53 protein-coding genes and 1 pseudogene (1 of these 54 cut by a window edge) are annotated in these 57,547 nt (G+C 48.0%); 31 read left to right on the top strand and 23 right to left on the bottom strand.

All coding sequences use genetic code 11. From position 1 onward, the window contains the following. Nucleotides 1–231: 231 nt before the first annotated feature. From ACJAYR_RS07725 to ACJAYR_RS07745, 5 genes are all read right to left on the bottom strand, one after another. Complete coding sequence (locus ACJAYR_RS07725; RefSeq protein WP_415236068.1) at nt 232–834, bottom strand: hypothetical protein; 603 nt, start codon at nt 832–834, stop codon at nt 232–234. 62 nt (nt 835–896) lie between these two features. Continuing rightward, nucleotides 897–2,222 carry a DUF4055 domain-containing protein gene (locus tag ACJAYR_RS07730; RefSeq protein ID WP_415236069.1) on the bottom strand — a complete coding sequence of 442 codons (1,326 nt, stop codon included), beginning with the start codon at nt 2,220–2,222 and terminating at the stop codon, nt 897–899. Beyond that, a complete protein-coding gene (gene terL / locus ACJAYR_RS07735; RefSeq protein WP_415236070.1) occupies nt 2,222–3,565 on the bottom strand; it encodes a phage terminase large subunit in 1,344 nt (447 codons plus the stop codon). Before terL ends, ACJAYR_RS07730 begins: the two co-directional genes overlap by 1 nt. Further along, nucleotides 3,552–3,971 carry a hypothetical protein gene (locus ACJAYR_RS07740; RefSeq protein ID WP_415236071.1) on the bottom strand — a complete coding sequence of 140 codons (420 nt, stop codon included), beginning with the start codon at nt 3,969–3,971 and terminating at the stop codon, nt 3,552–3,554. The genes terL and ACJAYR_RS07740 overlap by 14 nt, the downstream gene beginning before the upstream one ends. A gap of 208 nt (nt 3,972–4,179) precedes the next feature. Next, complete coding sequence (locus ACJAYR_RS07745; RefSeq protein WP_415236072.1) at nt 4,180–4,725, bottom strand: hypothetical protein; 546 nt, start codon at nt 4,723–4,725, stop codon at nt 4,180–4,182. A 356-nt stretch (nt 4,726–5,081) separates the two neighbouring features. On the opposite strand from ACJAYR_RS07745, the gene ACJAYR_RS07750 reads away from it, so the two are divergent. The 5 genes from ACJAYR_RS07750 to ACJAYR_RS07770 all read left to right on the top strand — a co-directional run bounded on the left by ACJAYR_RS07750 (nt 5,082) and on the right by ACJAYR_RS07770 (nt 9,057). Then, entirely contained in the window at nt 5,082–5,663 is a 582-nt protein-coding gene (locus ACJAYR_RS07750; RefSeq protein WP_415236073.1) for a hypothetical protein, read from the top strand. Between the two features lie 209 nt (nt 5,664–5,872). After that, on the top strand, nt 5,873–6,886 hold the full coding sequence (locus tag ACJAYR_RS07755; protein WP_415236074.1) for a cysteine synthase A: 1,014 nt from the start codon (nt 5,873–5,875) through the stop codon (nt 6,884–6,886). A gap of 17 nt (nt 6,887–6,903) precedes the next feature. Next, nucleotides 6,904–7,617 (top strand): alanyl-tRNA editing protein, encoded by a 714-nt coding sequence (locus ACJAYR_RS07760; RefSeq protein WP_415236075.1) that lies wholly within the window; start codon nt 6,904–6,906, stop codon nt 7,615–7,617. Nucleotides 7,618–7,645: 28 nt separating this feature from the next. After that, nucleotides 7,646–8,503, top strand: coding sequence for a 3-mercaptopyruvate sulfurtransferase (gene sseA / locus ACJAYR_RS07765; protein WP_415236076.1), 858 nt, complete (start codon nt 7,646–7,648; stop codon nt 8,501–8,503). Further along, entirely contained in the window at nt 8,503–9,057 is a 555-nt protein-coding gene (locus ACJAYR_RS07770) for a GNAT family N-acetyltransferase (protein WP_415236077.1), read from the top strand. Before sseA ends, ACJAYR_RS07770 begins: the two co-directional genes overlap by 1 nt. A 57-nt stretch (nt 9,058–9,114) precedes the next feature. Here the strand turns inward: ACJAYR_RS07770 and ACJAYR_RS07775 are convergent, their stop codons facing one another. Continuing rightward, nucleotides 9,115–9,303 carry a hypothetical protein gene (locus ACJAYR_RS07775; protein ID WP_415236078.1) on the bottom strand — a complete coding sequence of 63 codons (189 nt, stop codon included), beginning with the start codon at nt 9,301–9,303 and terminating at the stop codon, nt 9,115–9,117. Between the two features lie 212 nt (nt 9,304–9,515). Between ACJAYR_RS07775 and ACJAYR_RS07780 the strand changes: the two genes are divergently transcribed. Next, nucleotides 9,516–10,334 carry a hypothetical protein gene (locus tag ACJAYR_RS07780; protein WP_415236079.1) on the top strand — a complete coding sequence of 273 codons (819 nt, stop codon included), beginning with the start codon at nt 9,516–9,518 and terminating at the stop codon, nt 10,332–10,334. Between the two features lie 79 nt (nt 10,335–10,413). Here the strand turns inward: ACJAYR_RS07780 and ACJAYR_RS07785 are convergent, their stop codons facing one another. From ACJAYR_RS07785 to ACJAYR_RS07805, 5 genes and pseudogenes are all read right to left on the bottom strand, one after another. Further along, nucleotides 10,414–11,184 (bottom strand): amino acid ABC transporter ATP-binding protein, encoded by a 771-nt coding sequence (locus ACJAYR_RS07785; protein WP_415236080.1) that lies wholly within the window; start codon nt 11,182–11,184, stop codon nt 10,414–10,416. A gap of 12 nt (nt 11,185–11,196) precedes the next feature. Then, a pseudogene (locus ACJAYR_RS07790) lies at nt 11,197–11,904 on the bottom strand (amino acid ABC transporter permease); the annotation flags it as partial. Between the two features lie 396 nt (nt 11,905–12,300). Beyond that, nucleotides 12,301–13,497, bottom strand: coding sequence for an amino acid ABC transporter permease (locus ACJAYR_RS07795; RefSeq protein ID WP_415236081.1), 1,197 nt, complete (start codon nt 13,495–13,497; stop codon nt 12,301–12,303). Nucleotides 13,498–13,624: 127 nt separating this feature from the next. Beyond that, entirely contained in the window at nt 13,625–14,638 is a 1,014-nt protein-coding gene (locus tag ACJAYR_RS07800) for an amino acid ABC transporter substrate-binding protein (RefSeq protein ID WP_415236082.1), read from the bottom strand. A gap of 44 nt (nt 14,639–14,682) precedes the next feature. Beyond that, nucleotides 14,683–14,805 (bottom strand): hypothetical protein, encoded by a 123-nt coding sequence (locus ACJAYR_RS07805; RefSeq protein WP_415236083.1) that lies wholly within the window; start codon nt 14,803–14,805, stop codon nt 14,683–14,685. A 113-nt stretch (nt 14,806–14,918) separates the two neighbouring features. Between ACJAYR_RS07805 and metC the strand changes: the two genes are divergently transcribed. From metC to ACJAYR_RS07820, 3 genes are all read left to right on the top strand, one after another. Beyond that, the gene (gene metC / locus ACJAYR_RS07810; protein ID WP_415236084.1) at nt 14,919–16,094 is read left to right on the top strand and encodes a cystathionine beta-lyase; all 1,176 of its coding nucleotides are present in this window, start codon (nt 14,919–14,921) and stop codon (nt 16,092–16,094) included. Nucleotides 16,095–16,155: 61 nt separating this feature from the next. Then, complete coding sequence (gene hisI / locus ACJAYR_RS07815; protein WP_415236085.1) at nt 16,156–16,542, top strand: phosphoribosyl-AMP cyclohydrolase; 387 nt, start codon at nt 16,156–16,158, stop codon at nt 16,540–16,542. A gap of 44 nt (nt 16,543–16,586) precedes the next feature. Continuing rightward, nucleotides 16,587–17,813 (top strand): TIGR03862 family flavoprotein, encoded by a 1,227-nt coding sequence (locus tag ACJAYR_RS07820; protein WP_415236086.1) that lies wholly within the window; start codon nt 16,587–16,589, stop codon nt 17,811–17,813. A 12-nt stretch (nt 17,814–17,825) separates the two neighbouring features. Here ACJAYR_RS07820 and ACJAYR_RS07825 read toward each other — a convergent pair whose 3' ends face one another. Further along, entirely contained in the window at nt 17,826–18,527 is a 702-nt protein-coding gene (locus tag ACJAYR_RS07825; protein WP_169544986.1) for a Crp/Fnr family transcriptional regulator, read from the bottom strand. A 234-nt stretch (nt 18,528–18,761) separates the two neighbouring features. Here ACJAYR_RS07825 and ACJAYR_RS07830 point away from each other — a divergent pair, with 234 nt between their 5' ends. Next, entirely contained in the window at nt 18,762–20,114 is a 1,353-nt protein-coding gene (locus ACJAYR_RS07830) for an 8-oxoguanine deaminase (protein WP_415236087.1), read from the top strand. Here ACJAYR_RS07830 and ACJAYR_RS07835 read toward each other — a convergent pair. Then, on the bottom strand, nt 20,109–21,017 hold the full coding sequence (locus tag ACJAYR_RS07835; protein ID WP_415236088.1) for a LysR family transcriptional regulator: 909 nt from the start codon (nt 21,015–21,017) through the stop codon (nt 20,109–20,111). The genes ACJAYR_RS07830 and ACJAYR_RS07835 overlap by 6 nt on opposite strands. Before the next feature lie 97 nt (nt 21,018–21,114). On the opposite strand from ACJAYR_RS07835, the gene ACJAYR_RS07840 reads away from it, so the two are divergent. Continuing rightward, a complete protein-coding gene (locus ACJAYR_RS07840) occupies nt 21,115–21,894 on the top strand; it encodes a 2OG-Fe(II) oxygenase (protein WP_415236089.1) in 780 nt (259 codons plus the stop codon). Here ACJAYR_RS07840 and ACJAYR_RS07845 read toward each other — a convergent pair. Beyond that, nucleotides 21,886–22,407, bottom strand: a complete 522-nt coding sequence (locus tag ACJAYR_RS07845) for a DUF4269 domain-containing protein (RefSeq protein WP_415236090.1) — start codon at nt 22,405–22,407, stop codon at nt 21,886–21,888. The two genes, ACJAYR_RS07840 and ACJAYR_RS07845, sit on opposite strands and share 9 nt — an antisense overlap. 87 nt (nt 22,408–22,494) lie before the next feature. Between ACJAYR_RS07845 and paaX the strand changes: the two genes are divergently transcribed. From paaX to ACJAYR_RS07860, 3 genes are read left to right on the top strand one after another with little or no spacing between them, the layout of a single operon-like run. Then, nucleotides 22,495–23,421 carry a phenylacetic acid degradation operon negative regulatory protein PaaX gene (gene paaX / locus ACJAYR_RS07850; protein WP_415236091.1) on the top strand — a complete coding sequence of 309 codons (927 nt, stop codon included), beginning with the start codon at nt 22,495–22,497 and terminating at the stop codon, nt 23,419–23,421. Between the two features lie 14 nt (nt 23,422–23,435). Beyond that, entirely contained in the window at nt 23,436–24,755 is a 1,320-nt protein-coding gene (locus tag ACJAYR_RS07855) for a pyridine nucleotide-disulfide oxidoreductase (protein ID WP_415236092.1), read from the top strand. Next, nucleotides 24,755–25,558: a phosphodiesterase gene (locus tag ACJAYR_RS07860; RefSeq protein ID WP_415236093.1), complete on the top strand. Its 804-nt coding sequence runs from the start codon at nt 24,755–24,757 to the stop codon at nt 25,556–25,558. Before ACJAYR_RS07855 ends, ACJAYR_RS07860 begins: the two co-directional genes overlap by 1 nt. On the opposite strand, the gene tenA is transcribed toward ACJAYR_RS07860, so the two are convergent. The 4 genes from tenA to cysE form a co-directional block, all read right to left on the bottom strand. Then, nucleotides 25,555–26,223, bottom strand: coding sequence for a thiaminase II (gene tenA / locus ACJAYR_RS07865; RefSeq protein WP_415236094.1), 669 nt, complete (start codon nt 26,221–26,223; stop codon nt 25,555–25,557). The two genes, ACJAYR_RS07860 and tenA, sit on opposite strands and share 4 nt — an antisense overlap. Continuing rightward, on the bottom strand, nt 26,223–26,552 hold the full coding sequence (locus ACJAYR_RS07870) for a ferredoxin family 2Fe-2S iron-sulfur cluster binding protein (protein WP_415236095.1): 330 nt from the start codon (nt 26,550–26,552) through the stop codon (nt 26,223–26,225). Before ACJAYR_RS07870 ends, tenA begins: the two co-directional genes overlap by 1 nt. 24 nt (nt 26,553–26,576) lie before the next feature. Further along, the gene (locus tag ACJAYR_RS07875) at nt 26,577–27,686 is read right to left on the bottom strand and encodes a cysteine desulfurase family protein (protein WP_415236096.1); all 1,110 of its coding nucleotides are present in this window, start codon (nt 27,684–27,686) and stop codon (nt 26,577–26,579) included. A 72-nt stretch (nt 27,687–27,758) separates the two neighbouring features. Next, the gene (gene cysE / locus ACJAYR_RS07880; protein ID WP_169544975.1) at nt 27,759–28,529 is read right to left on the bottom strand and encodes a serine O-acetyltransferase; all 771 of its coding nucleotides are present in this window, start codon (nt 28,527–28,529) and stop codon (nt 27,759–27,761) included. Nucleotides 28,530–28,743: 214 nt separating this feature from the next. Between cysE and ACJAYR_RS07885 the strand changes: the two genes are divergently transcribed. The 4 genes from ACJAYR_RS07885 (at nt 28,744) to modC (ending at nt 32,068) form a co-directional block, all read left to right on the top strand. After that, nucleotides 28,744–29,397, top strand: coding sequence for an alpha/beta hydrolase (locus ACJAYR_RS07885; RefSeq protein ID WP_169544974.1), 654 nt, complete (start codon nt 28,744–28,746; stop codon nt 29,395–29,397). 89 nt (nt 29,398–29,486) lie between these two features. Then, on the top strand, nt 29,487–30,296 hold the full coding sequence (gene modA, locus ACJAYR_RS07890) for a molybdate ABC transporter substrate-binding protein (RefSeq protein ID WP_415236097.1): 810 nt from the start codon (nt 29,487–29,489) through the stop codon (nt 30,294–30,296). Nucleotides 30,297–30,320: 24 nt separating this feature from the next. After that, nucleotides 30,321–30,983 (top strand): molybdate ABC transporter permease subunit, encoded by a 663-nt coding sequence (gene modB / locus ACJAYR_RS07895; protein WP_415236098.1) that lies wholly within the window; start codon nt 30,321–30,323, stop codon nt 30,981–30,983. After that, entirely contained in the window at nt 30,980–32,068 is a 1,089-nt protein-coding gene (gene modC / locus ACJAYR_RS07900; RefSeq protein ID WP_415236099.1) for a molybdenum ABC transporter ATP-binding protein, read from the top strand. The genes modB and modC overlap by 4 nt, the downstream gene beginning before the upstream one ends. A gap of 24 nt (nt 32,069–32,092) precedes the next feature. Here the strand turns inward: modC and ACJAYR_RS07905 are convergent, their stop codons facing one another. Beyond that, on the bottom strand, nt 32,093–33,193 hold the full coding sequence (locus ACJAYR_RS07905; RefSeq protein ID WP_415236100.1) for an anhydro-N-acetylmuramic acid kinase: 1,101 nt from the start codon (nt 33,191–33,193) through the stop codon (nt 32,093–32,095). A gap of 93 nt (nt 33,194–33,286) precedes the next feature. On the opposite strand from ACJAYR_RS07905, the gene tyrS reads away from it, so the two are divergent. Next, nucleotides 33,287–34,540 carry a tyrosine--tRNA ligase gene (gene tyrS, locus ACJAYR_RS07910; RefSeq protein WP_415236101.1) on the top strand — a complete coding sequence of 418 codons (1,254 nt, stop codon included), beginning with the start codon at nt 33,287–33,289 and terminating at the stop codon, nt 34,538–34,540. Between the two features lie 20 nt (nt 34,541–34,560). Here the strand turns inward: tyrS and ACJAYR_RS07915 are convergent, their stop codons facing one another. Beyond that, nucleotides 34,561–37,764: an AsmA-like C-terminal domain-containing protein gene (locus ACJAYR_RS07915; protein WP_415236102.1), complete on the bottom strand. Its 3,204-nt coding sequence runs from the start codon at nt 37,762–37,764 to the stop codon at nt 34,561–34,563. Nucleotides 37,765–37,856: 92 nt separating this feature from the next. Here ACJAYR_RS07915 and ACJAYR_RS07920 point away from each other — a divergent pair, with 92 nt between their 5' ends. From ACJAYR_RS07920 to ACJAYR_RS07945, 6 genes are all read left to right on the top strand, one after another. After that, a complete protein-coding gene (locus ACJAYR_RS07920; RefSeq protein ID WP_415236103.1) occupies nt 37,857–40,826 on the top strand; it encodes a bifunctional [glutamine synthetase] adenylyltransferase/[glutamine synthetase]-adenylyl-L-tyrosine phosphorylase in 2,970 nt (989 codons plus the stop codon). Between the two features lie 314 nt (nt 40,827–41,140). After that, nucleotides 41,141–43,183, top strand: a complete 2,043-nt coding sequence (locus ACJAYR_RS07925; protein WP_415236104.1) for a methyl-accepting chemotaxis protein — start codon at nt 41,141–41,143, stop codon at nt 43,181–43,183. Nucleotides 43,184–43,339: 156 nt separating this feature from the next. Then, nucleotides 43,340–43,801 carry a thioredoxin-dependent thiol peroxidase gene (bcp, locus tag ACJAYR_RS07930; RefSeq protein WP_415236105.1) on the top strand — a complete coding sequence of 154 codons (462 nt, stop codon included), beginning with the start codon at nt 43,340–43,342 and terminating at the stop codon, nt 43,799–43,801. 11 nt (nt 43,802–43,812) lie between these two features. Next, nucleotides 43,813–44,625: a ferritin-like domain-containing protein gene (locus ACJAYR_RS07935; RefSeq protein ID WP_415236106.1), complete on the top strand. Its 813-nt coding sequence runs from the start codon at nt 43,813–43,815 to the stop codon at nt 44,623–44,625. A gap of 116 nt (nt 44,626–44,741) precedes the next feature. Next, a complete protein-coding gene (locus ACJAYR_RS07940) occupies nt 44,742–46,196 on the top strand; it encodes a peptidoglycan DD-metalloendopeptidase family protein (protein WP_415236107.1) in 1,455 nt (484 codons plus the stop codon). 23 nt (nt 46,197–46,219) lie between these two features. Further along, nucleotides 46,220–46,642 carry a bactofilin family protein gene (locus ACJAYR_RS07945; protein WP_169544963.1) on the top strand — a complete coding sequence of 141 codons (423 nt, stop codon included), beginning with the start codon at nt 46,220–46,222 and terminating at the stop codon, nt 46,640–46,642. Nucleotides 46,643–46,710: 68 nt separating this feature from the next. On the opposite strand, the gene ndk is transcribed toward ACJAYR_RS07945, so the two are convergent. Further along, complete coding sequence (ndk, locus tag ACJAYR_RS07950; protein WP_169544962.1) at nt 46,711–47,133, bottom strand: nucleoside-diphosphate kinase; 423 nt, start codon at nt 47,131–47,133, stop codon at nt 46,711–46,713. A 149-nt stretch (nt 47,134–47,282) separates the two neighbouring features. On the opposite strand from ndk, the gene ACJAYR_RS07955 reads away from it, so the two are divergent. Then, nucleotides 47,283–49,199, top strand: a complete 1,917-nt coding sequence (locus tag ACJAYR_RS07955; protein WP_415236108.1) for an ABC-F family ATP-binding cassette domain-containing protein — start codon at nt 47,283–47,285, stop codon at nt 49,197–49,199. Nucleotides 49,200–49,224: 25 nt separating this feature from the next. Here ACJAYR_RS07955 and ACJAYR_RS07960 read toward each other — a convergent pair whose 3' ends face one another. Both ACJAYR_RS07960 and ACJAYR_RS07965 read right to left on the bottom strand, forming a co-directional pair. Beyond that, the gene (locus ACJAYR_RS07960) at nt 49,225–49,674 is read right to left on the bottom strand and encodes a DNA polymerase III subunit chi (RefSeq protein ID WP_415236109.1); all 450 of its coding nucleotides are present in this window, start codon (nt 49,672–49,674) and stop codon (nt 49,225–49,227) included. 8 nt (nt 49,675–49,682) lie between these two features. After that, the gene (locus ACJAYR_RS07965; RefSeq protein WP_415236110.1) at nt 49,683–51,191 is read right to left on the bottom strand and encodes a leucyl aminopeptidase; all 1,509 of its coding nucleotides are present in this window, start codon (nt 51,189–51,191) and stop codon (nt 49,683–49,685) included. A 246-nt stretch (nt 51,192–51,437) separates the two neighbouring features. On the opposite strand from ACJAYR_RS07965, the gene lptF reads away from it, so the two are divergent. The 5 genes from lptF to pdxA form a co-directional block, all read left to right on the top strand. Next, a complete protein-coding gene (gene lptF / locus ACJAYR_RS07970; RefSeq protein ID WP_415236133.1) occupies nt 51,438–52,565 on the top strand; it encodes an LPS export ABC transporter permease LptF in 1,128 nt (375 codons plus the stop codon). Beyond that, complete coding sequence (gene lptG, locus ACJAYR_RS07975; protein WP_415236111.1) at nt 52,565–53,659, top strand: LPS export ABC transporter permease LptG; 1,095 nt, start codon at nt 52,565–52,567, stop codon at nt 53,657–53,659. Before lptF ends, lptG begins: the two co-directional genes overlap by 1 nt. Before the next feature lie 4 nt (nt 53,660–53,663). Then, the gene (locus ACJAYR_RS07980; RefSeq protein ID WP_415236112.1) at nt 53,664–55,826 is read left to right on the top strand and encodes an LPS-assembly protein LptD; all 2,163 of its coding nucleotides are present in this window, start codon (nt 53,664–53,666) and stop codon (nt 55,824–55,826) included. A 91-nt stretch (nt 55,827–55,917) separates the two neighbouring features. Further along, entirely contained in the window at nt 55,918–57,186 is a 1,269-nt protein-coding gene (locus ACJAYR_RS07985) for a peptidylprolyl isomerase (protein WP_415236113.1), read from the top strand. Between the two features lie 30 nt (nt 57,187–57,216). Continuing rightward, nucleotides 57,217–57,547, top strand: the beginning of a protein-coding gene (pdxA, locus tag ACJAYR_RS07990; RefSeq protein ID WP_415236114.1) for a 4-hydroxythreonine-4-phosphate dehydrogenase PdxA. Its footprint extends 641 nt past the window's final position; the window shows 331 of its 972 coding nt (coding positions 1–331); its start codon is at nt 57,217–57,219; the stop codon falls past the right edge of the window.

A 57,547-nucleotide genomic window follows, 5' to 3' on the forward strand; every position in this document is an offset into this window, starting at 1 on the left:
GTTACATTTTCAGCTGTTAAGTCTGCGGGGATAGGAACATCAATTGTATCGCCTTTTTCGGCGGCATAGGAACTATAATTGCCGTTCACCAGTCGGGGCATAATTGCCTGTTCCCGCAAAGACATCAAACCACGAGCGAGAATTTTAGGCATTACTGCCGAGACATCATTAGACATATATTTTCTCCAAGATAAAGGTTGGGTAAAACAAATCCTGATAAAAAGCCGGCTATCAGGTTACTGACACTCTTCCTGCGGCAATGGCTTCGATTTGGGAGTTCAGAGCGATCTGATCCTGTCGATTGATGGAAAATGATCCCATCGCAGAACCAGAGGACACCATTCCCCCTCCTGATACGCCTTTTTCCTCAAACGCTTTTTCATAAAGCGAAGAGGCTTTCATTTCTTCGATAAGATCTGGCAACTGAAACGGCGCCCCAGTATCGGTCAGACGCGGTGCCCCCTCATGATCAAGGACCTCAAGCGACAAGTCTTCCCCCTCTTCTTTCACCCGCAGTTGTTTTTGCAAATGAGGGAGCAGAAGTGCGCTGTTACCATTCGCTTGTTCCAGTGCTTCGCAAATGGATTTTTCCGCATAATATTGCTGAAACCGGGATTTGACCCCTGTCAGCTGCGCCTGCTTTTCCTCAAGCTGCAGCAGGGTTTCTTCCTGTGCACTCTGCAATTGAAGAAGATCCGCAGAAGCGGCTTGTCCTGTCAGTTTGTCGGAAAGTACCGATAGCAGCTGGTACTTTCCGTCCTTATGCTCATAAAGAGGCTGAAATTCTGCTGGAATTTCATCCTTACTCTCGATCAGCAATGGAAAATCGAACATAGGTTTCCTTTCATAAAAAAAGCCCCCTGAAAAGGAGGCTTGATCAACTCGGCGTATTATTCTTATTGAGACGGGTGACTGTTGAAATCCAAACTACTTTGCAAAATCCCACGAGCCGCGAGCTCCCGCTCTAACCCGGTTCTATCGATAATCTGACGATCAAATAGAAGAATTAGATCTTGAAGGTTTTGAGTGGAATAGGACCGTTCCAAGGATTGTCTGGACACCGTAATTGAACCGGTTTCAAATATCCCTTTCCAATCAGCAAACATGCCCAACATGGCATTCAGGGCATCTTCCAGTTCGTTGCTCATCGCAACCAGCGGCGACAAGGCCTCCAAAGCATCAAGCGTTCGACCGGTCGCGGTCTGCCTTACATGCCCGGTTTCAAACTGTAGACTGAATTGGTTGATTGCCTTTTCAAGATCCTGCAATTCCCTCGAGCCCGCCTCCAAAGCAGCTCCGCTACTTTCAACATAATAGTATTTCCCATCCGTGTCTGACGTCGTCAGCACCTTATTGGGACCGACCTCGATGGGGCCATCGACTTCAGGATCATAACCGGACGCTGCGAGGATCGGAAAAGAGGCGACGTTTAACGCGTTACGCTGATCAGATCGAATTTGATAATGCTCCAAATTCAGCCAGGCCAGATCTTCTAATGGGGGCGTTGCCTCCAGAAATCCTGTTCTGTTGGTGTACAGGGTTATCAGGGGAATTTTACCCAAAGAATTCTGACCTTCGTCCACACATTGCCATTGCCCTGCTTTGGCCTGCCTGAACACCCCCCAATGATCACGGGTTATTTCTCTTATTTGAACATCGGACGCCGACCCCTGACCACTATAGGCTGCGGTCCCTTCCTTTACCCTGATTTTGTCGAGACGGTAGCCAGTGGCTGTCACCGACCAGTCAGCCGAAATCAGGCTGGCTGCAGGAATATGAACGGCATAGGGACGCGCCTGACTGTCAGCTCCTTTTTTTGATCCCGTTGCGTCCCCGTTCACAGGAAAATCAACCAAGACATGGCTCATCCCGCAAACAAGCGCATCTTCGAACCAGCTTTGGGCAAAACTGTTCAACCCACGGCCTGTCAAATCGACATTTTTAAGATAGGTGGCAATCACTTCCGGCATATCCGCAGACGCCTTTAACGGGTTTGCAAATATTTGCCCAACCAGTTTATGAACGGTTTTCCGAAAATAGTTTCGAAGCACCGTTTTTCTTGCTCTCTCCTGATAGACCCGACTGTTTTCAGCTGGATGCTGCGGCAAAAAAAGATGACCTGCCTGTCGCATGGCCTTCGTGCCCCCCATCAAGCTGAGAGGAAGTTCCCATTTCTTATACATTTCTAGATATCGGGGAGACGGTGTCGATGGATTATTCATCAAAACATTTCCTGTTGCTGTTTTATTTTCCGGCAATTTAGCGCATTAAAAGCCTCGACAACGGCATCCACCTGATCATCATGCCGACCAGACGGAAAGCCTTCTAATTCGTTGATAAAACTCTCATTCCAATTTCCTTCAAGTAACCGCACATTTCCCCCTTCCACTTGCGCTGAAAACGGGGCCGCCCGGGTAACTTTAGAGCCTGTCACAGCGGTTGCCCGAACCCGAAAGCCACTTAACCGCCGAACCATACTGGCGGCTTGGGCCTTGCCGGCCTGACCGGGATCTTGCGGCAACGCAATCAGAACATGATTGCCATCCTGCCGGGCCCGCGACTCTATTCGCGCTTCGACCTCTGCCGGTGACCCTTTAAACCGCTCGACATGTTCAACGATATAGCCGCCATTTGTGTCGCGGCTGACTTTTGCACCAACCGTCCAGTCACCGCTTTCCCGTTCGGTTTCAGCCGTTGCCGCCAAGTCCCAACCGCGAACGGACGCTTCCGTCACTGGGATTGAGCGTGTCATCGAAAACCAGGAACGCTTGAAATAATATCCCGCAGCTGGCCGAATTTTCCAATTGCCGTGCAGCAGACGCTCTCTTTCAACCCGATCAAGGGCTGCCAGGTTTGATTTATATCCCGCATCCCTTGCCATCAGGATGACATTATCATCAACAGAGGCTGCAACAAATGTCACTGACTTGGGAACCTGATCAGGGTAACCAACCAACAAGTCTTCAGGACAATCCCCCCAAACCAGATCATTTCCGTCCCGCACGAACCAACGGATCTTTCCTGATTTTATTGGGTCGGCATATCCTGTTTCAGGATCTATCCACCAACGCACAAAACCGGCGACCCAACTGTCTGCATCCGGATTACAGGTTGCCCGAATATAAGGACGGATAGCGGCCATCGATCGATTACGGCTAAGCAGGTAAAAAAACTGGTTTTGGCTGAAATGAGTCAGTTCGTCGAAGCCGATATAGGTTATCTCTGTTCCTTGCCAATCAAATCGATTTTTTTCATGCTCCATATACCCGCAACTGATCGTTGCGCCACTTGGAAAGCGCCATAACAGATCTGTTTCTTTTGCAACCGCCCCCAGTTTCCCGTATATCTGCCGGGAGGCATCCCACAATCCCCCTTCCACCCTTATTTGCTTACCCGTTCGGCGAAACAAAACGGCTCTGAACAAGGGGTCTGTTACATGCCGGAGCGGCTCCAGAAGAAGCGCAAAGCTTTTGCCGCCTCCCGCTGCGCCCCCGTAAATGGCAATATCCGCTTTGCTGGATAGAAACCGTTCTTGTGGCCCTGGTTGTGGTTTAATCTCTGCCATTATCGGGTAAGTAAACCTTCGCTTTAAAAAATGACCGGACTGCGTTTGCAGCTTTTTGTGGTTTTAAGTTTCCGTATCTTTCAGGTGACAGATGTTCCATCAACCACTTCCTGGTTTCGATCCGAAGCTTCGCCTTTGCGATCGATTGCGGCGGCGTGTCGTCCTCCTTATCCAATTCAGCACCATCAGCAATATCGACAATTTCGCCCGCAAAAAAGTCCGCCAGAAACTGACGGACTTTTTCATATTCTCGTTTGTTGAAAACGCTGCTTAAAGAAGAAAGAACTGTTTTCTTGTCGGTCGAATGTTCCAACTTTTCCAAAACGGTTCGCGTCCAGTTATTCGTAAACAATCTTTCTTCGATTATTCTCTGGAGCCATTCAAGCGAATCTTTTCGCCTAGTCATACATCCTCCATTTTCAACTTAAAGGTTCATCTCCAATATCAAATTTTCTCACGCAGATTCTATTCGTCTCTCTTCTAGAAAAGACGATTTAACGTTAAGCACCTATATAAATTGGATTTTTCTCATAAAAAAAGGGCCCTCAGCTTGTGATCGCTGCGAGCCCAATTTTCGACGTTGAATAATATAGTATAGAAAAGACCCCAGCCTGTCAACAACTATTCTCTTTATAATTGATTTCTACTAGACCACCAAACAGATCCAGACCTGCAATCAGGTTCAGCTTTGCATACCCTTTACGCCGCGCTCTCAGCCTGTCGACATCACGGCAGCTATGGCCAAACGCCAGAATATCCAGAATGTCGCCCACTGAAATATCCTCGCATCGGGCTTCTTTGGCCCATGCTGTAAATCGATCAATCAGATCTGATCGTGTATCTGGTATATACAATTTCCCTTTTGGAAGAGTATCAAACACCTGCGTTCTATACCCAATACCGGACACAAGCATTTGAAAGCCATAATAAAGCTGTTGGGCCGACCTAAACTGGCAATCGGTCATTGCCTCCCACAGCCTTTTATCTTGCCGCCGCATTCTTTTCTGGCCGTGAGGCATTTGATTTCGACGCAAACATTCCGCAATTTCCTTGTCCGAGATATTATCATTTGCAGCATATTTAACGGGCGACGCCGAAATAACCCTTGAAGTTACACCTGATAGATACTCATTACAGGTTCCCACTTTACTTTTTGTCACGATTTTCATTCCCCCAAAATCTAGTCAAACCACATCAAACAATAAACATTGAACTAAAATCCTCTCCGATCCCTTATCACCCCTGGAACAGATGAATTGAGTAATACCCTTTGTTGTACAACTCTACTTTTTGTAGAAAAATTGGAGTCTCGTGCGATAATCTGCCAATCTACCAATACAAAAAATTGACTTAAACAACCAAAGATAAACCCGCAAAAGGAGAAATTTTCTCACATACATAGTTTTAATAGAAAGCACTATTCCACTAATAGGATATATAAGGCAAAACTGATCGTCAATATTTTTTACGTTTATTGTAAATTTAGACTAATAGCACCTGTTGATTGAGACACACCATGAAACGACTTTGGATTGCGCAAAGACTCAAATTTCTGAACAAGAAAAAAGGGGATTTAGCGATAAGGCTCGGCCTTCCGGGCCCTAGAATTACTGACATTATTCAGGGAAAACGAAAAATTCAGGCTCATGAGATACCGACATTATCGGCTTTTCTCGAACTCGACAGCAGTATCATTTTGGAGAATATCCAAAAGGAAACACCAACTCAGTTTCCTCAGGACACGCCCCGCACGGAGACAATCAAGGTTGTAGGGCACTTTGCGAAACTGGAAAATATCTACGACTTATGGCCGAGCTCCAAGCACTATACGATAACTCTTCCCCTGCATTCCACTTTTCCGGGTGTTGAAAAATTTGCACTGGAAGAAACCCAGCTAACCGCACCGCAAATCGTCCTTCATATTTGCGTGTTTGAATGCGATTGCCAGCCAGACACAAACGCTCGGTTCAAGAAAATATACCCGACAAATGAAAACATTAGGACGGCGCAAGCTGTTGCAGTAGCGAACCATCCACCAGCCGATCAATCCTGCCGCCACGCAGAAGCCCTTATCATCGCCAAGTACCAACAATCCTAAGGATCGCTCCCTTTCCCCTACTGAAATTTGATAGTTTCAGTCTCAATTTTATCGCCCGCGCCTAAGCCCCCCCTCTTCCCCTGCCCGAAACCGAGGCGATTATAACCAGAACAAATATTGGATTTATCTGATTGCCCTTGAAGTAATTCGGGATAAGTAATAAATAACAGTAATAAATAGTTATTTAAAACAAACCACAGAAAAGTATCATGACCCTTCGCAAAAACTTTGTAGACAGTATTGGCAATACGCCTCTTATCCGCCTTACAGCAGCGTCTGAAGCCACGGGCTGTGAAATCTATGGTAAAGCTGAATTCCTGAATCCAGGAGGGTCCGTAAAAGATCGTGCGGCTCTTGCTATTATTCTGGATGCCGAAAGATCCGGCAAATTGAAACCGGGCGGTGTCATTGTGGAAGGCACAGCGGGAAACACAGGCATTGGCTTGGCCCTTGTCGCCAATGCCCGTGGGTATCGAACCATTATTGTGATGCCAGAAACCCAGACCGATGAAAAGAAGGCCCTGCTTTCCTATTGTGGTGCTGATCTACGCCTTGTGCCCGCGAAGCCTTACAAGGACCCGGACAATTACGTAAAATATTCGGGTAGACTGGCAGAAGAAATCGCCAAAACAGAGCCCAATGGCGCAATCTGGGCCAATCAGTTTGATAACGTGGCGAACAAGCAAGGTCATTTTGAAACAACCGGTCCTGAAATATTTAACCAGCTGGACGGAAAAATTGATGGCTTTATTTGTGCGGTGGGTAGTGGTGGCACGCTGGCCGGCATAGCCGATGCCCTGCGGGAGCGTAAAAAAGACGTCAAAATCGGCATTGCTGATCCCATGGGTGCCGCGCTTTTCAACTATTATAAAAACGGGGAACTAAAAGCCGAGGGAAGCTCTATCTCTGAAGGCATCGGGCAAGGCAGAATTACGGCCAATCTTGAAGGCCTAACCGTCGACATGCCTTATCAGATTGACGATGTTGAAGCACTGAACGTCCTCTATGATCTCAATATTCATGAAGGCCTGCAACTAGGCATTTCATCCGGCATCAACGTCGCGGGGGCCATTCGGATGGCGAAGGAAATGGGCCCCGGCCATACAATTGTTACGATACTGTGTGATACAGCTCAAAAATACTTTAGTAAGCTGATGGACGTTGATATGCTACGAAAGAATAATCTGCCTGTCGCTCCCTGGCTGGAGGGCAGCGCCAAATAAAACAGGAGTAAGTATTAATGACAGTGCCGCTTTTTCGCGAAGACGCCTACCAAAAAACCTGCGACGCCACGGTCGTCCAAATAAATGAAAAAGGCGGCATTATACTTGATCAAACTGTTTTTTACCCTACTGGCGGTGGTCAACAGGGTGATTGCGGGGCACTGGTCTTGGCAGATGGATCCCGCATTGAAATTGCAACAACTGTAAAAGGGGACAGCCCGGATCAAATTGTCCACGTCCCCGCAGAAGGTCAGCCCCTACCTGAGCCAGGGGCCACCGTCACAGCGGAGATTAACTGGGATGTCCGCTACCGACTGATGCGGATGCATACATGTCTTCATATTTTATCTGCGGTTATGCCCTATCCGGTAACCGGGGGGCAGATTTCCGATGGGAAAGGCCGGCTTGATTTTGATCTTCCGGAAGCTTCACTGGATAAAGAAGACCTGACGGAAAAGCTGAATGCCCTCATCAACAAAAATGAGCCGGTTACCTTTGATTGGATTACCGATGAGGAACTGGATGCAAATCCCGAACTCGTCAAGACGTTGTCGGTTCAACCTCCACGCGGCAGTGGGAAAGTAAGATTGATCAAGATCGCCGATATGGATCTTCAGCCGTGCGGCGGAACCCACGTAAAGAACACACAGGAAATTGGGGCTGTAAAAGTCCGAAAAATCGAAAAAAAGGGACGGCAAAATCGCAGGGTCTCCCTGATTTTTGCCGAATAATCAACGCGCTTTAAAACAGAGAATTACTATGCCATACGCCAATCCAACTTCCCTCGTCTCTACAGAATGGCTGAGCCAACATATCAATGCACCGGACATCCGTATTGTCGATGCTTCTTGGTACCTGCCTGCAGAGAACAGAGATCCAAAAGCAGAATTCGAGGCCGCTCATATTCCAGGCGCCGTGTTTTTTGACATTGACGAAATTGCCGATACTGACAACCCCCTTCCGCATATGATCCCGTCTCCTGAGAAATTCTCCAGCCGCATGAGAAGGTTGGGTCTCGGGGACGGTAACAGAATAATTGTATATGATGGTTCAGGCATTCGCAGTGCTGCCCGTGCCTGGTGGATGATCCGGTTGTTTGGTCACGAGGATGTGGCGATCCTGGATGGCGGGATGAAAAAATGGTTGGCCGAAGGCCGTGAAACGAGTGATTTGCCAAGCCATCCGGCTGAACGTCATTTCACGTCGCGTTTTAACAGTTTGATGGTTCGCGAAAAAACGCAGGTTCGTAAAAATCTTGAAACTGCGAAAGAGCAGGTCCTCGATGCACGATCCCCAGGACGCTTTTCCGGTGCGGAAGAAGAACCGCGTGAAGGTTTGCGAGGCGGGCATATTCCCAATTCGAAGAACCTGCCGTTCAATCAACTTATTAGCGACGATGGGACCCTAAAAGAAAGCGATGCGTTAGAGGCCGAGTTTGATAAAGTCGGCATTGACCCAAAGGCACCGGTTGTTACAAGTTGCGGATCTGGCATCACGGCCTGCGTCCTGGCGTTTGGCCTGCATATGATCGGCCATCGACGGGTCTCGGTTTATGATGGCTCCTGGACAGAATGGGGGCTGGATAATGAAATGCCATTATCAGTCGGGGAAAAATAATGGCCCTGCAACGCAAACCAGAAGAAAATCAGGACGGTCTTTGGCCCTTGACCATCACGTATCTGAAGATGACCGAGAAACCGGTCCCTCAGGCAATCCCTAAACCTGCCATTCCGCATTCTATACTGAAAGCGGAAAAACCAACGGTCTCCTTCTATCGCTTTCTATATGATGCGGTCGGAAAAGACTGGGGTTGGATCGACCGGAAAAAGCTATCTGATGCAGAACTGAAGGAAGTTCTCGAAAGTAAAGATACGGAAGTCTTTGTTCTGTATGTAAGAGGAGTTCCAGCTGGTTATGCGGAACTGAACTATAAAGCCTTCCCTGATGCGGTAGACCTTGCCTATTTTGGTATTATGCCCGAATTTATCGGAATGAAACTCGGCCCTTACTTTTTGGATTGGGCGATCCAGCACGCTTGGCTTCGTAACCCCAGCAGCATTACAGTCAACACTTGCACAATGGACCACCCGAAGGCGCTGCCCCTATATCAGAGATTCGGATATTTTCCATATAAGCAACGGGATTTATTGATTGAACCGATCCCGGAATAGCATTCCTGTCTGGCAAGCTGACTTTTTTTGGCTTGTCAGACAGCGTAATACGTCATGCTAATCAGTTTCATAAGCCTTGAACAAGAACAAAAAGAAACAGCCAATAACGATCATCGACAGCGCAAAATATATTTGCAAAGACGCTGCCATAACACACAGCGACACCCCTGCACGTTCACAGGTAACTGCGTTTTGAAGTCCGACATAGCCCCAAAGAAATAGAAGGCCAAATGCAGCAGCAATCATTTGTGTGACCAGTATTATAATTTTATAAGGCAGACCGTTCCCCTCCCCAAAGATGGGTATCGCCCAGATTATACATATTCTTCTATTCTACCATAAGGTTTATTGAATGTAATCCGCAAGTCCTTTTTCCCAACTTACAATGAAACCGCCAAGCTTGACGCAATCGCAGGATAAGAATATTCTTATATAATAGAAAAAACTGGAGAGTAAAGATGATGCATCACGCCCCCTCTTCACTGCGCCTCATTGCCCTGATATCAGTTCTGTCAGGTGCCGCATTTATGGCAACACCGGCTTATGGCGCACCACAAATCCTTGCTGTTGCCTCAACGGATATACCCGTTCCCCTTTATTGTGAGAAAGGGGAATGCACAGCTGAACTTACGGCCATTTGCTTGCAGGAACATCGGGCCTCTCCGCAAATCGGAACGCACTACTATTTTCATGACAGCGCCCCGATACAGCTTTCGGCAACGACTCCTTCCGGTGAGAATATCGACATCTCAAGCCTGCCCTATTCCATAAAAACTGCAAGGGGCCACACTTCCATCCGGGTCAGTATTCTGCAAAAGGATGTTAAATCACTCGCGCCAACAGCGCTGCATGTCAGTGTCCCAGAGCAAGCGACAGCGATCCCTGTTCCGATAAAAAATGATCGGAAACCGCAGACTGATACTGATATCTTGATTGCAGTTCAATCATTGCGGCCGCTCGCGGGGCACCTTGTAGATAATGACACGGACCGCGCTGATGCAGCACGGCTTGTTAATTTGACCCTCAACAGACTGCCAATCCGGGGCCGCGCTCAAACCAGCCAAAGGCTTGCAGCGAAAGACGGCTTTCAAAAGATAATTCAAACCGCTGGATACTCAAAACAAGCGACCCATCTTGCTCAAAAAGCTTTGAAACAATGTGATTATGAAACAAAAGTTGGCTTCTGGTCGTTAAGGCAATGTCTGGGCTCGTCTCATGACCAGCTTATTGGAAAGCTAAATACAAAATTCTGGAAAAGTCTGAATTCCGGCAGTTAGATCCGTGCCGGCAGTTAGACCCGCGAAAGAACAAAAAAAGCCCCGGACGAACCGGGGCTTTCTCTTGGATTTTTATCCTCTACCCATTGTGTAATATCTGGGATAGGAACAGTTTTGTTCTCTCGCTTTGTGGATTATCAAAGAACTCCTGCGGTGGAGCTTGTTCGATAATTTCACCCGCATCCATAAAGATCACGCGATCAGCGACCGTTTTCGCAAACCCCATTTCATGGGTCACGCAAATCATGGTCATGCCTTCTTCGGCAAGACTAATCATGGTATCCAGAACTTCAGAGATCATTTCTGGGTCCAACGCCGATGTTGGTTCATCAAACAGCATGATACGAGGGTTCATACAAAGTGAACGGGCAATCGCAACACGTTGCTGCTGTCCACCTGAAAGTTGTCCCGGGTATTTCAAAGCCTGTTCAGGAATTTTAACCCGTTCCAAAAACTTCATGGCGATCGCTTCAGCTTCCTCTTTAGGTGTTTTACGAACCCAAATTGGCGCCAAAGTACAGTTTTCCAGAACCGTCAGATGCGGGAACAGATTGAAGTGCTGAAACACCATTCCGACTTCCCGGCGGATTTCATCAATCTTCTTCACATCATTGGTCAACTCAATCCCATCAACAATAATTTGACCCTGTTGATGTTCTTCAAGGCGATTGATACAACGGATCATTGTTGATTTACCGGACCCGGAAGGTCCGCAAACAACAATTTTCTCGCCCCGTTCGACAGTCAGATTAATGTCTCTCAGAACATGAAACTCACCGTACCATTTGTGCATTCCAATCAACTGGATTGCAACGTCTTCCGATGTCTTCTGCATGGCTGCATCACTCATTTGCTAGCCTCCCTATCGCTTATGTCCGGTGTGGAGCTTGTTCTCCAACCAGATGCTGTACCGTGACATACTAAAACAAAATACCCAGAAAACAGCGGCTACGAAGAAATACCCTTCAGTCGCCAATCCAAGCCAGTTTTTGTCTGTCGTTCCTGTTTTCACCACACTTAGCAAATCCAGCAATCCAATGATCAGAACCAATGTTGTGTCTTTGAAAAGACCAATAAAAGTATTCACGATCGAAGGAATGGAAATTTTAAGTGCCTGCGGCAGGACAATAAGGCCCATTGATTGCCAGTATCCCAGTCCAAGAGATTTAGCAGCTTCCAGCTGTCCTTTCGGGATAGCCTGCAAGCCACCTCTTACAACCTCAGCCATATAGGCTGCGGAAAACAGAGACATACCCACCATGGCACGGATCAGCTTGTCAAAATTCTGCCCTTCCGGCAGGAATAATGGCAACATCACAGACGCCATGAACAGAACCGTAATCAGTGGAACACCGCGGATCAGCTCAATAAAGCCAACACAGACCATTCTGACAACCGGCATGTCTGATCGACGTCCCAATGCCAAAACAATACCAAGCGGCAGGGCAACAAAAATGGAGACAGAAGCCAGAACCAGTGTCAGGAACAGTCCGCCCCATTGAGATGTTTCGACGACCTCTAACCCAAGTCCTCCATAAAAAAGGAAGTAACAGATCACAGGATAGACGACGAACAGATAAACTGCCGGCCATTTTTTATCTTTAATCGTATCTGTTAAGATAAAAAACAGTCCAATTGCTCCCAGGACATACCCGACATCGATGCGCCAACGCTCACCTTCCGGATAGAACCCATACATATTCTGTCCAAAACGAGCCTTGATGAAGACCCAGCAGGCGCCTGCGCCTGTACAATCTTCTTTGGTCGTTCCGACAAAATTTGCATCAATGATTGCATAGCTGATGATTGCGCTTAAAGCCTCCCAAACAACATACAGAGACACGAGTGTCAGAATGCTGTTTAGCCAGCTGGAGAATAAATTCTCCCGCATCCATCCAATGATACCGGTTTGCGATACAGGGGGTGGAAGTTCAGCATGACGTTCAGTTTTTACAATAGCCATATCTTACCTCTCCACCAATGCAATGCGTTTATTATACCAGTTCATAAACATTGAAATCAGCAAGCTAATGGTCAGATAGAAAGCCATTGTCATCGCAATAATTTCAATTGCCTGACCCGTTTGGTTAAGGGACGTTCCAGCAAAAATCGCCGTAATCTCTGAATAACCAATCGCTGTCGCCAACGAAGAGTTTTTAGTCAGGTTCAGATACTGACTGGTCAATGGCGGAACAATAACCCGAAGGGCCTGAGGCAAAACCACAAGACGCATTGTCAAATTCGGCCGAATACCCAACGAATGGGCAGCTTCCGTTTGACCATGGCTCACCGCGTTAATACCAGAGCGGACAATTTCAGCAATAAACGCACCGGTATAAATGCTTAGCCCAAACACCATTGCCAGGAATTCAGGTTCCAATACCCAGCCACCGGTAATATTAAAGCGGCTCGCCGATGGGTAGGCAAATGTAAATGGAACACCCATTATCAGTGCGCCAATAATTGGCAAACCGAGAATAAGGCCAAGCCCCGTTAGGAAAACGGGGAACTGTTCGCCTGTTTCATCCTGCCGTTTGTGGGCCCATCGTCTTACAAAGAAGGTGGCGATAATACCAACTGCAAAGCAGACAGGGACAACCCAAAAACCGGGCTCTGGTACAACACTTGGGAAATAGGCGCCCCGATTATTGATAATCAGGTTGTCACTAATCCTAATGCTGTCCTTTACGACGGGCAAAACACTCAGAACGGCAAAGTACCAAAACAGCAACTGCACAAGCAGAGGAATATTTCGGATTACCTCGATATATACGGCGGCAATCTTGTTGACGATCCAGTTTTTAGAAAGTCGAAGAACACCAAAAATAAAGCCGATAATCGTTGCCAGAATAATACCGGCGATAGAAACAGTCAGTGTGTTAATGATACCAATTAACAGAACATCACCATGTGTAGATGTCTGTGCGTTGTAATCCATTAGGACCACAATACCGATACCAAACCCTGACGGCTGCGAAAGAAATCCAAACCCGGAAGCAATACCGCGCTTCTCCAGGTTATCGATTGTGTTGTTACCAACATACAAAACAAAGGCTAGAAATAATGCTATAACCAGGATCTGAAAGAACACAGCGCGTACTTTCGGATCTCTGAACATGCTAACTCCAGCTCCTTGTTGTTGACTGGTTGCGTCAACAGTCATAAGGCGGCTCCTTCTGGGAGTAGCTACTCAAACTACGAGACCTTCACAATTCAGTGACATTGGCCCCAAGTAAAAAGAGTGCATGCCTCGGTGGAGACACACACTCTTTTAAATCAGCTATTCGCTTTTAGCGTGCTGGAGGCGCATACAGGATACCACCTTTGCTCCACAACTCGTTCAAACCACGAGAAATGTTCAGAGATGTTCCTTCACCGAGATGCTTCGCGAAGATCTCGCCATAGTTACCAACGCCTTTAATCGCGTTGTAAGCCCAATCGGCACCTAGGCCGAGTTGTGAACCCAGATCACCTGATGTACCCAGCAAACGCTGAACACTTGGGTTTTTAGAGTTCTTCATTTCGTCAACATTGGCCTGAGTTACACCGAGTTCTTCAGCAATAATCAGAGCGTTCAATGTCCAGCGAGCAATGTCGCCCCAGTTGTTGTCGCCATGGCGAACAAGTGGGCCGAGTGGCTCTTTAGAAATGATTTCTGGAAGAACAACGTGGTTTTCAGGATCTGCGATAACAGAACGCTGAGCATACAAACCTGATTGGTCAGTTGTGTATACGTCACATGTGTCTTTGATATAAGCTTCACGAACTTCGTCTGCTGTATCAAACAACACTGAATCGTACTTCATGCCCTGAGAGGCAAAATAGTCTGCCAGGTTCAGTTCTGTTGTTGTACCAGACTGCAAACAAACACGAGCACCGTCGAGTTCTTTTGCAGACTTAACGCCGAGAGCTTTCTTAACCATGAAGCCCTGACCATCATAATAGTTCACGCCAATGAACTCAAAACCAAGATTAACGTCACGGCTGAAAGTCCATGTGGTGTTCCGTGCAAGAACATCAATTTCACCAGACTGAAGTGCTGTGAAACGTTCTTTAGCAGTCGTAGGCGTATATTTTAGTTTGTTTGGATCGCCAAAAACGGCAGCGGACATTGCCCGACAAAAATCCACGTCAAAACCTTCCCAAACACCTTTATCGTTTGGAGCGGCAAAACCGGCCAGGCCTGTTGTGATACCACACTGAATGTAGCCTTTGGCTTTCACGTCATCCAGGGTACCCGCGCTTGCTGCGCCGGCCATAAATGTAGCTGCTGTAGCGACAGCAATAAAGCTCGCCTTTTTCATAAAATACCTTCCTGTCTATTTTATTATCCATTTTGCGGCTCTGACTAAATTTCAGAACCGGCCTGATCGAAACCAGAGGAAGCCAGTTTTCCCAAATCTCGGCTTCCATACATACCGACGATAATATTTTTGTCTGCACCGTCAACGTAAAATTTTAGTTTCTTCATAAACAGGCGTCTTTTTTTACCATCTGTATAATATAATTTCTGTCTTTCCTCTCTTCACGCAATCCTATATTCCTCATCATCAAAAGTAGCTTGAATTGCATGCGGAGATATTTATGAAAGACGAAACAAAACTAGTAGTTGCTGGCCGCGATCCAGAAAGCAACTTTGGTATTGTTAATGTACCAGTTTATCATGCCTCAACGGTGCTGTTTGACTCTCTGTCTGATCTGCAAAACCGTTTTAAGGATCGCAACAGTGGAAAACAGGCTGTCACCTATGGCCGCGTAGGAACCCCGACCAGCTGGTCTCTTGAAAATGCCGTAGCGGAACTTGAAGGTGGATATCGCAGTCAGGTTTTTCCGTCGGGTCTTGCTGCCTGCGCCCATGCTATGCAGGCATTTTTGAAAGCAGGTGATCACTTGCTCATGACAGACAGTGTTTACGGCCCAAGCCGGACATTTTGTGACACTGTCCTGAGCAGGTTCGGTGTAGAAGTGACCTATTACGATCCGTTAATCGGTGCTGGTATTTCAGAGCTCATTCGCCCTAACACCCGGATTGTATTTGTTGAATCGCCCGGTTCCCAGACCTTTGAAATTCAGGACGTGCCAGCAATTGCTGACAAAGCGCACAAGGCAGGAGCCATTGTCATGATGGACAATACTTGGGCTTCCCCCTTGTTCTACAAGCCTTTTGAGCATGGTGTCGATGTTTCCATTCAGGCAGGCACCAAGTATATCGTCGGTCATTCAGATGCGATGATGGGTCTTGTAACGGCGACAAAAGAGGCGTGGCCAACCCTGCAGGCGGGTGCCAATCTATCGGGGCAAACAGCCGGTCCGGACGATATATATTTGGCGCAGCGTGGCCTTAGAACGTTATCTGTTCGCCTTAAACAGCATATGAAAAACGGCTTACAAGTCGCTGAATGGTTAAAAGGCCGGGAGGAAGTGCATTCTGTGCTGCACCCTGCCCTTTCTGATCATCCTGGACATGATTTATGGAAGCGCGACTTTTTGGGGGCCTCCGGCTTGTTTTCCATGCGCTTGAATAAATTGCCGAAAGAAGCGCTTGCTGCCTTTCTCGATGACCTCAAACTTTTTGGTATGGGATACTCTTGGGGAGGGTATGAAAGTCTGATCCTGTATACGGATCCTTCACACTCGCGAACCGCGACTAATTGGGACAATACAAACCCCTTAATCCGGCTCCATATCGGCCTTGAAGATACCGACGATCTGATTGCAGATTTGTCAGCAGGTTTCGACCGTCTCAGGGCTAAATTATAATACTTTTTAGATAAAATTTGCGAATCGTCGCTATTTCTATCTATCAATCTGGATACTTCTTATGAACGAAAAACTGGTTGAGATTCTTAAATTCAACGATCAGGGTTTGATACCTGCAATTGCCCAGCAGCACGATACAGGGGAGATCCTGATGATGGCATGGATGAATCTTGATGCAATACAGGAAACACTGAAAACTGGTCAGGTTTGTTATTGGTCACGTTCCCGGTCTGCTTTGTGGCGCAAAGGGGAAAGTTCCGGTCATATTCAGACGTTGAAAGATTTTCGCGTCGATTGTGATGGCGATACAATCCTGCTTCAGGTTCATCAAGAAGGGGTCGCCTGCCATACGGGGCGCCGGAACTGCTTCTTTTATTCTGTCGAGGACGATACTGTTTCAATCAATAGTGACGTGATTGTTGCCCCGGAAGACATGTATAAAAAATAAAGGCATAGTGCTGGGAGAATTTTATTTCAGCGAAATGACAGGTTATGAAAACTGAGTGCAAGCAAGTCACGATTATCGGTGGTGGTCCAAGCGGCTTGATTGCCGCTCAGTTTCTCAGCCAGTATAAAAATCTGCATATTCATCTGTATGAACATAAGGCCTCCGTTGGTCGAAAGTTTCTGATTGCCGGACGCGGCGGTCTTAATCTCACCCACTCGGAACAGGCTGCTGTGTTTAAAACACGATATGGCAGTGCCGAACATTTCTTAAGCCCATCACTGAAGGATTTTTCTCCTGAAGATTTGCAGAATTGGGCGGCAGAGCTGGGCGTTGAGACCTTTACCGGCAGCAGTGGGCGTATCTTTCCAAAAGAAATGAAATCAACAAATTTGATGCGTGCCTGGACGAAATCGCTGGTTGAAGCCGGTGTCGAGGTTCACTTGAAGCATGCTTTTGCTGGGTTTGATGATCTGGACAACGTGATTGTCGAAAGTGGTGGGCAGTCCCGTTCCGTCCCGAGTGATGCCGTCCTGTTTGCCATGGGCGGTGCAAGTTACCCTCACCTTGGCGCAACGGCCACTTGGGTGCCCGCCTTTGAAAAACAGAACATCAGTGTCACGCCTTTTCGCCCTATGAACACTGGGTTTGACATTCACTGGTCTTCATTTCTCCTCAAATATGAGGGCTCTGCTCTTAAAAATATCCGCTTCACGTTCAAGGATGAAACATCCCGCGGCGATGCCATCATGACCCGTTACGGGATTGAGGGGGGCGCGGTGTATGCCCTTAGCCGGTCGCTGGTATCCGCAATGGAAGACACCGGATCTGCAACATTGTTGCTCGATCTACGTCCTGACCTGTCTCGGGATGAACTGGCAACGCGCCTTTCTGTTCCTCGTAAAAAACAGAGTTTGTCCAGTTTCCTGCGAAAGCGCTTAAAACTGTCGCCGTTGGAAATTGCGCTTTTAAACGAATTTGGGGACGATATTCGGACAACTTCGCCGGAAGCAATCGCGCAAATCATTAAATCTCTACCCCTTCCGCTCACCAATTATCAACCTTTAAAAAAGGCCATCAGTGCGTCGGGCGGCGTTGCTCTCAACGAATTCAATGATGATCTGATGCTCGTTCAGCATCCGGGGTGGTTTGCCGCGGGTGAAATGATCGACTGGGACGCCCCCACTGGTGGTTACCTACTTCAAGCCTGCTTCAGTACGGGAATAAAAGCCGCGAAGGGGATAAAAAAGTGGCTTGAGGTTCAAGCCACTTAATACGGTTATTTCTCAGCGTGGTACATTTCCGGGAGAAACAGCAAGACTACTGATAAACTCTTCAATCCCGGCTTTGTCTTTCAGATACATGCTCTTGTCACGCTTCTGAATAAGACCATCCCCCGTCAATTGCCCGATAACCCGCGCGACCGTCTCCCGAGTCGTCGAAACGCGGCTCGCAATAACACTTTGTGTTGGCATGGGATAGATCAACCAGGATCCCGGTGTTACCGGATCGGGTGTCGCCATCCGCAGCAGTTCCTGACAGACCCGCTGAACAGCGCCCAATGTAGACAGGTCCAAAATCCGATCGTCATTTATCCGAATAATACGGGCCAGACGTTGCATAACCAGCATCATCACTTCTGGATGCTCTAACAAAAGCTCATTAAAATTTTCCGGAGACAATGAGGCCAACAGGCATTCTTTATTTGCAATAATATTTGCCGAACGCGGTTTGCCATCAATGGCAGACAATTCCCCGAAATACTGACCGGCCTCAACTGTCGCATAGGCAACCTCCCGACCGGAAACACCATAATTCACAACATTAACACTGCCCGAGACGACAAAGAAAATATCTCTGCTTGTGCTTGATTTTTCCAGGATTTGCGAACCGGAAGTATATTTTTTCCAGTTGCATTTACTAGAGATTTCCAGCTTCTTCTCCGGTGGCAACTTGTCTAGAAGTTCAATATTATCAAGATTTTGCATGACGTTCTAAAATATATTACAGGCCAATACGGACCTTTGAGGGGAATAATGTTAACGCGAATTTAAGGGCTCTTGAACATTTGGGCAATAGCAAGAGTAATAATATTATTTCGGAAGAAAAAAATAATCACAAAAAACATCTTTTTATGGCAAAGATACAGTATCCGCTGGGCACCATTTCTAAGCCTGGCAAAATGTGAAAAACTGAGGCAAATTTAGTGAAGGACGAGTGTCTTGCAAAAACCAATCTGGATTAAAAACCCCCTCGCCATCTTAAACAACAAGTGCGCCGGTGGTTTGGTTGTTAAAGACAACACCATTTTGGAATTGATTGGTCTTGGGGAAAGCCCAAAATCTATCTCCCTATCCGACTTGGATATTTTTGACGCCAGCCAGCATGTCGTGATACCTGGCTTGATCAACACTCATCATCACTTTTACCAGACCCTAACACGCGCCTGCCCCGTTGCGCTGAACAAACCTTTATTTCCCTGGCTACAATCACTGTATCCTGTCTGGGCCCGTTTGACCCCAAAAATGCTTGCCAGCGCCTCGCGATTGGCATTGGCCGAACTTATGCTGTCCGGATGCTCAACCGCGGCTGACCATCACTACCTGTTCCCGGCCCCGTTATCCGATGCCATCGATATTCAGGTTGAGGCGGTTAAGGAACTTGGCATACGGGCACATTTAACCCGCGGCTCCATGAGCCTGGGGGAGGATCAAGGCGGATTGCCTCCTCAATCAACCGTGCAAAACGAGCAGACGATTTTGGATGACAGTCGCCGTCTTATTCAGGAATACCACCAAACCGAAGACGGTGCTTTTCTTCAGGTTGCGTTGGCCCCCTGCTCTCCTTTCTCGGTCAGTACAGACCTAATGCAGGCTTCTGCGGAGCTTGCTTCGGAATATGACGTCCGTCTACATACTCATCTTGCAGAAACACATGATGAAACTGATTTTTGCTTGAAAATGTTTGGATTACGGCCTGTCGATTATCTGGAAAAAGTCGGCTGGCTGTCCTCCAATGTCTGGCTTGCCCATGGCATACATTTCAATGACGAGGAAATCGCCCGCCTTGGAAAAGCAAAGGTGGGTATTACCCATTGCCCATCTTCCAATATGGTCCTTTCTTCCGGTATTTGTCGAACCTTGGAACTTGAAAAAGCCGGGTGCCCGGTTGGTCTGGGTGTAGATGGTTCAGCCTCAAACGATGGCTCAAACCTTATTCAGGAGGTTCGTCAGGCGATGTTGATTGGACGGCTTCTTTATGACGCCAATGAAATGACGCATCATTCAGCCTTACGCTTTGCAACGCAAGGTTCTGCCGATTGTCTAGGGCGCGGCGACATTGGCCGTCTGGACGTTGGTGCGCAGGCAGATATTGCCTTTTTCAAGCTGGACGAAATGCGTTTTTCAGGAGCGGGAGACCCCCTCGCGGCTTTGCTTTTATGTGGTGCACACAAAGCTGACCATCTGATGATTGGTGGCCAATGGCGTGTTAAAAACGGCGAAATACCAAATCTGGATATTGATGCCTTATTGGCCGAGCACCATCAACTGGGGCAGGAACTTCAGCAATTATAGGTCTTGATCAAATTCGGCTTTGACAAACGCTTTGAACCGCTGAGCGATTGGCCCCAGTGGCTCCCCCAATTTATGGGCGAGAACCACTGTGATGGGGGCGATATCCTCTTCTATTTCCGCGGTGACCACAGCTTGCCCGTCATAAGTGTTGGAGTGCGGACTTCGCATAGCCATTAACGAAAAGCCTAATCCGTGTCCAACAGCACTACGAACACTTTCAAATGACGTCGCCCGAAAGGAGACCTTGGGGTTGATTTGCAGTGACGCAAAAACCGAATAAAAATATTCCCGGCTGTTCGGCGCATCAAACAAGACATACCCTTCTGCTGCTAACGATCGAAGAGATACCTTTTTTTGTGCCGCAAGCGGGTGGTTCGCTGATAATAGAATGTATGGTTTATGACGGCCTAAAATATGCCATTCCAGCCGTTCTGGATCCAGGTTCAAGTCGTATAAGATGGCCAGATCCAAATCTTTTGAGACCAAATCGGAAATAATATCCCCTTGCAGAGTTTCCCGAATATCCAGTGTGATTCCAGGTTGGATACTGTGATAACGACGGATCAAACGTGCGACATAAAAGGGTGCTATCGACTGGAAGCACCCTATTCGAATTGTGCCTGATTGATGAGCTTTGATATCAGCAATCTCTTTTTCTGTTGCTTCGGCAACCTGCAATAAATGTTCTGCCTGCGCGAGAAAGGCGTCCCCTTGATCGGTCAATATAAGCCCTTTGGCGTGACGCCTTTCAAACAGACACAAACCGGTAATATCCTCAAGTTTATCAATGGCCTGCGCAATGGCAGGCTGAGAAATACTCAACTTGCGGGCCGCTTGCGCAATCCCCCCGTGCGTTGCGACCGCCCGAAAGTAATAGCATTGCTTCAGTGTATAACGAACCATCTAACCATATTTTACTGTTCTTATTGAATGATTTTACGAACTTTTATGGAGGATAGACAAACCCTATAGTGTCGGCAATCGCAAAAAAGGAAAGCAGATGGACCTAAAAGAAATCATCGATTTTGAAAAATACGATATCACAGAACCTGAGTTTCAAACGCGCGCCCAACAAATACTCGAAGAAAAAGGGGCCCTTGTTCTTCCTGACTTTATGAAAGCGGCAGCGGTTGAGGCGGTCCGGGCCCAGTCAGAAGCCGATAAAGACAAAGCCTACTTCTGTGTGCAGGAACATAATGTTTACCTGACACCACCCGACAACAAATACGATATGGGGCATCCGCGAAATAGAAATATCATTTCCTCAAAAGGCTGCATTACAGATGATTTCGTCCCGCAGAATTCCCCTTTGAGAACACTGTATGATGCGGCCGAGTTTCAAGATTTCCTTTGTGCTGTTCTGAACGAAGCGGCGCTCTTTCCCTATGCCGACCCCTTATCGTCCATAAATGTTCACTATGCCAGCAATGGTCAGGAACTCGGGTGGCATTTTGATAATTCCTCTTTTGCAACCACCTTAATGATCCAGAAGCCAGAAGCTGGCGGTACCTTTGACTATGTCGAAAATGTCCGTGATGCGGATGCTGGTGAGATGAATTTCGCTGCTGTGGAACAAGTTCTGGACGGCAAGGTCGACTATAAACAGCTGTCCATGGAGCCAGGCACACTGGTCCTGTTCAGAGGGCGCAACGCCCTGCATCGGGTCGCCCCCGTTATCGGAGATAAAACCCGGATACTGGTTGTTCTGGCGTATAACGCACAACCCGGTATTGCTCTTTCTGAATCGGCCCGCAAGACCTTCTATGGCAGATTAGATTGATAACGCCGACATAATCTGGGAGACGGTCATATCACTAAAGTCCAATAATCGCTGATAAGGGTCTCCCGACAAGGCAAAATAGCGGGCAAAGGCAGGTTCAGTCTTTAAGCCGGATCTTTTTAAGGTGCGGATCCTTACTTTGGCGTCCTCGCCGCCGATCACCAGTAATTTGCGCTCTGCTTCCATATGGCGCCAGGCATTTTGTTTTTTGACCGGTATGTTTTGGCCATAAATTTCAAGGTCAAAGGAAAGACAGCGAAATCGACATAGGCTATATCCCGCTGCATTTTCGGCCAAAGAAAAGAAAAAATTTTCCTGATCGCCATAATTTTCCCGTAGAAGCCTCTCAAAGGCAGGATGATCTTCCACTTGGCAAATAACATCGATATCACTGGTTTCAATATCCACATCAATGGGCATCGTCCCGGTGAAGAGCGGGTCAAATTCTGCAAGGATCGTATAAACACCAATAGCATTTAACAGCGTTTCGGCCTGTTCATACCTCAGGGACATAAAGCTTCTTTCCAAGTGATACAGAAAATACTAACCTGTGTATCATAATAAAAGTCACACGCCCCTTGCAAATGGATAAAATCGTTCGTGTCCTTAACTGAATTGATCGACAACCTGCCCAGTTCCCTTCACTTGAAAGCCCGTTCCCTGCTCGTCACCGTTTGGGGCGACTCTGTTGCGCCTCATGGTGGCACTGTTTGGCTAGGAAGCCTAATCGATCTGGTAAAAGATCTGGGTCTGAATGAAAGAGTGGTCCGAACCTCTGTCTTCAGACTTAAACAGGATCAGCTTCTGGACAGTCATCAGATAGGACGCAAAAGCTATTACACACTGACCCGAACGGGCGAACATCGTTTCGAGGAAGCGACAAAAAGGATCTATCGACTGGCCGGGCCAACCTGGGATGAAAGCTGGACATTGGTCTTCACAGAACGGCGTGCTTTGTCCGATGAGAAGCGCAAACAGTTGCAGGTTGAGTTGGGATGGCAGGGGTTCGGTGACCTCGGATCCGGTATTTTTGCCCATCCGGGCGGGGAGCTAAGTGCCCTTCAACAACTGCTGAAAGATTTGGAAATTGAAAATCATGTAGCTGTCCTGAAAGCCACAAATCTTTCCGCTTTCAAAGAGACCCCATTAAAGGTTCTTGTCCAAAAAGGGTGGGACATTGGCAAGATTGAAGAAGGTTACAAAGAGTTTATCAGGAATTTTACGCCTATTTTAAAGGGTTTGTCCGCACACCCACAATTAAACGCAAAAAATTGTTTTATTGTTCGTACGCTTCTGGTGCATGATTATCGAAGAGCGTTGCTGAAAGATCCATTACTGCCAGAGGTGCTATTGCCAACAGGGTGGAGCGGAAACGAAGCGCGATTGCTGTTTAAGGACCTTTACCTTGCAGTCTGGGAGAAAGCTGAAGAGCATTTACTGAAGACATTGGAAACAAATACCGGAAAGTTACCCGAAGCGTCAGAGGAGTTTCTTACACGGTTCGAGGGACTAAGAAAAACAACCTAATCTGGGGGAGGAAAATGGCTGGTGGTTTAAAAGCAGCAATCGTAGGATCTGGTCCGGCGGGAATGTATACCGCTGGGGCATTGAATTCAAAGTGCCCGGGGTGCCAAATCGATATTCTTGATAAACTGGCGACCCCATACGGTCTGGTCAGAGCAGGCGTTGCACCAGATCATCAAACCACTAAGAACGTTTCCCGCGCTTACGACAAGATCATGGAAAATGACAATGTCAGATTTGTTGGAAATCTGGGATTGGGAGATGATATCTCGATCGCCATGTTGCGAGAACTATACGATGTCGTTGTCCTTGCCGTTGGCACACCAAAAGACAGGACACTTGGTATTCCGGGCGAAGATCTAGAAGGTGTTTTCGGGGCCCAAACCTTTGTATACTGGTATAATGGTCATCCCGAGTTCAGGGACGCGGTTCCTCATCTGGACATTACGAACGCCATTGTCATTGGCAATGGAAATGTAGCTCTGGATGTTGCTCGGGTAATGCTTAGAACGCCGAAAGAAATGGCACAATCGGATCTGGCCGAACATGCAGGCGAACATATATTTTCAAGTCCGGTTCGAACCATCCGGATTGTCGGACGCCGCGGGCCGGAACATGCTCAATTTTCATCCAAAGAGCTGTCAGAACTAAAGCAAATGGATGGAGCCATCCCCTATTGCGATGCGTCTGTCATTCCCGAACATTTTAGCACAGGCGATAAGAAGACCGATAAGGTCGTTAATACCAATCTGGATCTCTTAAGAGAATACTCAAAAAATGTTCCCGCAGCGAACGACCGGAAACTATCACTGGATTTTTTCCTGTCTCCGGTAGCAATCCTTGGGGACGATAAAATTGAAGCCGTCCGACTGGAAAAAAACGTCATCAAAGACGGGAAATCCGTTGGGACTGGTGAATATGTTGAATATCCATGTGACCTTCTGGTGACTTGCATCGGATATGAAATGACGATGCTGGACGGATTAACGATCGAGCATGGGAAAATCAAGAATACAGAAGGGCGTGTTGATGACGGGCTTTATGTGGTCGGCTGGGCAAAGCGCGGCCCTTCTGGTACAATAGGCACAAATCGCCTGGATAGTCAGGCTGTTGTAGATCGTATTCTCGAAGATCGATGCGACGACACAGGTTCTTCCAAACCCGGACCGAAAGGTCTTGATGACTATGTCCGCGAAAACAAAATCCAAACAGTCTCTTTCGAAGACTGGCAAAAAATTGATATGGCGGAGAAAGAATCTGCAGCGGGCCCCTCGCCCAGACGCAAATTCGTCCGCAAACGCGACATGTTATCGCTCATCCGTGAAAGCAATGCCTGATGATTATTGTACAGATCAGTGACCCGCATATTTCAGTACCTGAATGTGATTTTGAGCAATTGTATCAAACTAAAAAGCGATTGGAAACCGCTATTGAAGCCATTAACCGGTTAGATCCAAAACCAGACGCCATATTCTTAACAGGTGATCTGATAAACTGCGGTCAGATGGACGAGTACAAGATCCTTAAAAAAGTACTGCAAAAGACTGATATTCCTATATTTTTAGGGATTGGAAATCACGACAATCGTGAAAATTTTCTCTCGTCTTTCGGTTCTGAGCCTTATCTTTCGGATGACAATTTTATTCAGTATTCGGTTGAAAAACAGGGCCTTCGAATGTTGATGCTGGACACCAACATTGAAAATTGTCCCAACGGACTTCTTTGCGCGCAGCGGCTTGACTGGCTTGAAAAAACCCTTTCGGAAAAGCCGGACATACCGACAGTAATCTTCATGCACCACCCACCTTTTAAAACAGGGATCGTCACGATGGATCGCATGGGATTAAACGAGGCTGAAAAATTTGGGCGGGTTCTTGAAAATCACCCGCAGGTGATGCGCATATTCTGTGGTCACATCCACCGCCCCATTCAAAGTATGTTTCATGGAGTCATGGCGCAGGTTTGCCCCTCAACTTCCCATCGGGTTCTTCTTCACTTAAGTGACGAAGAACGACTTGCCACAACGGCGGAGCCGCCAGAAATGCTCCTGCACCATTGGGACGGAAAGCAACTTGTAACCCATTCAGCCTTTACGGATGATTACCCTGTTTTATGGGAATTGGAAGGCGCGCTTTATTAACCCTTCAAAACATCCAGCCCCATTTGCCAGAAGCCAACTTCCAAGCGGGTCGCTTCGGCAAAGGTCTTGCTCAAACTGGCGTAACGGGCCGGTGTAAGCCGTTCTTCAGCTAAATCATCCAGTTGATCAATTGCGGATCTGGAGACCGCCTGATAGTCGTCTCCAGCGTACATTTCTATCCAGGGAAGATAGGGGTTTCCCTCGCGTTTTGTTCGCGCACTTTGGCCCAAAAGCTTACCAATTTCACCATACCCGATGACACAGGGGGACAGGGCAACATATAAATCAAGAATATCGCCAGAATGACCTTTTTCTAGAACATAGCGTGTATAGGCCATATTCTGCGGATCTTCGGCAATCTCCTGCATCTCTTTTTCACAAATGCCCCATCGCGCGCAATATTCGATATGCAGGGCCATTTCGGTATCGATAAGCGCAGAAACTGTCGCAGTGGCTGCCTTCATTTGATCCAGCGTTTCTGATTTATACGCCGCCAAAGCATAAGCCTTGGCAAACTGGATCAAGAAAAGATAATCCTGTTTCAGATAATATTCGAAAGCCGGTTTCGGCAGGGTACCATCCTGCAACGCCTGAACAAACGGATGACCAACATAACGCGACCAGATATCAGCGTTATCGTCTCGTAATCTTGCGAAGAAGGACATTAAAGCATCATATTGTTTGATTTGGTTGGCAAGCTGACAATAAGGCCATCCAACTCTTCAGACATTAAAATCTGACATCCCAAACGTGAAGTCGCTGTTAAACCATAGGCAAGGTCCAGCATATCTTCTTCATCTTCCGTTGCATCCATCAAACGGTCAAAGTCTTCGGCATCCACAATGATATGGCATGTGGAACAAGCAAGGCTGCCTTCACAGGCCCCTTCCAGATCAAGCCCGTTTTGCTGAGCAATTTCCAGAATAGAGACACCCAATGGCGCCTCCACTTCCAGCCGATCACCATTAGGTTTTACAAATGTCATTTTCGGCATTTGGTGCCTTACTCCATCTAGTTTCTACTTTGACTTGGACCGGTAGATTTTTTTCCAAGTTTCTATGAATGTGTCTATCTCAGCGCGTTTCGTCAAGCGTCCCAGACTAATTCGGATCGCCTGATCAGCCTCCGCTTCCGTTGCACCCATTGCCCTCAGCACGTGACTCGCCTTTACTTTTCCGCTTGAACAAGCTGATCCGGCGCTTACCGCGAACCCTTCTAAATCAAAATTCATAACCTGCAACTGCGCCGAAACCCCCGGCATTGACAGGCAGCTTGTATTGGGAAGCCTTGATTGGTCTGCACCATAAATACGGACATCCGGCACCGCATCGCAAATGCTTTTTTCCATTTCATCTCGTAATTTGCGAATTTCGCTCAGGCCGGAAAGCTCTTGCAGGGCCAAGTCTGTCGCCACGCCAAAACCGGCAATCCCGGCCACATTTTCCGTCCCTCCCCGACGCCCAAGTTCCTGACCACCACCTTTTTGCACGGATTTAATGGCCAAACCCTCCCGAACGATTAATGCGCCCTGCCCTTGAGGCCCCCCGATCTTGTGAGCGGACAAGGACATCATGTCAGCCCCTACCGCTTTAAAATCAATCGGGATTTTCCCAGCGGCCTGAATGGCATCGGTATGAACAATGCCACCGAATTCATGAACAAGTTCGACAATTTCAGGGAGGGGTTGCAGGATACCCGTTTCATTATTCGCATACATGACAGAAACAAGTACGGGACCGTTGGCCGCCGTTAATTTCTCTTTCAAATCCTGAAGATCAAGTTTGCCAGAGGGCTCCAGATCCACCAGAAGGACATCATAGTCCGCCACCATGGCCAATACAGAGTCGTGTTCGGCCCGACTCACCATCCATTGATGGGCAGGAAACCCTTTCAATGCCAGATTATTGGCTTCGGTGCCACCGGATGTGAATATCACTTCCTGAGGCTTGCATCCCACTAAATGGGCGACCTGACGGCGGGCCGTTTCCACACGTCCCCTCGCCTTTCTGCCAGCCGCATGGACCGAGGAGGGATTGCCCCATTCGGCCATCACCGAAGACACACACGTAATCACGTCCGAGCGGATGGGAGCCGTCGCGTTATAATCCAGATAGACTGTTTTTTTCATGGCAAGAAAATATGCCCTGCCGATAGGATCGGCAAGGCATTAATGGCGCGGATTTTATTTATCCAGAGAATGTCAGCCTTTAACATCCTGATCCGGTTTAAGATCCTCTTCGATCTTGATATCCAGATCTTCAGCTAACAAGACCGGGGCATTTCGCTCCTGATCCAATTCAGACTCAAGTTCATTGACGCGCATCGACAAAGACTGAACTTTATCCAGCAGCCCATCCAGAATTTTGAAAACCGGATCGGGCAATTCATCATTCCCAATACCGTAAGCTGCGAATCTCTCATCTGGTCCAGAGTGTTTTCGGCCCGTAACTGCCCGGGCGGGAGACCCCACCACGGTCACACATTCGGGAACATCTTTCGTCACAACCGAGGCCGCACCGACACGGGCACAACGCCCTACTGTTATCGGTCCCAAAACCTGAGCGCCGGATCCGACAATTACGTTGTCGCAAAGGGTCGGATGCCGTTTTACATTACGTTGCGAGTCAGAATCAACAGAAGGAGAAACACCCCCCAATGTTACACTTTGGTAAAGCGTAACACCGTCACCAATCTCAGCAGTTTCGCCAATCACGACCCCGGAACCATGATCAATAAACAGTTTCTTACCGATCGTCGCGCCTGGATGAATTTCAATATTTGTCAGGAAGCGACTCACTTGCGAAATGAGGCGAGCAAGGATCTTCCAGTTCCGTTTCCAGAGCCAGTGAGCAACACGGTGAAACAGCACCGAATGAAAGCCAGAATAGAGCAGCGCCACCTCAAATTTAGAGCGAGCGGCCGGGTCTCTTTCCATAATACCAGCAAGATCTTCGCTAATATGCTTGAACATTTGCTACTTCCTTCTGTATTGTGCCGCCTTTATGACGGAACGGATGAGACGCGACAAAAGCACCTGACATAAATTGAAATATAAGCAAATGCCTGTTTCGTCAAGGAGACCGGCAGTCTTTTGCGGTTCAATTTCAGGACTTTGTTGACCCTCATCACACCATAAACAGTCGTCCGCACAGTATTTTGTCGGACCAAAGGAACCTGGACTTTAGATGCCTGACGTAATTTTTAACGGACCAGAAGGCCGCCTCGAAGGCCGATATCACCATTCAGATGAGCCAAATGCTCCTCTCGCCTTGATCCTTCATCCTCACCCGCAGTTTGGTGGAACGATGAACAACAAGGTTGTTTATCACCAGTTTACAACGTTCAAAAACCGGGGCTTTTCAGTACTGCGTTTTAACTTCCGCGGTGTTGGACGCAGTCAGGGGGACTACGATCAGGGAATTGGTGAACTATCTGATGCCGCAGCAGCCCTCGACTGGATGCAGACACATAACCCAAATGCCCCGGCAGTTTGGATTGCGGGATTTTCATTTGGCGCGTGGATTGGCATGCAGCTTTTGATGCGGCGTCCCGAGATTGAAGGCTTTATCTCGATTGCTCCGCCCGCGAACATGTATGATTTCTCATTCCTCGCACCTTGCCCGTCTTCCGGAATTATCATTCATGGTACCCGCGATATGCAGGTCCCGCAAAAGGATGTGTTGAAACTTGTTGAAAAACTGCAGTCTCAAAAGGGCATCACCATTCATCACGATGAAGTAGAAGGCGCTGATCACTTCTTTGAAAAAACGCTGCCTAATCTGATGGAATCTGTGGATGGCTATCTGGACATGCGATTAAACGGCGCTGAAGAAGACTAGGCTGTTAATTCCCTTCAAAAAGCGCCGTTTAATAAATACGGCGCTTTTTTATTTCTTTTCCCGGCGTTTCAGCAGCTTTATGGTTGGGTATGAAAAAAACAGTCTCATTCTCAGCCACGAAAGGGTCCCGGCTCATTTGGTTTGCCCTATCCGTTTTTTGGATTGTTGGCGCTGTTCTTCCGGCAAATGCAGAACAAACGGGCAGATTATATGTTGCTGTTGCTTCAAATTTTCTGGCCCCCGCCAAGAAAATTGCCGCGGCCTTTGAACAAAGTACCGGTCAGAAGGTCACCTTAAGCTTTGGATCCACAGGGAAGTTTTACGCCCAGATCATCAACGGCGCGCCCTTTCAGGTTTTCCTGTCAGCAGACCAAAATGCGATCGATCAGTTAATCGATAAAAACCAGACATCAGCCAATGACCGCTTTACCTATGCGATTGGAAAATTATCGCTGTTTAGTGCTGACCCATCTTTTATCCAGAAGGATCCCGCGGCCTCATTAACCGATCACACCCTGAAAAGGCTTGCTGTTGCCAACCCAAACACAGCCCCCTATGGCCGGGCCGCTTTTGAAACGATTGAGAATCTTGGACTAACGGCAGCGCTAGCAGGCCGTCTTGTAATGGGCGAAAATATAAGCCAAACCTTTCAATTTGTTGCGACCCGCAATGCAACGGCTGGCTTTATTGCGCTTTCCCAGGTTATTCATCTGAATAACGGCTCCCGGTGGATCGTTCCGACCGAATATTACAACCCGATAAAACAGGATGCGGCCTTACTGGACAAAGGGAGGACCAATCCGGTGGCACGGTCATTTTTCGAATTTCTGAAATCTAAAACAAGTCAGGACATTATCCAGCAGTATGGGTATGGTACTGATCTGAAGAGCGAAAATTAGAAGCGAAGGATTGCGTGGCTGTCGATGATTGAGACCATTTGGCTTACGGTGAAACTGGCAAGTTTGACAACGTTTTTCCTGCTGCTTCTGGGAACACCACTGGCTTGGTGGTTATCCCGCAGTACCGTCTGGTGGAAAGAAGGTGTTAGCGCACTTGTTGCCGTACCGCTTGTTCTGCCGCCCACCGTCCTTGGTTTTTATCTACTTCTCTTGCTTAGTCCGGATAGCCCCGTTGGGCAATTCTTTGAAACCCTGTTTGGCAAAACCCTCCCCTTCACCTTTGAAGGACTGGTGATTGGGTCGATCCTTTATTCGCTGCCTTTTGTTGTTCAACCGGTACGCAATGCATTTGACGCGATAAGCGAACGCACGATGGAGGCGGCCGCAACGCTGCGGGCATCGCCCCTGGACGCATTTTTTTCAATTGCCTTGCCAATGGCCCGCCCTGGCCTGCTGACCGGCGCCATATTGGGATTTGCCCATACCGTTGGAGAATTTGGCGTTGTACTCATGATCGGTGGTAACATTCCCGGCGAAACACGGGTTCTTTCAATTGCCATTTACGATCATGTTGAAGCCTTGGAATGGGATCAGGCCCACATCATTTCCGCCGGAATGCTAGTCTTTTCTTTCCTTGTTATCCTTTTCATGATGATGCTTGAAAAACGGCTGAGGAGAGAACAATGAGCGGTTCCATCGACGCCCGCGTTAAGGGAGAGGTTGGACAATTCCGTCTGGATTTTGAAGCCACTCTACCCGGGCATGGGATAACGGCTTTGTTTGGCCCCTCAGGATGCGGTAAAACCTCTGTCTTGCGCTGGATGGCAGGGCTCATGGATATGCCGGACAGTCACTTTTCTCTAAACGGTCATGTATGGAATGCATCGGGGCAATTCACGCCCCCCCATAAACGGTCGGTCGGCTATGTATTTCAGGATGGCGCTCTTTTCCCTCATCTGACGGTCCACAAAAACCTGACTTACGGGATGAAACGAGCATCGAGAAATGGTCATTCAGTTAATCTGGAAGAGATCATCGCCTTAATGGGGCTTGAGCTGCTGTTGGACCGATCAACAGTGTCTCTTTCGGGCGGTGAAAAACAACGGGTTGCTATTGGACGGGCCCTTTTGACACATCCTGATATCTTGCTGATGGATGAACCCTTATCCGCATTGGATAAACAGTCAAAGAACAACATCATCCCGTATATCGAAACAATGAAAGAAGCCCTTTCAATCCCCATTATTCTGGTAAGCCATGACATTGCTGAAATTGAACGTCTTGCCGATCATATGGTTTTGATGGAGGCGGGTAAGGTCGTCACCACAGGTCCTTTAATGGATGTATTGTGCAATCCATCCCTGCCCTTTGCCTCAGAAGAGAACCCTGCAACAATTGTGCAAGCCGACCTGGTTCATTTCATTCAGGAAGACGCTCTTACAGAATTTAAAATCGGCACTCAAAGCCTATTCCTTCCCGGACAGATTGGCCGCTCTGGGCAGACCCACCGGATCCGTATTTCGGCAGGGGATGTCAGTCTGGCCCCTGACTATCCATCCGAAACAACCATTCTGAACATTCTCGAAGTACAGATCCACCAGATTATGGAAATTGGAAACGGACGTGTAACCATCTTCCTGCATCTTAAAGATTGCGAAGACATACAGTTAATCGCCCGTATTTCTGCAAGATCAGCGAAAAAATTCGGATTTAGGATCGGAGGGCAGGTTTTCGCCCAAATAAAGGGAACCCCTATGGTGGAACGTCAATAAAAGGCCCTAAAACAAGCCAAGCCGCTATCCAGCTTGACGGTCCCGCCTGATCTGAAAAAGCCGACCACCCGTTGTCGGTGTTGGAACGCCGGTCGTCGTCGGCAAGCTTAACGGAAGGCCTCTCAGGCTTCGCACCGCCAAAAAGGCAAATGCCTCTGCCTCCAGCTCATCCCCATTCCAACCAACAGTCTCCACGGGTTCCACAGCCGCGCCAACCAATCTGGCGATACCATCCATCATGGTTTTGTTCTTCCGCCCACCCCCGGTCACCAACCAGCGGTTTGGCGCGGTTGGGCAGTGGTCCAGCGCCTTGGCAATTGTTTGAACTGTAAATTCAGTGAGCGTCGCGGCCCCATCCTCTATAGAGAGGCTCTCAATTAGTGTCATTGAAAAATCGTTGCGATCGAGGCTTTTCGGTGCTGGCTTGTCAAAGTATGGATTGTCCATCAACCCTGCAAGTGCGATTTGATCCACTGTTCCGCGGGCTGCGATTTTGCCATCCTCATCGAACAGGCCGCCCCCTTTCAATTGCACCCAGTCATCAATCAGTGCACTGGCCGGGCCCGTATCAAATGCGAGCAATATATCGGTGCCAACATAGCTGACATTCGCAACGCCTCCCAAATTGAGAACCATAACCGGAAGGGTCAGATCTGCCGCCAATGCCCGATGGTAAAGCGGCGCGAAAGGAGCGCCTTCGCCGCCTGATTTAACATCATTTGTACGAAAATCGGTAACTACATTGATACCAGTAAGATCAGCAAGCAACTGACCATTTCCAACCTGCACGGTGATCCCGTTTGGCGCATCATGAAACAAGGTTTGTCCGTGGAAGCCAACAACACCGATGTCGGATGCTTGTATGCCCGATTTTTTTACAACGGCGTCCACCGCCTCAGCATTTAACCTTGTGAAATGATCAACGATTGAGTCTGGTGCGTTCTTTTTGCCAAGCCAGCGTTTAAACTGCTGTGCAAAATCAGGTTCGTAGGAAACAGATTGGGTGGGGCCCACTTCAAATACCGTATGACCATCCGTCCGGATCATTGCCGCGTCAACCCCATCCATAGAGGTGCCACTCATCAACCCTACGGCCCATATTGCTTCTTCTTGTCGATTAGTCATAAGGAATATTGCCCGCAAAAACCAATACTTGGAAAGATACAGAATAATGTGCTACAGGTCAGATCCTTTCAACAACATTTGTAAAATAGTCATATGACCGACCTACGCTCAAATTTCATGAAAAGTTTCCAGGAACGTGGATACATGCACCAATGTACCGATCTGGAGGCATTGGACACTGCCTTTAATGAAAAGACGGTGACAGCGTATATCGGCTTTGACTGTACGGCCCGCAGTCTCCACGTTGGTAGCCTGATGCAGATCATGATTCTGCGTCTTATGCAGAAAATGGGGCATAAACCGATTGTCCTTATGGGCGGTGGCACCACAAAAATTGGGGACCCGTCTTTCCGCGATGAAAGCCGGCCACTGATCGATGACGCGGGCATTCAGGAAAATATGAACGGCATCAAAAAAGTCTTTGAGAAGTTCATTACCTTCGGCGACGGACCGACTGATGCCGTTATGGTCAATAATGACGACTGGCTTGCCAAGCTCGAATATATTCCGTTTCTGCGAGAGTATGGCCGTCACTTTTCAGTCAATCGCATGCTCAGCTTTGAGAGTGTCAAAATCCGTCTGGATCGGGAACAATCTCTGAGTTTTCTTGAATTCAATTATATGATCCTCCAGGCCTACGATTTTGTAGAACTTAAAAAACGGTTCGATTGCATGCTGCAAATTGGTGGCTCTGACCAATGGGGTAACATTATCAATGGCACCGAACTTGGACGCAGAACCAATAACTTTAATCTCTATGGTTTGACGACGCCGCTTCTGACTACGTCCTCCGGGGCGAAGATGGGAAAAACGGCGTCCGGGGCGATCTGGCTAAACGAAGATATGCTCTCTGCGTATGACTACTGGCAATATTGGAGAAACACAGAAGACGCCGATGTTGGTCGTTTTCTGCGCCTGTTCACCGAATTGCCGCTGGATGAAATCGCTCGACTTGAAGCGCTCGAGGGCGCTGAACTAAACGATGCCAAGAAAATTCTGGCAGGAGAATGCACGAAGCTTGCCCATGGGGAGGAAGCAGCCCTTGCCGCAGCCGAGACAGCCCGTCAGACATTTGAAATGGGCGAAACAGCGGAAAGTTTGCCAACGACAGAAATTCCGACTTCGGAACTCGACGAAGGTATTCCAGCCTTTGCGCTGTTTAACCGCGTTGGCCTTTCCCAGTCCAGCTCAGAGGCACGTAAACTGATTAAAGGTGGCGGTGCACGGGTCAATGACGAAAAAGTCGCGGACGAAAAACGGATACTGACGTCAGCCGACGTCAATGAAACAGGTCGGATCAAATTGTCTGCGGGTAAAAAACGGCATCATTTGATTTTGCCTGCCTGATCGACGGAAGGAAGGGAAGCTTAAGGCTTCCCTTCATCTTCGCGGATTTCCTGACCTTCTGGCGTAACCACTGTCGGTGCCTCCGCGTCTTTTCCCCAAGGCTCAAAGAACATTCTGCGCAAAATTCCCGGGGCAAGCGCTGACACAGGGTTCACACTGATATCAGGATTATCCGACCCTCCCTTGACCTTATAGGAAAAGCCAAATATTCCTTCGCCTTCACGGCCGACCAGCAAGCGCCCAAGGATTGGAATATTCCCCAAAATTGAATTTAATGTGTAAGACGGAATAACTGTCCCAAAGCCGTCGATTGTCTTCTCGTTCTGATCAATGCTCCCCGTAAAGGTAATACCGATCGATCCAACTGCACGAAAATCCTTTGTTGACAGCACATCGTCCTGAAAGACGAAAGGTCCTTCTACTGTCGTAAATGTCATACCGTCATTTTGCAAAAGTTCAACAATTCCACCAAGCGAGCCAAGGGTCAGTATTTTACCCAAAACAGGGGCCTTAACGATACGAACCTCTTTCATCGACATAACGCCGGTGGTGCGGCTGTTTTCTTCCGTATCATTGATCATACCGGAAACCGAGAGAGTCCCATCACGGGCATTGTCATAGACATCCAGTCCACGCAATAACAAGCCTGCATGATCAGACTGAAATTCAAACTGCCGCCCGTTTTTGTTCTCTCGTAAAGCAAATGAAATTCCAAATTCGTCCGTAAATCTGGCCGTAATGTCACCCTTCTGGATCACATCATTTTTAGCCGATAATTGCCCCGACAGATTTTTTAATGCTACGCCGCCCGCCAATAAGGCCGTTCCAATTTTTATATTGCTATTCCAAATCAGGGCGTTCTCATCCGCGACATCCTCAATTTTTTCTGAGATAACGTCTGTTTCCGCAACCTTCTCTTTCAAAACGAAAGGACGCAAATCCAGCACTGGCCCAGACACATTCAAAGCATATTTATTTGCGGCGACACGATTTACATCAAGCGCAAGGTCGCTTTCACCGACAATCAGTCTGTCCACAGCAAACGAGCTTAATCCATCCTGGTCAAACGATCCTTTTCCAACAAGTTCAAGTTGATCTGCGGATAAGCGGACATTGGAAAGATCCGTTTTCCCCGTCCCGTCTGTTGCAAACTGAAGTCCCAACAGACCCGTGACACCAATAGGCTTGTGAATATGCAACGCGTCAAAGGAAATATCGGTTTCAAGAAGGTTGAGTGTGACAACCCCTGTCGCCTTGCCCGATGGCTGAACATCCACCCCTAAAGAAGCACCGGCAGACCCTTTTATAAAATCCAGATCGGCTCCCAGTGATTTACGGGCTGTTTCGTCCAGTTTCGCCTGAACCTCGTAGCGACGCACGCCTTTTTTCTTTCCGCGCAAATAGGCCTGAAAAAGAATTTGAGCCGGGTTGCCGTTCAATTTGGCGGGGCCGGATACATTGATTTCCTCTGTTGATACAGTGACGTCCAGATCACCATCGCCCAGATTAATGTCCTGAAAGACATTCGGAATATACGCGTCTTTAAAACTGCCTGACGCTTCATAGACCACTTTTTCCAGTGTCAGATTATCCAGCAAAGGAAAGACAAAACGGGCATCAACGACGCCTTCTCCCTGCATCTTATCGGGAACAATTCCATAATCTGTCACGAGCTCCAATGGCTTCCGATCCAGAAATGCAAAGATGCTTTTGTTCTGGCCTTTCACCTGTAACCGTATATCCGCAATCTGGTTTTTCTTTTCGAAATCGTAGATCAGGACGTTGCCTTTTGGTAACTCCATATCCAGCAGTTTTCCAGACAGGTCCGTGATGTGAATTTGTTTTTCGGTCAGAACCACATTCCCCGAGACATCGGTGACCTTCGGCAACGGAGCAAAATAATCCGCGCTTGCTTTTTCGAACGAAAACTTCAACTCGATTGCCCCGTCCGGAATAACACCTTTTTTCATGGCACCGGCAGGCAAATCCATTCGAAATGTCGTGTTATGAACGATCCCGTCCTTGATTTTTGCTGTCACCCATTTATAGGCATCTACTGCTGCTGAATATGGCCAATAGACAGGCAGATCGTCGGCATACAGCTTCGGTAATGACCCCTCAATAGACATCCCTAATCCATTTTCAGCATCGTTTACAAAAGACCCGCTCATTGTGATCGTTGGGCCCCGCCCTTTTGCTTCGATAATCACCGAATTAAGATTGATCGCATCAAAGGGGGCCGCCGTATGGCCTTCGGCTCGAACAGATTGAATATTCAGGGGGACCGTATACAGGCTGGGAATATCGACCTGGCCCTCGCCTGTTTCGAGTTTGAAGCCGACCTGCTGGGGGGTAAACGCTGGATCAAAGGATATGTTGATGTCACCGCTCACCGGCAGCGAAATACCCTTCAAGATGTCCAGGTCGGGAATTTCCTTAGCCAGGATAGCCGGCGGGAAATCCGTAATACGCGTATTCACAACTGTTGTGAACCGATCTCTGGAATACGCGGCGTTGGCGATCAGGTTGATACTTTCATCCCCGATATGAGCATTGCCCTGCAGTCTTCCCGTTAGACCTTCTTCCGTCCGCCAGATAACCATATTGGCGGATGTAACGCGCCACAGTTTATTAAGCTTTTCATCTTCAATAAATAACCCGGATTGATAAATCTCCAGGCGTTCCAGATAGGCTGTTAAATCGGAAGACGATTTTCGTGTTCCCAGACTATTGAGCAGATCATGGATCACCAACAGCGAAGCCTGATCCTGCTGATCTATTGAAACCGCTTGGTTGGATCGTTCTTCATCATAACTGTATCCGAGCCGAATGGCGCCGCTTTCTTCGCGGGTCAGCAAGACTTTCAGGCCCGAAAATTCAAGACCTGAAGGGGCAATCCGCCCTTTTACCAGCGCCTCACCGCTAAAAGTCACCGTAACCGCAGGGATTTGAGCTATCGGCTCATCGTCGCGTTTGATCGAAACATTATTCACACCGAAGACCAGATCTTTATCTTCACTGTCCCATAATAACTGTAAGTCACTGAACCCAAATTCCATATCCGGATACTGACTGACCAGCAGCTGGTTGATATAGGGCGCTGCGAAAGAAAACGATACGGGCCCATAGCTTAATGCACCGACCAGCAGAAAGACCGCCAGCGCTAAAAGAACAAGCACGCTTAAAAAAGTTCGGGTAAGTATTTTTGCAGATGCTTTAATCAAAACGTGTTATTCACAAATAGGGTTCACCAAGACGGGATAATGCTATCAACGCCATATTCCAAATACTATGACTGATTTCGAGCGTAAAGAACATGCCTGACACGGAAAAACTGAAACTCATTCAGGAATTTATGTCCCTTCCTAACCCGGGTAATGAAGAATATCTAAAAGTTGGAATGGACAATTGGTCGGACAAAATAAAAACCAATTCTAGTATTGAAGAGTTTGTCCGAAAATATGGCGAAATAAAGGCCGTTCAATCATTGTTGGCTGCAATTTTTGGAAACAGCCCCTATTTGTCCCATTGCCTGCTCTCGGATCCTCAATTTTTCATCGAAATCCTGACGGATGGGCCGGACGACACACTTGATCGGTTTTACGATAAACTTGAAGAAACCCTGTCTCCGACAAGCAGCATGGAACAGGTCATGTCAATCTTGCGCAACGCGAAAAAACAAATCGCATTGCTGACCGCCATTACTGACATTTCATCTGTTTGGCCGTTGGAGAAAATCACCAGAACACTCGCAGATTTTGCCAGCTATGCGGTAGATGCCTGCTTTTCCCAACAATTACGCAACGCCCATGATAAAGGCGATCTCCTTCTGCCCCATCCAGAAACCCCCTGTCTGGGATCCGGCCTGATCGTCCTGGGCATGGGAAAACTCGGTGCCTGGGAACTGAACTATTCAAGCGATATCGACCTGATCGTTCTGTTTGACAGTGATTTGCTGAACTATACGGGCCGAAAGTCCTTAGGCGACTGCATGGTCCGCATGGCCCGCAACCTCATCAAAATGATGCAGGAACGCACAGCCGATGGATATGTCTTTAGAACGGATCTGCGCCTGCGCCCCGATCCGGGCGCGACACCGATTGCCCTGTCCCTTGCCGCCGCACATACTTATTACGAAAGTCAGGGGCAGAATTGGGAACGGGCCGCCATGATCAAGGCCAGACCTATTGCCGGTGATATCCATGCGGGTGAAGAATTTATCGAGTTTTTAAAACCCTTTGTTTGGCGCAAATTTCTGGATTTTGCTGCCATCGCCGACATTCAGGCGATCAAGTCACAGATCCATGCTCATAAAGGCTTCGCAGACATATCACTGGATGGCCATAATATTAAAATCGGCCGAGGCGGCATTCGGGAGATCGAGTTCTTTTGTCAGACTCAACAGCTGATTGAAGGGGGTAGAAACCCCGCCCTTCGTTCGCCGTCAACAATGGTAACACTCCAGGATCTTACAGATGCCGGGAAAATAACCGGCACCATTAAAGAAGATCTTCAAAATGCCTATGTCTTTTTAAGGACGCTGGAACATCGCCTGCAGATGATCCATGACGAACAAACGCAATTACTACCCGCTGACTCAAAAAGCCTGAACAAACTGGGTGTTTTCATGGGATATGATAATCCCGATGAATTTCGAGACATGTTGAAGACAACGTTGCAAACCGTCAAATCCCATTACGACAATCTGTTTAAATTTGAAGAAGGTACTGACGGGCCAAGCTTGCGACTCGTTTTTACCGGATCAGACGACGACCCGGAAACATTGGCCTCGCTAAACAGTCTTGGATATGAAGAACCGCAAAGAGTTAATCAGCTCATCCGCGAATGGCATCACGGCCGCTACCGCTGCACCAGAACAGTGCGGGCGCAACAGTTACTGACAAAACTGGTGCCGACCATTCTGGATGATTTAGCCGACAACGCCAATCCAGATGCCGCATTTCTACGATTTGATTCATTCCTGAAGAAACTGCCATCGGGCGTACAGCTTTTTTCCCTGTTCAGTGCCCATCCAAGCCTGCTGAAACTCGTCGCCAAGATCATGGGAATGGCGCCAGACCTGGCGGACCGGCTGGCCCATAATCCATTGCTGTTAGATGGGGTAATATCCTCTGATTTCATGGACCCGATCCCGGACAAATATGATTTACAGCAAGATCTGGAATTAATGCTGTCGACAGCCCGGGATTTTCAGGACATCCTGGACTTTTCTCGGCGGTGGCTCAATGATCTGAAATTCCGGGTGGGTGTGCAGATCCTTCATAATATCGAACATGGCAGTAATCTTGGCGCAACGGTTGCCGCAGGCGCCGCGCTCACACGCCTTGCCGAAGTGGTCCTTGCAAGTCTGTTGCCGCGTGTCGAACAGGAGCTGGAATTAAAACACGGAACCGTCCCAAATGGGAGTTTTGCAGTCATAGCGGCAGGGAAGCTCGGTAGCAGGGAAATGACCCCGCGCTCTGACGCGGACTTGATCTTTGTATTTGATGCGCCCGGCGAAACAACAATGACAGATGGCAAGAAGCCAATTCCCGCTGGTTTATTCTACACCCGGTTAAGCCAGCGATTAATCAACAGTTTAAGTGCGCTCACTGGCGAAGGAGTGCTCTACGAGGTCGATATGCGCCTGCGCCCCCACGGGAAGTCTGGCCCCCTCGCCCTCAGCCTCGAAGGGTTCGAGAAATATTATGAACAGGATGCCTGGACCTGGGAGCATTTAGCCTTAACCCGCGCTCGAGCTGTTGCTGGGGATTGGGAGTGTATTGAAAAAGCGGATGCCGCTTTAATGAAAATACTATCGTCGCCGCGCGACCCTGTGCAGATTTCACACGATGTGAAAACAATGCAGGACAGACTTCATAAAGAGCATTCGAACAAACCGGTCTGGGCTCTAAAACACCATCCTGGAGGTATTATGGATCTGGAATTCATTTGCCAGTTCCTGAAACTCGTGCATGGACATAACCACCCGGAAGTACTTTCACCCAATACAATGGAGAGTATCGAGGCGTTTAGGAACGCCAAAATCCTGAACCAAGAAGATGCTCAAACTCTGAGCGATACCATGAAGTTTTACCTTAACCTTCAGGGTCTAATCCGCCTTTCCCTAAAAGATCGGATTGTAACAGACGCAATACCCAGTCCCTTGAAAACAGCGCTGGCGACAGCCGTCAATTGCCATGATTTTAAAGACTTATGTGAAACGGTAGTGGAAAAACAGGTGTCGATCACAGCCCTGTTCTCGAGACTACTAAAATCACAGTAGGAAAATCTGACTTTACCCCACTAAAAATCTGCAAAATCTCCTAATGGTAGTATTGCTTATAAATATATAATTTTATTTGATGTTTCTTTTAGAAGGAAAAGAACAAAAACCAAAGTCCAAAAGATTCCGGAATGTTGATTTCTTTCCTAGACTTGCCAAACAACTCCACATTAAACGTGTATTACTGGTTGAAACCTGCCAGTAAAAAGAGATTTCTCTCTGTTACCAAGAATTATGTAAAATTTAAAGGTTTTCTTAATTTCTAATAGTCTAAATAGACTAATATTAGAATGTATTAAATTGGGTGAACCGCTGTGTTTAAAAATCTTTCACTTAGAAATCAATTGTTTCTGCCATTGATAATTACCTTGGCTGGTCTTATTGCTATTGGCTCCATCTTCTTCATTGGAACAAGCAAGAATGTTGAAAATCAACAAGACTATCTGGGCGTTCAAGAAAACCTCAGCCTGACAAAGGATTTGGGTCGGCAAATGTTAGAGGCCCGCACAGAAGAGAAAAATTTCATCCTGCATAAGGACTTAAAGGATGCAGAGGTTCACACTCAAACCATAAGCAATATCAAGGCAATATTGGGAACTCTCGAAACGCGCCTGTCTGATACGGACAATGCAAATCAGATTTCCGGTATCAAGCACAATATTGAAACTTACGATAAGGCTTTTAATGAAACGGTCTCGACGTTCCAACGGGTTGGCTTGGATGAAAAAAGCGGACTTCAAGGAGAAGCGAGAAACGCAGTTCGGAGCATCGAAGATTTGCTGAAAGAATCCAATAGCGAAACTCTAACCGTGACAATGCTGATGATGCGCCGTCATGAAAAAGACTTCCTTCTTCGTTTTGATCCCAAATATGTCGGCCGCATTGCAACGCGATTTGAAGAATTCCAGGCACAACTGGCTGCAACGTCATTTTCGGCTGATGAGAAACAGAAACTCATTGATGCGATGTCCACCTACAAACAAAAATTTGATACAATGGCAGCTGGCTGGATAACATTGCGCGAACAGATCTCAAATCTTGAAGGGATCTCTGACAACACTCAAGAGAGCGTCAAGGCTCTAGAAGCCTCTCTCAATGAATATGCAGCTCTAAAACGCCTTGAAACACAATCGACAGCAGAGACCATCACTTATGCCCTTTTTGGTGCAATCGGGATCGCCGGACTTCTAATGGTGATTGTCACCGGATTAATTGCGCAAGGCCTTCGGTCCCTGCTGTCAGCTGTCGGTGGTACCATGAAAACGATTTCAGGAGGGGATCTGGAAACCGAAGTATTTGGGTTAAACCGAGAAGACGAAATCGGGAACATGGCCAAAGCTTTGGAGGTTTTCCGCAATAACGCCGTGGAGAATATTCGCCTGACCGAAGCCAACGAGAAAGCGAAACTGGAACAGCAGCGGGCTGAAGAAAAACAGCGTGAGCGTGAAGCTGAACAACAAAAAGAGGAAGCTGAAAAACAAGAGCGAGCCTTAAAACAGCAGACCGAAAAAACCAGCCGGATGAACGATATCATTCAGAATTTCGATGCAAAAGTGTCGAAAGCAATGGAAACACTGATTTCGTCCTCTTCTCAGATGAAAAATGCGTCCTCTGAAATGAAACGTCAGTCTGAAGAAAGCGGCAGCCTTGCCGAGACTGTGAATAGCCGTTCAAACATGATGAGCGGAAACGTGAATTCTGTAGCGTCTGCAACAGAAGAGTTAAGCGCATCTATTCTGGAAATCAGCCGACAGATTCAGAAATCGAATACTGTAACGAAACAGGCAGTCGACGACACACATCGCGGTACCAACTATGCCAAGGACCTGTCCGAAGCAGGACAGAAAATTGAAACCGTTGTTGATCTTATTCAGGATATCGCCAACCAGACCAACCTGCTGGCCTTGAACGCAACGATTGAGGCGGCAAGAGCAGGTGAAGCCGGTAAAGGATTTGCCGTTGTTGCCAGCGAGGTTAAATCCCTTGCGACACAGACCTCAAAAGCAACAGAGGAAATCAGCGGTCAGATCCACGAAATGCAGAACGCAACAAATCTGGTCGTAGCTGTGTTAGGTGAAATCAGTGAGATTGTGGATAGCGTGAGCAATATTTCCACAGAGATTTCGGCCGCCATGGAAGAACAGTCTGCCGCAACGAACGAGATTTCCGGTAGCGTTCAACAGGCTGCAGATGCGGCGCAGAATGTTGCCAGCAGCGTAAGTACCATCAAGAACAACGCCACTGATACCCGTGAAATCTCAGTATCGGTCGAACAAACAGCGGCAAATCTTGAAGATGTGACAACAGAATTCCAGGGAGAAATTGATAACTTCCTGAAAGATGTTCGCGCCGTCTAAAACGCGCGCCCCTAATCAAAAAGCCCGCCTGGTACAGAGCGGGCTTTTTTTGTTTATTTTGCCATCCGTTTCCAAACCATGATACGGGTGCCCTTGTATATGCAGCGTGTCACTGCTAAGTGAGAAACAGCACACCGTTCAAATGATGAGGCAAGAATGACAGAAGAAGGTACACCGGTCCCCCAATTCAGTATGCCAACCGATACTGAAGGCACTCTTTCATCAGAAGCGCTGAAAGGACAAAAATATGTTTTGTACTTTTATCCCAAGGATGACACACCGGGCTGCACAACAGAAGCAAAAGGCTTTACCGAACTCGCTGAAGAATTCTCCGCTCTGGATGTAAAAATCATCGGCGTCTCTAAAGATCCTATTGCAAAGCACGAGAAATTCCGCGCCAAACATGACCTATCGGTTGTTCTGGCAAGCGATGAAGACGGTGAAACCTGCGACGCCTTTGGGGTTTGGGTCGAAAAGAATATGTATGGCCGAAAATATATGGGTATTGAACGGGCTACCTTTCTTATTAGCGCCGAAGGAACCGTTCAAAAAATCTGGCGTAAAGTTAAAGTCAAAGGACATGTCGAGGCTGTGCTGGACGCCGCAAAAGAACTTTAAGTTTGCCGATCATGACAACATTATGTGATCTGGCACTAGAGGTTCTAAAAACCGCTGATGCAGCTAAGAAAGCAGGGTTAAGCCGCCGGGCGGCAGAAGCTTGGCGTGCTAACCCACAAATGCCGATTGGTGAACCTTCCGCCATCCCCGACCGTCCAGCAAGACCTGCCCGGCCCGTGCTTATCTCCCCAACAGAAATGCCCCGACGCCGCGGGCAATCCGCAGAAGCAAGGGCGACCCTACTGCACGCCGTTTTGCATATTGAATTAAACGCCATTGATCTTGCGTGGGATATGATTGCCCGTTTTACCGGGGAGAAGTTCCCGCGAGCCTTTTATGACGATTGGGTGCGTGTCGCGGACGAAGAAGGGAAGCATTTCGGCCTTTTGTCCGATCGTGTTGAACAACTTGGTTACTGCTACGGTGATTTTCCCGCCCATGATGGGTTGTGGGAAGCCGCATTCACCACCCGGAACGATGTCTCTGCCAGACTTGCGGTTGTCCCCATGGTTCTGGAAGCCAGAGGCCTCGATGTAACACCGGGCATGATTAAGCGATTCGCCAAAATAGGCGATATGGAAAGTGCCGATATCCTCCAAATTATCCTGGAAGAAGAGATCGGCCATGTGGCGACAGGCAACAGGTGGTTTCAATTTATGTGTCGCAAAACTAATTTAGATCCGAAAGAATACTGGCAGGAAACAGTTCGAAAGAACTTCAAAGGCCTTTTAAAACCACCATTTAATGAGGAAGCACGGCAACAGGCCGACATGCCGTCAGAGTACTATATTCCACTTTCCTTCAAAGAAAACATCAAGACATGACATCTCCCCTCTTATTCATTAATCCGACGGGGAAGAGTTGAATTTTTTCTAAAAATCAGTTTAATAGGCGCGGGCTTGGCAAGGGGATTATGCCAGACAATTCTATGGGGAATTTCATGAAGTTTAGACCTGTGATAAGCAGGATTTTTGTTGAACGTCAAATCATCATCAGTTCTCAAGGTCACTTGAAGCATTTCAAGATCAGTAGCCGGGCACAAATGTCTGCGGCTCTCTTGGGTTTTTCTTCGTTGGCACTGGTTGCCGGGCTGGTCGTCAGCCATACTCAACAAAGCAACCAACTTGCTTTTCAAAGTAATCAGCTGGATTTATTGCAGGAAAAAGTCCGCACTGTTTCTTCCAATTTATTGCTGTCTCGATCCAACCTACAGCTCACTAAAACCGAACTGGATCAACAATATGCCCGTTTAGAAGAAATTCTGACGGAACGTCAAACGCTTGAAAGCACCCTTCAGACAGCGGCCGCCAACCTGAAACAAACGGCTCATGACCTTGATAGCCGGGATCAATATGCGCGCGATCTGGAGAACCGGATCAGTCTGTTGACTGACAAGCTGAAAATGACGAATGAGCGCAGCGAAAATCTGTCTCTGGAAATCACAAAGATGAACAAGGCGCTCTACCATACCACGGAAGAGCGCGACCAGTTTGCCGAAGCCAAACTGATTGCTCAGAAGAAGCTGTCTTCCCTTAACCGGGAACTCCAGATGTTTCAATCAAGCAAGGACGAAATTTACAATCGCCTTCAATCAACGAAAAAACGGTTAAATGCGTTTGAAGAAAGCCAGCGGCAAAAAGAAGCGGCCGAACGCAAACTTAAATCGCAAATTGCCAGCCTTGAATCCCGCCTGCATACAATTTCCACTGAAAACAAGGAATTGATCGCCCGTGTTCATGAACAGGCTGTGCAGGGAATTGATGCCCTGAAAGAAACCATTACCCTAACAGGGCTTGATCCGGACGATATCCTGTCATTGGATAATATTGAAGGAAAAGGCGGCCCCTACTACGGCCTGTCTGGCGCAAAGAACGCTTTGAAAGCCGAACAGGACTATTATGACAATGCGCAGAAGATGGAACTGAGCTTGGCCAAATGGACCTCTTTGAACTCCATCATGAAAAATATTCCTTTAAGCCGCCCAACTGATGTTGGATTTGTATCATCAAGTTTCGGCATGCGTCGGGATCCTATTCGCAAGAAACGGGCCTTCCATGCGGGTATGGATATCAGCGGCCCAAAAAACACACCTATCTATTCAACAGCGCCGGGCGTGGTCAGTAAGGCTGGCCGGGATGGTGCCTATGGCTTGATGGTCGAGATCGATCATGGACAGGGCTTTAAAACCCGCTACGGACATTTGAAAAAAATATATGTTAAACGTGGTGAACAGATAGAGTTCAAAACAAAAATTGGTAAAATGGGGTCAACCGGCAGAAGCACAGGCCGCCACGTCCATTACGAAATTCGATATAACGGTAAACCACAGGATCCGGCGAAGTTTTTTAAAGCAGGAAACTATGCCTTCCAGTCAGCCCCGAAAGAAACCGAATAGTCCATTCTTAAAGGAATACCCGAATGTTTTCAGGAACCGGTGATAAAAAAGGTAAAAGTAATGTGCCACAGGATGGGATGCCATCCATTATCGCGAAAGGTCTTGTGATTGAGGGAAACCTGAATTGCGATGGTGAATTGCAGGTCGATGGCATTGTCACAGGCGATATTTCAGCGGAAACCCTTTGCATTGGGGAAACCGCTCATGTGACAGGTGAAATCGATGCGGGTGAGATATTAATACGCGGAAAGGTCGATGGCGGCATCAAGGGCAACAGTGTAACAATTTCCAGCTCAGCCAGTGTTCGGGGCGATGTTATTAATTCATCTTTGAGCATCGAACCCGGCGCCAAAATCGATGGTCACTGCAAGCATAGTGATAACCCGCGCGAAGCGGCAGAACCGATTGCCTTATTCTCTGAAGCTGAAAAAACGATCAGCGAATAACAGATCCATAGAACCATAAAAAAAGGCCCCGAGAACCGGGGCCTTTTTTATTCGGATTGATGTCCGTATTAGCCAACGATTTCAGCGCCAGCAAAGAAATACGCGATTTCGATAGCAGCATTTTCTGCGCTGTCTGAACCATGTACAGAGTTTGCTTCGATGCTTTCTGCAAACTCTTTACGGATTGTACCTTCTGCAGCGTCAGCTGGGTTTGTTGCACCCATAACTTCGCGGTTTTTAGCAATCGCGTTTTCACCTTCCAGAACCTGCACAACAACAGGACCGGAAATCATGAAATCAACAAGTTCGCCGAAGAAAGGGCGTTCTTTATGAACTGCATAAAAAGTTTCTGCATTTTCGCGGGTCATCTGAATACGCTTCTGCGCGACGATGCGCAGGCCAGCTTCTTCCAGCTTGGCACAAACAGCACCTGTCAGGTTACGGCGGGTTGCATCTGGTTTTACGATAGAAAATGTACGTTCAATAGCCATTGTGATCACTCTGGTTATGTTGGGAAAAATTCGTTATTGCGCGCCTTATAGCGGGACTAGCCGCGCCCTGCAACTGATTTACGGTTTTTTTCACTAATAGGCGGCTATTTTCCTGTTCTGATCCTATAAAGCCTGATAGATACCCTCCCATGTTACAGATCCAAGATATTACATTCCGAATTGCCGGCAGAACTCTGCTTGAAGAGGCATCCATCCATATTCCCCTCGGACACAAGGTTGGCCTTGTTGGTCGCAACGGGACAGGTAAATCCACTTTGTTCAAGCTGATCACCGGGGAACTCCACCATGACAGCGGCGACATTCGCCTGCGGAACGGCGCACGGCTGGGCATTTTGCCCCAGGAAGCCCCTTCTGGTCCGGAAAGCCTGCTGCAGACTGTTCTCGATGCAGATCTGGAACGAAAGTCCCTGCTGGAAGAAGCCGAAACAGCAACGGATCCGGAACGGATCGCCGAAATTCACACGCGCCTTGCGGACATCAACGCGCACACAGCTGAAAGCCGGGCTGCCAAAATTCTGGCCGGTCTTGGTTTCGATCACGAAGCCCAGCAACGCTCTTGCGCGTCCTACTCTGGCGGTTGGCGGACGAGGGTTGCCCTCGCCGGAACACTTTTTGCGGAACCTGATCTACTACTGCTTGACGAGCCGAGCAACTATCTGGATCTCGAAGCCACTTTGTGGCTTGAGAATTTTCTACGCTCCTACCAACGCACATTGATTATTATCAGTCATGACCGTGATCTGCTGAACAACGTGGCAGAAACCATTGTGCATCTGGAGGAGCTGAAGCTTCATAAATATTCGGGCAACTACGACTTCTTTGAAAAAACACGGGCCGAGAAACTTGCTTTGGCTGCTGGAATGGCCAAAAAACAGGAAGCACAAAGAAAGCATCTGCAATCTTTTGTTGATCGTTTCCGGGCGAAGGCATCGAAAGCCAAACAGGCACAAAGCCGTGTAAAAATGCTCGAAAAAATGAAGCCCATTGCCTCGGTAATGGAAGAATATACGGTTAGCTTTGATTTTTCCTCACCTGATCCGCTGTCCTCGCCAATACTGGCGATGGAAGATTGTCAGGTCGGATATACGGCTGACAAACCTGTTTTAAGAAACCTGAACCTGCGAATTGATATGGACGACCGTATCGCCCTGTTGGGATCAAATGGAAACGGTAAGTCCACCTTTGCCAAGCTTATCGCCGGCCGTCTTAAAACACAGTCTGGTCAATTGCAAAAGTCCAACAAACTTAAAATCGGTTTCTTTGCCCAGCACCAACTGGACGAAATGCGCCCCGACGAGTCAGCGTATCAGCATCTTGCTGACATCATGCCCAACGCCACGGAACCAAAGGTTCGTGCAAAACTAGGCAAGTTCGGTTTTTCAAGAGACAAATCCGATGTAGCTGTTGCGCAATTGTCCGGTGGTGAAAAAGCCCGTCTTAACTTCTGTCTGCTTTCTATCGAAAAACCACATATTCTGATCCTCGACGAGCCGACAAACCATCTGGATGTTGATGCGCGTGAAGCTTTGGTTCAGGGCCTGAACGAATTTGACGGTGCCGTGCTTCTTATCAGTCACGATCCTCATTTGGTGAGTTTGGTGGCTGACCGTCTCTGGTTGGTCGGTGACGGCGGTGTCGCGCCCTATGAAGGCGACATGGAAGAGTATAAAAAATATGTACTCGATCAGGCTCGTGCGGCGGCATCAGGCAAAAAAATGGCGCCTCCCGGCTCCATCCAGCAACAGCCCACTGCGCCTAAGCTAAGCAACAAAGAAGCCCGACAGGCGCGCGCCAATGCACGGGCAGCACTTGCCCCAAAGAAGAAAGAAGTCAATCGGTTAGAGAAAGTTGTTCAAAAACTAGAACAAGATATTCAAAAATTTGAAACCCTGTTGGCGGCCCCTGAAACTTACGACAAGGGCGCAGACTACCAGGCCGAGTTGGCTGAAAAAATCGGGAAGTTGAAAAGCGATCTAGAGGCTGCTGAAGAGCAATGGATGATTGCCTCGGATGAATTGGAAAGCCTGAAAAGCCCGTCCCTTTAAAGGACGGCTCGGGGCGGTCATCGGATCAGGCTTTTTTCTGCCAGCCGGTTTCCGTCTGTTGCCAATAGGTAACGTTTACACCTTCAGATTTAAACTGTTTCCAACGGTTACGGGCTGCGTCCAGCGCCGCGTCATCATTGCTGTCGAACATATAAAGGCACCGCTCGAAGTCATTCAAATCAGCGGCCTCACTATTTTCCAACAAGACCAGCACATCCGAGCGGTTCAGATTTTCTTCCCCCTCCAGCGCGAGAAAAATGGGCTGTTGATCCGCAGGCCCTTCTTGCGCGGTTCCATGCGGTAAGAATGACCCTGCTGAATAAGTCCAAAGCGCTGTATTCAATAGATCCTGCAGATCTTCTGTTTTGAAGCGAACGAGCGCCCGCATACCCCGCTCACTTACTTTTTCAAGTAACCGAGGCAGGGCACGCTCTAGAGGCTCAGCCTGTAGATGATAGAAACTGACTTCTGTCATCAGGGCGTTTATTTCCCTTCGTAGTTGTCCCGAACAAACCGATCGAGCAAACGAACGCCATAACCGGTTCCGCCTTTTGGAACAGTTGGCGTGTCTTTCTTGGACCAGGCCATGCCTGCAATATCAATATGTGCCCAAGGTGTGTCGCCCACGAACTTTTTCAGGAATTCAGCGGCGACAATAGATCCCGCACCGCGACCCCCGGTTCCGATATTCTGAAGATCGGCAATCGGTGACTTGACCTGTTCTGCATATTTATCAGACATCGGCAGGCGCCAGACGCCTTCACCGACGCGTGTACCCGCCTGATAAATTTTATCAGCAAGCGCATCGTCATTTGAAAACAGCCCGGCATTTTCATGCCCCAGCGAAATAATAATAGCGCCCGTCAAAGTCGCCAGATCAATCATGATTTCGGGCTCAAACCGGTCTTGTGTATAATAAAGCGCATCGGCCAGAACCAACCGCCCTTCGGCATCCGTATTCAAAATCTCGATGGTTGTTCCTGACATCGCTGTAACAATATCGCCGGGGCGTTGCGCATTACCGTCTGGCATATTTTCCACCAGACCAATAACGCCGACCACATTGACTTTGGCTTTTCGCCCAGCAAGCGCCTTCATGAGACCTGTAACCGTGCCGGCGCCGCCCATATCCCATTTCATTTCTTCCATACCGGGCCCCGGTTTCAAAGAAATACCACCGGTATCAAAACAGACACCTTTACCAACAAAAGCAATCGGTTTACGGGCGCTTTTCTTACCAGATGCACCGTTCCAGCGCATGATGACCATCTGGCTTTCTCGAACAGAGCCCTGCCCGACACCGAGTAGAGCCCCCATTCCCAAGCGGCGCATTTTGTCTTCATCAAGGATTTCAACCTCAACACCAAGATCTGTCAATTCCTTGCACCGATCAGCAAATGTTTCAGGATGCAGCGTATTGGCAGGTTCGCTGACGAGATCTCGCGTCATGAAAACACCCTCTGCGACGGCTTCAAGATCGACAAAAGTCTTGCGAGCACCTGCTGAAGTTTTACAGGCAACAGTCATCCGGACAAGGGATGGTTCCGACGCTGGGTCATCTTCTGTTTTGTAGCGTGTAAAACGGTAAGCCGCCAATTTAGCACCGAAAGCAACAAAGGCTGCAGCGTCACTATCCTTGACAGCGCATTCCCCTAATCCATCCAGAATAACCGTTACATTCCGTGCACCGGAACTGTTAAGTTTTTGAACAAGGCGTCCGCCCAGATCTTCCAGATCTGTTTGGCCAATTTTTTCGCTTTCTCCCATCCCGAACAGAACTACACGGGAGACGTCCAGACCGTTGGGGGCCAGAATTTCCAGTAAATCCCCTTTTTTACCTTTAAATCGACTGGTTTCCAGTGCGCGTGACAAAACGCCCCCGGTTAAGTCATCGACCTCTTTGGTCATCGGAGAAAAACTGTTATCCGCATAGACCGGAACAGCCAACGATCCACGCTTTGGAAGTGAGATTTCGGAAAAGGCGAATTTCATTTTCAATACCTAATTTCTTTTGGATGTTTTCATATTTCAATTCAATCTGACCTTAATCCTTACCCCAGCATCCCGATTGCCGCAACCGGCAATAACGTCCTTTTTCACACCCGAAAAGAACGTCGATTGACTAACCTCTTTCTTTTTCAGACTATTTGTTCGTCTTTCGGCGAATTTTCAGTGCATTTATGATGCTTCTGTGTGGCGAATAAAAAATCATTCGCTATACTTCCGCCCATGACGAATATGAACCGGTACATAATCCGCCAAATGTTGGCTCCGCTTATCTTTATCACCTTCGCGTTGACCGGGGTGATATGGCTGTCACAGTCATTAAAGTTTGTTGAAAAACTGATCAACGGATTACCGATCTCGACTTTTCTCTATTTAACGGTCCTGCTTCTGCCCGGCATCCTGAAATATACACTCCTTCTGAGCCTGTTTTTTGGAACTCTGTTTGCCTTTAACAAACTCTATTCAGAATCCGAGCTGGTCGTTATGTGGGCGGCCGGCCTAAGCAAATGGGCGCTCGCAAAACCCGCAATGTATCTGGGATTTTCGGTCATGCTGTTTCTGTATATCATCAGCTTTGTGCTCAGCCCGTATGGCATTCGCGTCCTGGATGAACTCAGGGTCGAATGGCGGGAAAGCCTTGCGTCTGTTGTTCTGCGAGAAGGTGTGTTCAATACATTGGCCCGAGGTGTTACCGTTTATATCCGGGAGAAATCCTCCACGGGGGAACTGCTGGGTATTCTCGTTCATGACGAACGCGATCCAACAAAGCCCGTCACCTACATGGCCGAGCAAGGCGCGTTTGTAAAAACCGAAAGCGGCCCGCGCTTCGTCATGAAAAAGGGCAACTTGCAGGAAGTAAAGAAGGACCTCGCCAAACTCAGCATTCTGTATTTCGATGACTATACATTGGATATTAGCCAGTTTGAGAAAAAGGGCGGCGTCAGATGGCTGGAACCAAATGCCCGGTACCTGAATGAGCTGCTATGGCCGGAAGACTCTGTAGACACGCGCCGAAACCTCAACAAAATCAAGGCCGAGCTGCATCAACGCATCGTTTTACCGCTTTATGCGATCAGTCTTATTTTTATTGGGATCGCCGGGGTAAACACAGGCGAATTTACCAGAAGAAGTCGCGTAAAACCCATATTGACAGCCGCCGTATCGGGCGTGTTGCTCATTGTCCTCGCCATGGTCTTATTTAGTCTTGCGGGCAGTGCCCCATGGCTAACACCGATTTTATACGTCACCCCTATCGTTGCCGCGGCTATCACCGCCCATTTGGCAAGCGGCGGAAATTTCTTCAGGTCAAAACCGGCCACAAGTAACAGCGCAACCATGCTAAGCGGGAGCGCCGACTGATGAAGCTTTGGGGGACACTTTCCTTTTATATGGGAAAACAGTTTTTAAAAAATGTGGGAATTATCCTAGGGGTTCTGGTTTCCATCATCTTTTTAGCGGATCTGATTGAACTTCTCCGCCGAGCAAGTGGTAAAGACAATATTACGGTTTTTATCGTCCTGCAGATGGTCTTGTTGCGCCTGCCTGACCTTACTCAGAAACTGCTACCTTTTATTGCTCTGTTTGGCGGCATGCTGACATTCTTCAGGCTGTCCCGTACAAACGAACTCACAGTTATTCGGGCAACCGGCGTCTCCGTTTGGCAATTTTTGTTACCTTGTTTAATGATTTCCCTGTTCTTTGGCATATTTGTCCTGACAGTCGTCAATCCAGTGGCGGCGACCATGGAATCCTATTCGGCCCAAATGGATGCGAAATATTTCAAAAAACGCACCAATCTCCTCATGATCTCTTCAAAAGATCTTTGGTTACGCCAGGTGGATGACAGCGGTCTCTCTGTCATCCATGCCAGAAGCGCGATCAATCAAGGCGTCGACCTGACGGATGTGATTATTTTCCAGTATGACAAAAACGAACAGTTTACCGGACGGATTGAAGCAGAACGCGCCCGCCTTCGGCAAGGTTACTGGGACCTTGATAATGTTCTGATGACAAGCCCAGACCTCCCCGGTGTTGTTAAGGATTATATGCGTTTGGAGACGTCGCTGACCGTCAATCAAATTCAGGAAAGCTTTGCCTCTCCCAAGACATTGTCCTTCTGGGACCTCCCTGAATTTATCGACACTCTTGAAGAGGCGGGTTTCTCGGCTCTCAGCCATCGTTTGTATTGGCATAGCCTGATTGCAGGTCCCGTTTTGCTTCTGGCCATGGTTCTGGTCGCCGCAACCTTTAGTCTGCGCGCAACAAGACGAGGGCATACCGGACTGCTTGTGATGTCCGGAATTGCAACAGGCTTTGTATTTTATTTCTTTACCGATATTATCCAAGCACTTGGTATGTCAGGAAACCTTCCTATCCCCCTCGCGGCATGGTCACCTGCAATCACGATTACATTGTTAGGGCTAGCGATGATGTTTCATTTGGAGGATGGTTAAGCGTATGAAGGGATTATTGGGTATCCTCCTGACAACGACCATGCTGACAATCGCGCATCTACCCGGCGCCCTTGCAGCAAACCAGCAGTCAATCCCCGGACTTGACAAAGAGTCGTTGTTTTCTGCTGACAAAATTGAGTATGACAAGCAGAACGAAATTGTCACTGCCATTGGCTCTGTCGAAATTGTCCAGGGAGATCGGGTCCTCAAAGCTGACAAAGTTATTTATAACGTCCGTCAGGATACAATCGAGGCCGTCGGCAACATTGCCTTACTGGAACCAAGCGGTGAAGTCGTCTTTGCGGATAAAGTGGAATTACAGAACGAACTGAAAACCGGGGCAATCCGGGATATTCGGGTGTTGTTTACAGATAATTCCAGACTGGCGGCGCAGAGCGCCGTTCGAGTAGACGAGAACACTGTTATCATGAACAACGCGGTCTACAGTACTTGCCGGATTTGTGAGACCGACCGGAACGCAGCCCCCCTTTGGCAGGCTAAATCATCAGAAGTCGAACATGACAAGCTCTCCAAAACCATAACGTACCGGCATGCCGTTATGGAATTTTACGGCGTTCCTGTACTTTACACCCCCTATTTCAGTCATCCGGACCCAACCGTTGATCGACTAAGTGGCCTGTTGGCGCCTTCGTTTAAAAACTCATCTGATCTGGGCTACGGAATATCCGTTCCTTATTATTATGTGATTTCCGAAGACAAGGATCTGACTGTCACACCAACCGCGACAACCAAAGCCGGCCTTCAGGTTGCAACGGAATACCGGCAGGCTTTCAGAAAAGGCAATATTGAGCTGGACGGCTCCTTAACCTATGTGGAGGAGCGCGATAATAATGATGACAAAACCGGTGATAAAGAATTTCTGGGTCATTTTCGCGGCAATGGCCAATTCCAAGTTAATTCAACATGGAGCTGGGGCTTTGACACGTTCGTGACCAACGACGACACCTATCTTGAAAAGTATGACATCAGTGATGCGGATACACTCACCTCAAGCGCCTATATTCAAGGTTTGCGAGGCCGAAATTATACATCAATAAGCGCCTGGGGCTTCCAAGGTCTGAACGCAGACGATAATTCCGGTGACATTCCAATCGTGCCTGCCTGGCTTGAATATTCCTATGTGGGCGAACCGGATAGGTACGGCGCGCGATTTGATGCGAATGTCGATGCCTTAACGCTGTTCCGTACGTCGGGACAGGATACATCAAGAGTATCAGCAAGTGGCGGCTGGCATTTGCCCTATACAACGCCCAGCGGCCAGGTCATCACTCTGGATGCGAATATTCGTGGTGACCTCTACTATACTCAGGACCAACTGGAGAACCCGTTTGATACGACAAGTGAAACAACAAACGATTTCACCGGCCGTATCATTCCGTCTCTGTCTGTAAAGTGGAATTACCCTTTTGTTCGCCATGCCGGAAATACCCGTCAATTGATCGAGCCTGTGGTTGAAGCGGTATGGTCAGAAGCGCTTGGCAGTAAAAACACGCCAAACGAAGACAGCCTCAGCTTTGAATTTGACGACACCAACCTTTTCGGCTCCAACCGCTATGCCGGCCTTGACCGTGTTGAGGAAGGCCCTCGCCTGAACTATGGCATCAATCTGGGCTTTTATGGCTCTGGTGGTGGTTATACGACCTTGTTGTTGGGCCAAAGCCTGCATCTGGACAATGAAACCAGCTTTGACGAAGGAACCGGGCTTGAGGATGAACTGTCTGACTACGTCGCCAGGCTAGAAGTACAACCCACGGATTTTGTGAAATATACACAACGGGTACGGATTGATCAGGATGACCTTAACCTTGATCGAAATGAAATTGAATTTCGCCTTGGAACAGATGATACCTGGTTTGAAGTTGGCTATCTTCGCTTGCGGGATGACCTTTCAGCTGTTGAAGTTGAAAAGCGAAATGAGATTTATACAGCGAGCCGTATAAAATTGAGTGAATTCTGGAGTACATATGGCCAATATCGCCGCAATCTGGAAAGTGATGGTGGGTCAATTGATGCTCAACTGGGTCTGGAATATCTGGACGAATGCTTTGGTTTTGCGATCGAACTTAAACGTAAATTCACCCGCGACCGGAATGTTAAACCTTCAACAGAAGTTGGTTTCAGAATAAGATTGCTTCCGTTCAATTGATAAGGTTCACAAATCCCTGCATGTGGTGGTATCCTCATGTGAATTCAGACTGATGTCCAACAACTGATTAAGTTAAGTATCGAGAACTCGAATGATCACGCTTCGCACATTAATAGGCTCCCTTGTTGTCGCCGCCTTTCTTTCCCTGAATGCTACGGCAGTCAAGGCGCAAGAGGTGCAAAAAATTGTCGCCGTTGTGAACGATGAAGTAATTTCCGGTTATGATCTGGTTCAACGGATTTCACTGACAATTTTGATGTCTGGCATTCGCGATAGCCGAAAAGCCCGTCAGGAGCTGGTCAATCCAACCTTGCGACGCTTGATTGAAGAACGTCTGAAGTTGCAGGAGGCCGCGCGCTACAACCTCACTGTCACAGATCTGGAAATGAACCAGGCCGTTGACCGGCTGGAAAAACAAAATAACATTCCTTCAGGACAACTGGATACGATCCTCGCAAATCGTAATATTTCCATCGATACCCTGCTGGAGCAAATTCGCGGACAGTTGGCGTGGGATAAAGTTATCCGGCGTCGGATCAGCCCGCGGGTTCGCGTCACAGATGAGGAAATCGAAGCTGCCCAAAAGAAAATGCGCGAAAACAAGGGCAAAAACGAGTATCTGATCAGTGAAATTTATGTCCCTGTGGAACGACAAACGGACGAGCCTAAGATCCGGGAATTGCTCAGTCAGTTGCGGGAACAGATGAAAAGCGGCACCCCCTTCCCGCGGATTGCCTCACAATTCAGTCAAGGACCGACAGCCGCAAAAGGTGGTGACATTGGCTGGACTATGGCTGAAGACCTGCCGCCAGAAGTTGCGGCAGAAGTCGGCAGCATCAAAAAGGGGCGTGTCTCCTCTGCCATTCGAACATCTGATGGCTATTACATGATTGCTGTTCGTGATATCCGGCAGATTTTGGGAGACACAACCAGCAACGCAACGCTGGAACTAAGCCAGCTTGTCATCCCGCTGTCACCCGCGAAAAAGACCGGGCAGGAAAACAGTCAGGTAAAGTTGATCAATTCACTAAGCAAGTTCATTGATAGCTGCAATTATGTACCGGCAATGCTCAATGAAATTGCGACGACTGAAAGTGGCAAAATGGGTCGCGTTCAATTGAAAAACCTACCTGAAAAATTCCGAAACCTTGTAAAGGATTTGGAGCCGGGTCAGGCAAGTGCGCCGTTTTTGGACAAAGATAAGTATCGTATTTTTATAGTGTGTGATCGCCGTGACCAGAATAGTCAGGGAGACAGCGAAGATGCCATCCGTCAGATGATCGGTGTTAAGCGGATCGAGGCTCGTGCCCGCCGGTATCTGAAAGACCTGCAACAGGAAGCCACCATCGAGACACGTTAAATTTCGTTCACTCTATAGAAAGACGGGACAATGTCGGAAAAGATATTGGCTTTGACCATGGGCGACCCTGCAGGGATTGGTATCGAAATTTCCGCAAAAGCCTGGTCTAAAAGACGAGAGACCTCCCTTTCGGTATTTTGCCTGATCGGTGATCGCCGGATTATTGAAAAAAGCCTACAGGATGTCATTCCCTTCGAGGTGATCGGCGATCTGAGCAATGCCCCCTCTGTCTTTGAAAACGCGCTGCCCGTTTATGATGCGGGTCCTGCTTCAACTGAGGCTGAGGCAACATTGCAGGCCATCAAAACCGCTGTTCGGTTTTGCCTATCGGGCGAGGCAGATGCCGTTGTCACAAATCCGA

The sequence above is a fragment of the Sneathiella sp. genome, from assembly GCF_047631475.1.
Classification (GTDB): domain Bacteria; phylum Pseudomonadota; class Alphaproteobacteria; order Sneathiellales; family Sneathiellaceae; genus Sneathiella.

What these genes read in the sequence shown, in the direction of transcription:
- ACJAYR_RS07845 (WP_415236090.1), bottom strand. Translation starts at nt 22,407, where the DNA reads ATGTCCCTGAGGTATGAACAGGCCGAAACGCTGTTAAATGCTATTGGT.
- metC (WP_415236084.1), top strand. Translation starts at nt 14,919, where the DNA reads ATGAAAGACGAAACAAAACTAGTAGTTGCTGGCCGCGATCCAGAAAGC.
- ACJAYR_RS07795 (WP_415236081.1), bottom strand. Translation starts at nt 13,497, where the DNA reads ATGACTGTTGACGCAACCAGTCAACAACAAGGAGCTGGAGTTAGCATG.
- ACJAYR_RS07750 (WP_415236073.1), top strand. Translation starts at nt 5,082, where the DNA reads ATGAAACGACTTTGGATTGCGCAAAGACTCAAATTTCTGAACAAGAAA.
- tyrS (WP_415236101.1), top strand. Translation starts at nt 33,287, where the DNA reads ATGACCGACCTACGCTCAAATTTCATGAAAAGTTTCCAGGAACGTGGA.
- ACJAYR_RS07955 (WP_415236108.1), top strand. Translation starts at nt 47,283, where the DNA reads ATGTTACAGATCCAAGATATTACATTCCGAATTGCCGGCAGAACTCTG.
- ACJAYR_RS07835 (WP_415236088.1), bottom strand. Translation starts at nt 21,017, where the DNA reads ATGGTTCGTTATACACTGAAGCAATGCTATTACTTTCGGGCGGTCGCA.
- terL (WP_415236070.1), bottom strand. Translation starts at nt 3,565, where the DNA reads ATGGCAGAGATTAAACCACAACCAGGGCCACAAGAACGGTTTCTATCC.
- bcp (WP_415236105.1), top strand. Translation starts at nt 43,340, where the DNA reads ATGACAGAAGAAGGTACACCGGTCCCCCAATTCAGTATGCCAACCGAT.
- ndk (WP_169544962.1), bottom strand. Translation starts at nt 47,133, where the DNA reads ATGGCTATTGAACGTACATTTTCTATCGTAAAACCAGATGCAACCCGC.
- ACJAYR_RS07755 (WP_415236074.1), top strand. Translation starts at nt 5,873, where the DNA reads ATGACCCTTCGCAAAAACTTTGTAGACAGTATTGGCAATACGCCTCTT.
- ACJAYR_RS07960 (WP_415236109.1), bottom strand. Translation starts at nt 49,674, where the DNA reads ATGACAGAAGTCAGTTTCTATCATCTACAGGCTGAGCCTCTAGAGCGT.
- sseA (WP_415236076.1), top strand. Translation starts at nt 7,646, where the DNA reads ATGCCATACGCCAATCCAACTTCCCTCGTCTCTACAGAATGGCTGAGC.
- ACJAYR_RS07840 (WP_415236089.1), top strand. Translation starts at nt 21,115, where the DNA reads ATGGACCTAAAAGAAATCATCGATTTTGAAAAATACGATATCACAGAA.
- ACJAYR_RS07730 (WP_415236069.1), bottom strand. Translation starts at nt 2,222, where the DNA reads ATGAATAATCCATCGACACCGTCTCCCCGATATCTAGAAATGTATAAG.
- modA (WP_415236097.1), top strand. Translation starts at nt 29,487, where the DNA reads ATGAAAAAAACAGTCTCATTCTCAGCCACGAAAGGGTCCCGGCTCATT.
- ACJAYR_RS07905 (WP_415236100.1), bottom strand. Translation starts at nt 33,193, where the DNA reads ATGACTAATCGACAAGAAGAAGCAATATGGGCCGTAGGGTTGATGAGT.
- ACJAYR_RS07860 (WP_415236093.1), top strand. Translation starts at nt 24,755, where the DNA reads ATGATTATTGTACAGATCAGTGACCCGCATATTTCAGTACCTGAATGT.
- ACJAYR_RS07785 (WP_415236080.1), bottom strand. Translation starts at nt 11,184, where the DNA reads ATGAGTGATGCAGCCATGCAGAAGACATCGGAAGACGTTGCAATCCAG.
- ACJAYR_RS07985 (WP_415236113.1), top strand. Translation starts at nt 55,918, where the DNA reads ATGATCACGCTTCGCACATTAATAGGCTCCCTTGTTGTCGCCGCCTTT.
- ACJAYR_RS07775 (WP_415236078.1), bottom strand. Translation starts at nt 9,303, where the DNA reads ATGATTGCTGCTGCATTTGGCCTTCTATTTCTTTGGGGCTATGTCGGA.
- ACJAYR_RS07965 (WP_415236110.1), bottom strand. Translation starts at nt 51,191, where the DNA reads ATGAAATTCGCCTTTTCCGAAATCTCACTTCCAAAGCGTGGATCGTTG.
- ACJAYR_RS07820 (WP_415236086.1), top strand. Translation starts at nt 16,587, where the DNA reads ATGAAAACTGAGTGCAAGCAAGTCACGATTATCGGTGGTGGTCCAAGC.
- ACJAYR_RS07940 (WP_415236107.1), top strand. Translation starts at nt 44,742, where the DNA reads ATGAAGTTTAGACCTGTGATAAGCAGGATTTTTGTTGAACGTCAAATC.
- ACJAYR_RS07770 (WP_415236077.1), top strand. Translation starts at nt 8,503, where the DNA reads ATGGCCCTGCAACGCAAACCAGAAGAAAATCAGGACGGTCTTTGGCCC.
- modC (WP_415236099.1), top strand. Translation starts at nt 30,980, where the DNA reads ATGAGCGGTTCCATCGACGCCCGCGTTAAGGGAGAGGTTGGACAATTC.
- ACJAYR_RS07855 (WP_415236092.1), top strand. Translation starts at nt 23,436, where the DNA reads ATGGCTGGTGGTTTAAAAGCAGCAATCGTAGGATCTGGTCCGGCGGGA.
- ACJAYR_RS07920 (WP_415236103.1), top strand. Translation starts at nt 37,857, where the DNA reads ATGCCTGACACGGAAAAACTGAAACTCATTCAGGAATTTATGTCCCTT.
- lptF (WP_415236133.1), top strand. Translation starts at nt 51,438, where the DNA reads ATGAACCGGTACATAATCCGCCAAATGTTGGCTCCGCTTATCTTTATC.
- ACJAYR_RS07935 (WP_415236106.1), top strand. Translation starts at nt 43,813, where the DNA reads ATGACAACATTATGTGATCTGGCACTAGAGGTTCTAAAAACCGCTGAT.
- ACJAYR_RS07945 (WP_169544963.1), top strand. Translation starts at nt 46,220, where the DNA reads ATGTTTTCAGGAACCGGTGATAAAAAAGGTAAAAGTAATGTGCCACAG.
- ACJAYR_RS07980 (WP_415236112.1), top strand. Translation starts at nt 53,664, where the DNA reads ATGAAGGGATTATTGGGTATCCTCCTGACAACGACCATGCTGACAATC.
- ACJAYR_RS07805 (WP_415236083.1), bottom strand. Translation starts at nt 14,805, where the DNA reads ATGAAGAAACTAAAATTTTACGTTGACGGTGCAGACAAAAATATTATC.
- hisI (WP_415236085.1), top strand. Translation starts at nt 16,156, where the DNA reads ATGAACGAAAAACTGGTTGAGATTCTTAAATTCAACGATCAGGGTTTG.
- ACJAYR_RS07885 (WP_169544974.1), top strand. Translation starts at nt 28,744, where the DNA reads ATGCCTGACGTAATTTTTAACGGACCAGAAGGCCGCCTCGAAGGCCGA.
- cysE (WP_169544975.1), bottom strand. Translation starts at nt 28,529, where the DNA reads ATGTTCAAGCATATTAGCGAAGATCTTGCTGGTATTATGGAAAGAGAC.
- ACJAYR_RS07725 (WP_415236068.1), bottom strand. Translation starts at nt 834, where the DNA reads ATGTTCGATTTTCCATTGCTGATCGAGAGTAAGGATGAAATTCCAGCA.
- ACJAYR_RS07875 (WP_415236096.1), bottom strand. Translation starts at nt 27,686, where the DNA reads ATGAAAAAAACAGTCTATCTGGATTATAACGCGACGGCTCCCATCCGC.
- ACJAYR_RS07870 (WP_415236095.1), bottom strand. Translation starts at nt 26,552, where the DNA reads ATGCCGAAAATGACATTTGTAAAACCTAATGGTGATCGGCTGGAAGTG.
- lptG (WP_415236111.1), top strand. Translation starts at nt 52,565, where the DNA reads ATGAAGCTTTGGGGGACACTTTCCTTTTATATGGGAAAACAGTTTTTA.
- ACJAYR_RS07825 (WP_169544986.1), bottom strand. Translation starts at nt 18,527, where the DNA reads ATGCAAAATCTTGATAATATTGAACTTCTAGACAAGTTGCCACCGGAG.
- modB (WP_415236098.1), top strand. Translation starts at nt 30,321, where the DNA reads ATGATTGAGACCATTTGGCTTACGGTGAAACTGGCAAGTTTGACAACG.
- tenA (WP_415236094.1), bottom strand. Translation starts at nt 26,223, where the DNA reads ATGTCCTTCTTCGCAAGATTACGAGACGATAACGCTGATATCTGGTCG.
- ACJAYR_RS07740 (WP_415236071.1), bottom strand. Translation starts at nt 3,971, where the DNA reads ATGACTAGGCGAAAAGATTCGCTTGAATGGCTCCAGAGAATAATCGAA.
- ACJAYR_RS07800 (WP_415236082.1), bottom strand. Translation starts at nt 14,638, where the DNA reads ATGAAAAAGGCGAGCTTTATTGCTGTCGCTACAGCAGCTACATTTATG.
- ACJAYR_RS07780 (WP_415236079.1), top strand. Translation starts at nt 9,516, where the DNA reads ATGATGCATCACGCCCCCTCTTCACTGCGCCTCATTGCCCTGATATCA.
- ACJAYR_RS07760 (WP_415236075.1), top strand. Translation starts at nt 6,904, where the DNA reads ATGACAGTGCCGCTTTTTCGCGAAGACGCCTACCAAAAAACCTGCGAC.